54 protein-coding genes, 1 tRNA gene and 3 pseudogenes (1 of these 58 cut by a window edge) are annotated in these 55,819 nt (G+C 67.6%); 20 read left to right on the top strand and 38 right to left on the bottom strand.

From position 1 onward, the window contains the following. The 4 genes in view from AB0L53_RS49325 to AB0L53_RS49310 are tightly spaced (each overlapping or abutting the next) and all read left to right on the top strand, a layout consistent with a single transcriptional unit that may run on beyond the window. On the top strand, positions 1-637 hold the 3' portion of the coding sequence (locus tag AB0L53_RS49325; RefSeq protein WP_364010759.1) for an ABC transporter permease. It extends 416 nt beyond the left edge of the window; the window shows 637 of its 1,053 coding nt (coding positions 417-1,053); the start codon falls outside the window, past its left edge; its stop codon occupies positions 635-637. Then, positions 634-1,518 (top strand): ABC transporter permease, encoded by an 885-nt coding sequence (locus AB0L53_RS49320; protein WP_364010753.1) that lies wholly within the window; start codon positions 634-636, stop codon positions 1,516-1,518. The genes AB0L53_RS49325 and AB0L53_RS49320 overlap by 4 nt, the downstream gene beginning before the upstream one ends. Next, positions 1,515-2,489 carry an ABC transporter ATP-binding protein gene (locus AB0L53_RS49315; protein WP_364010750.1) on the top strand — a complete coding sequence of 325 codons (975 nt, stop codon included), beginning with the start codon at positions 1,515-1,517 and terminating at the stop codon, positions 2,487-2,489. Before AB0L53_RS49320 ends, AB0L53_RS49315 begins: the two co-directional genes overlap by 4 nt. Then, a complete protein-coding gene (locus AB0L53_RS49310) occupies positions 2,486-3,490 on the top strand; it encodes an ABC transporter ATP-binding protein (RefSeq protein WP_364010747.1) in 1,005 nt (334 codons plus the stop codon). Before AB0L53_RS49315 ends, AB0L53_RS49310 begins: the two co-directional genes overlap by 4 nt. On the opposite strand, the gene AB0L53_RS49305 is transcribed toward AB0L53_RS49310, so the two are convergent. Both AB0L53_RS49305 and AB0L53_RS49300 read right to left on the bottom strand, forming a co-directional pair. Then, the gene (locus AB0L53_RS49305) at positions 3,480-4,304 is read right to left on the bottom strand and encodes an NAD(P)H-binding protein (RefSeq protein WP_364010744.1); all 825 of its coding nucleotides are present in this window, start codon (positions 4,302-4,304) and stop codon (positions 3,480-3,482) included. The genes AB0L53_RS49310 and AB0L53_RS49305 overlap by 11 nt on opposite strands. A 68-nt stretch (positions 4,305-4,372) precedes the next feature. Further along, a complete protein-coding gene (locus tag AB0L53_RS49300; protein ID WP_364010741.1) occupies positions 4,373-5,548 on the bottom strand; it encodes an FAD-dependent monooxygenase in 1,176 nt (391 codons plus the stop codon). 73 nt (positions 5,549-5,621) lie between these two features. Between AB0L53_RS49300 and AB0L53_RS49295 the strand changes: the two genes are divergently transcribed. After that, on the top strand, positions 5,622-6,203 hold the full coding sequence (locus tag AB0L53_RS49295) for a helix-turn-helix domain-containing protein (protein ID WP_358185469.1): 582 nt from the start codon (positions 5,622-5,624) through the stop codon (positions 6,201-6,203). 39 nt (positions 6,204-6,242) lie between these two features. Here AB0L53_RS49295 and AB0L53_RS49290 read toward each other — a convergent pair whose 3' ends face one another. From AB0L53_RS49290 to AB0L53_RS49265, 6 genes are all read right to left on the bottom strand, one after another. Beyond that, positions 6,243-6,881, bottom strand: coding sequence for a maleylpyruvate isomerase N-terminal domain-containing protein (locus AB0L53_RS49290; protein WP_364010737.1), 639 nt, complete (start codon positions 6,879-6,881; stop codon positions 6,243-6,245). A gap of 65 nt (positions 6,882-6,946) precedes the next feature. Next, entirely contained in the window at positions 6,947-7,675 is a 729-nt protein-coding gene (locus tag AB0L53_RS49285; protein WP_364010735.1) for a nucleotidyltransferase domain-containing protein, read from the bottom strand. A gap of 155 nt (positions 7,676-7,830) precedes the next feature. Next, positions 7,831-8,607: an SDR family oxidoreductase gene (locus tag AB0L53_RS49280; protein WP_364010732.1), complete on the bottom strand. Its 777-nt coding sequence runs from the start codon at positions 8,605-8,607 to the stop codon at positions 7,831-7,833. Between the two features lie 62 nt (positions 8,608-8,669). Beyond that, complete coding sequence (locus AB0L53_RS49275; protein ID WP_364010729.1) at positions 8,670-9,608, bottom strand: ribose-phosphate pyrophosphokinase; 939 nt, start codon at positions 9,606-9,608, stop codon at positions 8,670-8,672. 18 nt (positions 9,609-9,626) lie between these two features. After that, on the bottom strand, positions 9,627-10,100 hold the full coding sequence (locus AB0L53_RS49270) for a GNAT family N-acetyltransferase (protein ID WP_364010726.1): 474 nt from the start codon (positions 10,098-10,100) through the stop codon (positions 9,627-9,629). Beyond that, entirely contained in the window at positions 10,097-10,726 is a 630-nt protein-coding gene (locus tag AB0L53_RS49265) for an HAD family phosphatase (protein WP_364010723.1), read from the bottom strand. The genes AB0L53_RS49270 and AB0L53_RS49265 overlap by 4 nt, the downstream gene beginning before the upstream one ends. Positions 10,727-10,817: 91 nt before the next feature. On the opposite strand from AB0L53_RS49265, the gene AB0L53_RS49260 reads away from it, so the two are divergent. Next, positions 10,818-12,587 carry an alkyl sulfatase dimerization domain-containing protein gene (locus tag AB0L53_RS49260; protein WP_364010720.1) on the top strand — a complete coding sequence of 590 codons (1,770 nt, stop codon included), beginning with the start codon at positions 10,818-10,820 and terminating at the stop codon, positions 12,585-12,587. Between the two features lie 145 nt (positions 12,588-12,732). On the opposite strand, the gene AB0L53_RS49255 is transcribed toward AB0L53_RS49260, so the two are convergent. Next, positions 12,733-14,139 (bottom strand): cytosine permease, encoded by a 1,407-nt coding sequence (locus tag AB0L53_RS49255; RefSeq protein WP_364010717.1) that lies wholly within the window; start codon positions 14,137-14,139, stop codon positions 12,733-12,735. 117 nt (positions 14,140-14,256) lie between these two features. Then, positions 14,257-15,246 (bottom strand): NAD-dependent epimerase/dehydratase family protein, encoded by a 990-nt coding sequence (locus AB0L53_RS49250; protein ID WP_364010715.1) that lies wholly within the window; start codon positions 15,244-15,246, stop codon positions 14,257-14,259. A gap of 270 nt (positions 15,247-15,516) precedes the next feature. On the opposite strand from AB0L53_RS49250, the gene AB0L53_RS49245 reads away from it, so the two are divergent. Beyond that, complete coding sequence (locus AB0L53_RS49245; RefSeq protein ID WP_364010712.1) at positions 15,517-16,908, top strand: ATP-binding protein; 1,392 nt, start codon at positions 15,517-15,519, stop codon at positions 16,906-16,908. Here the strand turns inward: AB0L53_RS49245 and AB0L53_RS49240 are convergent. The 5 genes from AB0L53_RS49240 to AB0L53_RS49220 form a co-directional block, all read right to left on the bottom strand. After that, complete coding sequence (locus AB0L53_RS49240) at positions 16,865-17,845, bottom strand: D-glycerate dehydrogenase (RefSeq protein ID WP_364010710.1); 981 nt, start codon at positions 17,843-17,845, stop codon at positions 16,865-16,867. The two genes, AB0L53_RS49245 and AB0L53_RS49240, sit on opposite strands and share 44 nt — an antisense overlap. After that, a complete protein-coding gene (locus AB0L53_RS49235; RefSeq protein ID WP_364010707.1) occupies positions 17,842-19,281 on the bottom strand; it encodes an FGGY family carbohydrate kinase in 1,440 nt (479 codons plus the stop codon). The genes AB0L53_RS49240 and AB0L53_RS49235 overlap by 4 nt, the downstream gene beginning before the upstream one ends. Before the next feature lie 7 nt (positions 19,282-19,288). Next, positions 19,289-20,125 (bottom strand): hypothetical protein, encoded by an 837-nt coding sequence (locus AB0L53_RS49230; protein ID WP_364010704.1) that lies wholly within the window; start codon positions 20,123-20,125, stop codon positions 19,289-19,291. A 1-nt stretch (position 20,126) separates the two neighbouring features. After that, positions 20,127-21,176, bottom strand: a complete 1,050-nt coding sequence (locus tag AB0L53_RS49225; RefSeq protein WP_364010701.1) for an alcohol dehydrogenase catalytic domain-containing protein — start codon at positions 21,174-21,176, stop codon at positions 20,127-20,129. A 91-nt stretch (positions 21,177-21,267) separates the two neighbouring features. Next, positions 21,268-22,083: a DeoR/GlpR family DNA-binding transcription regulator gene (locus tag AB0L53_RS49220; RefSeq protein WP_364010698.1), complete on the bottom strand. Its 816-nt coding sequence runs from the start codon at positions 22,081-22,083 to the stop codon at positions 21,268-21,270. A gap of 256 nt (positions 22,084-22,339) precedes the next feature. Between AB0L53_RS49220 and AB0L53_RS49215 the strand changes: the two genes are divergently transcribed. Further along, positions 22,340-23,767 (top strand): MFS transporter, encoded by a 1,428-nt coding sequence (locus tag AB0L53_RS49215; protein WP_364010695.1) that lies wholly within the window; start codon positions 22,340-22,342, stop codon positions 23,765-23,767. A 154-nt stretch (positions 23,768-23,921) separates the two neighbouring features. On the opposite strand, the gene AB0L53_RS49210 is transcribed toward AB0L53_RS49215, so the two are convergent. Further along, the gene (locus AB0L53_RS49210; protein ID WP_364010963.1) at positions 23,922-24,932 is read right to left on the bottom strand and encodes an IS30 family transposase; all 1,011 of its coding nucleotides are present in this window, start codon (positions 24,930-24,932) and stop codon (positions 23,922-23,924) included. A gap of 635 nt (positions 24,933-25,567) precedes the next feature. Further along, a complete protein-coding gene (locus AB0L53_RS49205; protein WP_364010693.1) occupies positions 25,568-27,352 on the bottom strand; it encodes a bifunctional metallophosphatase/5'-nucleotidase in 1,785 nt (594 codons plus the stop codon). Between the two features lie 108 nt (positions 27,353-27,460). On the opposite strand from AB0L53_RS49205, the gene mshD reads away from it, so the two are divergent. Beyond that, entirely contained in the window at positions 27,461-28,429 is a 969-nt protein-coding gene (gene mshD, locus AB0L53_RS49200; RefSeq protein ID WP_364010690.1) for a mycothiol synthase, read from the top strand. Here the strand turns inward: mshD and AB0L53_RS49195 are convergent. The 3 genes from AB0L53_RS49195 to dcd form a co-directional block, all read right to left on the bottom strand. After that, on the bottom strand, positions 28,362-29,366 hold the full coding sequence (locus AB0L53_RS49195; protein ID WP_364010687.1) for an inorganic phosphate transporter: 1,005 nt from the start codon (positions 29,364-29,366) through the stop codon (positions 28,362-28,364). The genes mshD and AB0L53_RS49195 overlap by 68 nt on opposite strands. A 5-nt stretch (positions 29,367-29,371) precedes the next feature. Beyond that, a complete protein-coding gene (locus AB0L53_RS49190) occupies positions 29,372-29,989 on the bottom strand; it encodes a DUF47 family protein (RefSeq protein WP_225294450.1) in 618 nt (205 codons plus the stop codon). A gap of 706 nt (positions 29,990-30,695) precedes the next feature. Continuing rightward, the gene (dcd, locus tag AB0L53_RS49185; RefSeq protein WP_364010684.1) at positions 30,696-31,271 is read right to left on the bottom strand and encodes a dCTP deaminase; all 576 of its coding nucleotides are present in this window, start codon (positions 31,269-31,271) and stop codon (positions 30,696-30,698) included. Positions 31,272-31,370: 99 nt separating this feature from the next. Here dcd and AB0L53_RS49180 point away from each other — a divergent pair. Then, positions 31,371-31,441 (top strand) — tRNA-Gly (locus tag AB0L53_RS49180). Between the two features lie 105 nt (positions 31,442-31,546). Here the strand turns inward: AB0L53_RS49180 and AB0L53_RS49175 are convergent. From AB0L53_RS49175 to AB0L53_RS49140, 8 genes are all read right to left on the bottom strand, one after another. Further along, on the bottom strand, positions 31,547-32,884 hold the full coding sequence (locus AB0L53_RS49175) for a site-specific integrase (RefSeq protein ID WP_364010681.1): 1,338 nt from the start codon (positions 32,882-32,884) through the stop codon (positions 31,547-31,549). Next, on the bottom strand, positions 32,884-33,090 hold the full coding sequence (locus AB0L53_RS49170) for a helix-turn-helix domain-containing protein (RefSeq protein ID WP_364010678.1): 207 nt from the start codon (positions 33,088-33,090) through the stop codon (positions 32,884-32,886). The genes AB0L53_RS49175 and AB0L53_RS49170 overlap by 1 nt, the downstream gene beginning before the upstream one ends. An 11-nt stretch (positions 33,091-33,101) precedes the next feature. Continuing rightward, positions 33,102-34,643, bottom strand: a complete 1,542-nt coding sequence (locus tag AB0L53_RS49165) for a replication initiator (RefSeq protein ID WP_364010960.1) — start codon at positions 34,641-34,643, stop codon at positions 33,102-33,104. Between the two features lie 178 nt (positions 34,644-34,821). Further along, complete coding sequence (locus tag AB0L53_RS49160) at positions 34,822-36,231, bottom strand: FtsK/SpoIIIE domain-containing protein (RefSeq protein WP_364010675.1); 1,410 nt, start codon at positions 36,229-36,231, stop codon at positions 34,822-34,824. A gap of 86 nt (positions 36,232-36,317) precedes the next feature. Next, the gene (locus AB0L53_RS49155; RefSeq protein WP_364010672.1) at positions 36,318-36,620 is read right to left on the bottom strand and encodes a hypothetical protein; all 303 of its coding nucleotides are present in this window, start codon (positions 36,618-36,620) and stop codon (positions 36,318-36,320) included. Beyond that, on the bottom strand, positions 36,620-36,892 hold the full coding sequence (locus AB0L53_RS49150; protein ID WP_364010669.1) for a hypothetical protein: 273 nt from the start codon (positions 36,890-36,892) through the stop codon (positions 36,620-36,622). Before AB0L53_RS49150 ends, AB0L53_RS49155 begins: the two co-directional genes overlap by 1 nt. After that, positions 36,892-37,302, bottom strand: a complete 411-nt coding sequence (locus AB0L53_RS49145) for a plasmid replication, integration and excision activator (protein ID WP_357958984.1) — start codon at positions 37,300-37,302, stop codon at positions 36,892-36,894. Before AB0L53_RS49145 ends, AB0L53_RS49150 begins: the two co-directional genes overlap by 1 nt. Before the next feature lie 294 nt (positions 37,303-37,596). Continuing rightward, entirely contained in the window at positions 37,597-38,337 is a 741-nt protein-coding gene (locus tag AB0L53_RS49140) for a GntR family transcriptional regulator (RefSeq protein WP_364010666.1), read from the bottom strand. Between the two features lie 748 nt (positions 38,338-39,085). Between AB0L53_RS49140 and AB0L53_RS49135 the strand changes: the two genes are divergently transcribed. From AB0L53_RS49135 to AB0L53_RS49120, 4 genes are all read left to right on the top strand, one after another. Next, positions 39,086-39,985 (top strand): DUF5919 domain-containing protein, encoded by a 900-nt coding sequence (locus tag AB0L53_RS49135; RefSeq protein ID WP_364010663.1) that lies wholly within the window; start codon positions 39,086-39,088, stop codon positions 39,983-39,985. Then, positions 39,982-40,806: an inositol monophosphatase gene (locus AB0L53_RS49130; RefSeq protein WP_364010660.1), complete on the top strand. Its 825-nt coding sequence runs from the start codon at positions 39,982-39,984 to the stop codon at positions 40,804-40,806. The genes AB0L53_RS49135 and AB0L53_RS49130 overlap by 4 nt, the downstream gene beginning before the upstream one ends. An 826-nt stretch (positions 40,807-41,632) precedes the next feature. Continuing rightward, positions 41,633-42,091 carry a hypothetical protein gene (locus AB0L53_RS49125; RefSeq protein WP_364010657.1) on the top strand — a complete coding sequence of 153 codons (459 nt, stop codon included), beginning with the start codon at positions 41,633-41,635 and terminating at the stop codon, positions 42,089-42,091. A 205-nt stretch (positions 42,092-42,296) separates the two neighbouring features. After that, a complete protein-coding gene (locus tag AB0L53_RS49120) occupies positions 42,297-42,662 on the top strand; it encodes a hypothetical protein (protein ID WP_358185531.1) in 366 nt (121 codons plus the stop codon). A gap of 490 nt (positions 42,663-43,152) precedes the next feature. Here the strand turns inward: AB0L53_RS49120 and AB0L53_RS49115 are convergent, their stop codons facing one another. The 6 genes from AB0L53_RS49115 to AB0L53_RS49090 all read right to left on the bottom strand — a co-directional run bounded on the left by AB0L53_RS49115 (position 43,153) and on the right by AB0L53_RS49090 (position 48,473). Beyond that, entirely contained in the window at positions 43,153-43,668 is a 516-nt protein-coding gene (locus AB0L53_RS49115) for a GNAT family N-acetyltransferase (protein ID WP_364010654.1), read from the bottom strand. A gap of 448 nt (positions 43,669-44,116) precedes the next feature. Next, on the bottom strand, positions 44,117-45,064 hold the full coding sequence (locus AB0L53_RS49110; RefSeq protein ID WP_364010651.1) for an alpha/beta hydrolase: 948 nt from the start codon (positions 45,062-45,064) through the stop codon (positions 44,117-44,119). A 236-nt stretch (positions 45,065-45,300) separates the two neighbouring features. After that, positions 45,301-45,720, bottom strand: coding sequence for a transposase (locus tag AB0L53_RS49105; protein WP_364010648.1), 420 nt, complete (start codon positions 45,718-45,720; stop codon positions 45,301-45,303). A 660-nt stretch (positions 45,721-46,380) separates the two neighbouring features. Beyond that, positions 46,381-46,821, bottom strand: a complete 441-nt coding sequence (locus AB0L53_RS49100; RefSeq protein WP_364010646.1) for a type II toxin-antitoxin system VapC family toxin — start codon at positions 46,819-46,821, stop codon at positions 46,381-46,383. After that, positions 46,814-47,026: a hypothetical protein gene (locus tag AB0L53_RS49095; RefSeq protein ID WP_364010643.1), complete on the bottom strand. Its 213-nt coding sequence runs from the start codon at positions 47,024-47,026 to the stop codon at positions 46,814-46,816. The genes AB0L53_RS49100 and AB0L53_RS49095 overlap by 8 nt, the downstream gene beginning before the upstream one ends. Before the next feature lie 943 nt (positions 47,027-47,969). Further along, positions 47,970-48,473, bottom strand: a complete 504-nt coding sequence (locus tag AB0L53_RS49090) for a hypothetical protein (RefSeq protein ID WP_364010641.1) — start codon at positions 48,471-48,473, stop codon at positions 47,970-47,972. 164 nt (positions 48,474-48,637) lie between these two features. Here AB0L53_RS49090 and AB0L53_RS49085 point away from each other — a divergent pair, with 164 nt between their 5' ends. Further along, a complete protein-coding gene (locus tag AB0L53_RS49085; protein WP_364010638.1) occupies positions 48,638-48,859 on the top strand; it encodes a hypothetical protein in 222 nt (73 codons plus the stop codon). Positions 48,860-49,356: 497 nt separating this feature from the next. Here the strand turns inward: AB0L53_RS49085 and AB0L53_RS49080 are convergent, their stop codons facing one another. Further along, positions 49,357-50,259, bottom strand: coding sequence for a LysR family transcriptional regulator (locus AB0L53_RS49080; RefSeq protein ID WP_364010635.1), 903 nt, complete (start codon positions 50,257-50,259; stop codon positions 49,357-49,359). A gap of 91 nt (positions 50,260-50,350) precedes the next feature. Here AB0L53_RS49080 and AB0L53_RS49075 point away from each other — a divergent pair. Beyond that, a pseudogene (locus AB0L53_RS49075) lies at positions 50,351-51,373 on the top strand (MFS transporter); the annotation flags it as partial. 124 nt (positions 51,374-51,497) lie between these two features. Here AB0L53_RS49075 and AB0L53_RS49070 read toward each other — a convergent pair. Together AB0L53_RS49070 and AB0L53_RS49065 are read right to left on the bottom strand one after the other, a co-directional pair. Then, positions 51,498-51,584, bottom strand: a pseudogene (locus AB0L53_RS49070) (zinc finger domain-containing protein); the annotation flags it as partial. A 379-nt stretch (positions 51,585-51,963) separates the two neighbouring features. Further along, complete coding sequence (locus AB0L53_RS49065; protein ID WP_357962489.1) at positions 51,964-52,329, bottom strand: Inorganic pyrophosphatase; 366 nt, start codon at positions 52,327-52,329, stop codon at positions 51,964-51,966. Between the two features lie 380 nt (positions 52,330-52,709). On the opposite strand from AB0L53_RS49065, the gene AB0L53_RS49060 reads away from it, so the two are divergent. Beyond that, positions 52,710-53,021 carry a hypothetical protein gene (locus AB0L53_RS49060; RefSeq protein WP_364010632.1) on the top strand — a complete coding sequence of 104 codons (312 nt, stop codon included), beginning with the start codon at positions 52,710-52,712 and terminating at the stop codon, positions 53,019-53,021. Positions 53,022-53,255: 234 nt separating this feature from the next. On the opposite strand, the gene AB0L53_RS49055 is transcribed toward AB0L53_RS49060, so the two are convergent. Further along, a complete protein-coding gene (locus AB0L53_RS49055) occupies positions 53,256-53,510 on the bottom strand; it encodes a DUF6086 family protein (RefSeq protein ID WP_364010629.1) in 255 nt (84 codons plus the stop codon). Positions 53,511-53,531: 21 nt separating this feature from the next. Between AB0L53_RS49055 and AB0L53_RS49050 the strand changes: the two genes are divergently transcribed. From AB0L53_RS49050 to AB0L53_RS49040, 3 genes and pseudogenes are all read left to right on the top strand, one after another. Continuing rightward, positions 53,532-53,678, top strand: coding sequence for a hypothetical protein (locus AB0L53_RS49050; protein WP_364010627.1), 147 nt, complete (start codon positions 53,532-53,534; stop codon positions 53,676-53,678). Beyond that, positions 53,678-53,836: pseudogene (locus AB0L53_RS49045) on the top strand (transposase); the annotation flags it as partial. The gene AB0L53_RS49050 and the pseudogene AB0L53_RS49045, both read left to right, overlap by 1 nt. 461 nt (positions 53,837-54,297) lie before the next feature. Continuing rightward, the gene (locus AB0L53_RS49040) at positions 54,298-55,644 is read left to right on the top strand and encodes a sialidase family protein (protein WP_364010624.1); all 1,347 of its coding nucleotides are present in this window, start codon (positions 54,298-54,300) and stop codon (positions 55,642-55,644) included. Positions 55,645-55,819 lie beyond the last annotated feature (175 nt).

The raw sequence follows: 55,819 nt of genomic DNA, 5'->3' as shown, positions 1-55,819 counted from the left end.
CGGGATCTGGCAGGGCCAGCGGGCCGGCTGGCAGCGCGGCAGCCGCTTCGACCAGATCTCCACGGGCGTCTCGCTGGTGTTGTGGTCCATGCCGACGTTCTGGCTGGGGCTGCTCCTGCTCATGGTGTTCGGCGTCGGGATCGGCCCGATTCCCGGCATCTTCCCGACCCGGGGCATCGAGAGCGTGGACGCGCCCGACGGTTTCGCCTACGTGCTCGACGTCGGCATGCACATGGTGCTGCCGTGCCTGACCCTCGTGGCCGTGGTCTATGCCCAATACCTGCTGGTCATGCGCTCGTCGCTGCTGGAGGAGGTCAGCCAGGACTACGTGAACGTGGCCCGCGCCAAGGGCCTGCGCGACGACCAGGTGCGCCGCCGCCACGCGGTCCCCAACGCGCTGCTGCCCACGGTGACGCTGGTGTTCATGCGCATCGGCTTCGTGGTCGGCGGCGCGGTCACCGTCGAGACGATCTACAGCTGGCCGGGGCTCGGGCAGCTGTTCTACGAGGCGGTCAGGGTGCCTGACTTCACACTCATGCAGGGCACGTTCATGCTGATCACGGTGGCCGTGATCCTCATGAACACGCTGGCCGACGTGGTCTATCACATCATCGACCCGAGGGTGAGGTCGGCATGACCGCTGTGGCCACGTCCCGCAGGCGTCTGGCGCTCGGCCGCTTCTGGCGCAGTTTCCGTCAGGAGCGGGCCGGGATGGCCGGGCTGGTGGTGCTCGTCACCGCGGTCGTTTTGGCGCTGGTCGCGCCGCTGTTCATCGATGACGGCGTGACCAGCGTGGTGTCCGGCACGGCGGCCAAGTGGGCGCCGCCCAGCCTCGCGGAGCCCTTCGGCACCGACGAGTCCGGCCGGTCCGTCCTGCTGATGGTCTGGTGGGGCTCGCGTACCTCGCTGCTCATCGGCTTCCTCGCCGCCCTGCTGAGCATCGTGATCGGCATGGTCATCGGCATCGCCGCCGGGCACTTCCGCGGCTGGATCGGGGCCGTGCTCATGCGGGTCACCGACTGGTTCCTGGTGCTGCCCTCGCTGATCACGGCGCTGGTGCTGGCGGCCATCCTGGGCGGCAGCACGGCCACGATCATCGTGGCCATCGGCATCACCACCTGGCCGTCCACCGCCCGGCTGATCAGGTCTCAGACGCTGTCCGTCGAGGCCAGGCCGTACATCGAGCGGTCCAAGGCGCTCGGCGGTGGGCACTGGCACATCACCACGCGGCACGTGCTGCCGAACGTGGCGCCGCTGCTGCTGGCCAGCACCACGCTGGAGGTCGCCAGCGCGATCGTCACCGAATCCACGCTGGCCTTCCTCGGCGTCAGCTCGAACAAGACCTCCTGGGGCACGATGCTGCGCGCGTCCTACGACTTCGGCGCCGCCACCCAGGGCGCGTGGTGGTACATCCTCATTCCCGGCCTCTGCATCCTGGCCGTCGTCATGGCGTTCACGCTGGTGGGACGCGCGCTGGAAGCCGTGCTCAACCCGCGACTCAGGAAGGCGGGCGCATGACTCTCCTCGAACTCGACGACCTCTCGGTGACCTACCGGATCGCCTCCGGCGAGGTGCCCGCCGTACGGGGAGTGTCGCTGAAACTGGAGTCGGGCGCGGCGCTCGGGGTAGCCGGTGAGTCGGGATCCGGCAAGTCGACACTGGCCATGGCGCTGCTGCGGCTCCTGCCCCGCGACGCCCGCGTCGGCGGCCGGATCCTGCTCGACGGCGAGGACATCCTGGCCATGAAATGGGGCCGCATGCGCGCGGTCCGCTGGGCCGAGGCGTCGATCGTCTTCCAGGGCGCCCAGCACGGTCTCAACCCGGTCCGCAAGATCGGCGACCAGATCGCCGAGCCGCTGCTGGTGCACAACCTGGCCAAGCCCGACCAGGCCGGCAAACGGGTGGCCGAGCTGCTCGAACAGGTCGGCCTGCCCGCCTGGCGGGCCCGCAGCTACCCGCACGAGCTGTCCGGCGGCCAGCGGCAGCGCGTGATGATCGCGATGGCCCTGGCCTGCTCGCCCCGGCTGATCATCGCCGACGAGCCGACGACCGCGCTCGACGTGATGGTCCAGGCCCAGGTGCTGACGCTGATCAAAGAGCTGATCGCCGAGCGGAACATCTCGCTGATCATGATCTCGCACGACCTGTCGGTGCTCGCCGACGTCTGCGGGCAGCTCGCGGTCATGTACGCGGGCCGCGTCGTGGAGCACGGCCCGTCGCGCGAGGTGTTCCACGAGGCCAAGCATCCTTACACGCGGGCTTTGGCGGCGGCGTTCCCCACGGTCGGCGACCCGGTGTCGCGACTGGCGCCCAAGGGCCTCGGCGGCGATCCGCCGGACCCGATGGACCTGCCCACCGGCTGCGTCTTCCATCCGCGCTGCTCGGTGGCGCTGGAGGAGTGCGCGACCCTCGATGTCGGGCTCTGGCCCGCGGGCGACAGCCGTACCGCTGCCTGCGTGCACGTACGGGCGAAGGAGGAGGCCTCATGACCGAGACGGAGACGTCCTCGGAGACCGTCGCCACGGGGCGCACCACCCTGCTGGAGGCCCGTGACCTGCACGTGGAGTTCCCGTCGCGCGGGCGGCGGGCCCGCGCGGTCGACGGGGTGAACCTGGCGATCGGCGCCGGCGAGATCGTGGCCCTCGTCGGTGAGTCCGGCTGCGGCAAGACCACGCTGGCGCGCACGCTGATGGGCCTGGAACGGCCCACTTCGGGGACGGTCGCCTATGACGGTAAGGAGCTGGACTACCACTCCAAGGCGCTCAAGGCGTACCGGAAGGCCGTGCAGCTGGTCCTGCAGGACCCGATGGGCTCGCTGAACCCGCGGCACACCGTCTACGAGGCGGTCGCCGAAGGACCGCGTATCCACGGCCTGTCCGGCGAGCGGGAGATCGTGGCCGAGGCGCTGTCCAGGGCCGGGCTGCGGCCTCCTGAGCGGTTCTTCCTGCGCTACCCGCATGAGCTGTCGGGCGGGCAGCGGCAGCGCGTGGTCATCGCCGGCGCGCTGGCCCTCAACCCGAAGGTGCTGGTCGCCGACGAGCCGGTGGCCTCGCTGGACGCCTCGGTGCGGGGCGAGATCCTCGCGCTGCTGCTCCGGCTCCGCGCGGACCTGGGCCTGTCCGCGCTGGTCGTCACCCATGACCTCGGGCTGGCCTGGAACATCGCCGACCGGGTCGCGGTCATGTACCTCGGCCGGATCGTCGAGGCGGGCCCGGTCGAGCAGGTGCTGACCGCTCCGCGCCATCCGTACACCCAGGCCCTGATGTCGGTGCTGCCGGAGTCGCCCGAGCGGATCGTGCTGACCGGCGAGCCGCCGGACCCGACGCGGATCCCGGGTGGCTGCCGCTTCCACGCCCGCTGCCAGGTGCTCGCCTCCGGCAAGGCGGCCGAGGCGGGCGTGGACGCCAAGTGCAGGTCGCAGCAGCTCGACATCCTGCCCGCCACGCCGGCCGCGCGGGCGGCCTGCCATTACGCGGAGCTCAGCGCTTGAACGCGGCGGCGTGTTCGGCGGCCCACTCGGCGAAGGAACGCGGTGCCCGGCCGGTGACCTGCTCGACGGTCGGGACCACCGTGTAGCCGATCTCAGGGGTATTGCCGAGCGCGCCGATGAGGAACTCGATCGTCTCCGCGCCCATGCCGTCGGCGCGCCACTTCGCGCGGGCCTCGGCCTCGGAGAGTTCGACGAACCGGATCTCCTGGCCGACGGCTTCGCTGAGGATGCGCACCTTCTCCGTGGTGGTGATGGCCTGCGGCCCGGTCAGCGTGTACGTCTTCCCCGCGTGGCCATCGCTCGTCAGCACGGTGGCCGCCACCGCGGCGATGTCACGCTCATGCACCATGGCGCTGAGCCGGCTGCCGAACGGCTCCCTGATAGCGCCCTCGGCCTTGATCGTCTGGGCCCACCACTGCAGCGTGTTGGACATGAACTCGACCGGTGTCAGCAGCGTCCACTCCAGCTCACTGGCGGCCAGGGCCTGCTCCAGCGGGCCGTCGGCGCGCCCGCCCAGGACGGTGACCTTGCGCACGCCCGACTTGACGGCCAGTTCCACGATCTGCTCGCCGGTCTTCAGCGGCGCGTAGTCGTCGCCGGCGAAGTTGATGAGGTGAACGGCCTCGACGCCCTCGAAGGCGGTCGTGAGGCTGCCCGGCTCGGCCAGGTCCCCGGCGACGACCTCCACGCCCTCGGGCAGGTCGGCCTTGGCCGGGTTGCGGGTCAGGGCACGCACCTGGTGCCCGTTCCGGGCGAGCTCGTCGACGATGAGGCGGCCGACGGTTCCGGTGGCACCGGTGACGAGGATCGTCATGAAAGGCTCCTTCTGGCATTTATGCGGAACGGAACGTTCGATTCCTTATTCTATCAGAACGGAACGCTTTATTCCACATAGGTCTTCAGCGCGATGGCCGTCGCGGCGCGGGCCATCGGCCCGGTGACGCGGTCGATCATCCGGTCGCGGCCGGGCAGGTGGGGGAGCAGCCTGAGCATCCTGGTCTGGAACCAGATGACCGCGCGTGAGGGCAGCACCATGCCCTTGACGTTGGCCGGGCCCAGCTGCTGGTTGACGTCCACGAAGGCGCGCATCTCCCGCTCGTAGCCGTCGACGCCGCCGCCGGAGGCCAGCTCGCCGGCCAGCACATACGCCCCTACCAGGGCGAGGCTGGTGCCCTGGCCCGACGCCGGCGAGGCGCAGTAGGCGGCGTCGCCGACCAGCACGACCCGGCCCTTGGACCAGCGGTCCATGTGGATCTGGCTGACGGAGTCGAAGTAGAAGTCCGTCGATCCGCGCACGGCCTCCAGCAGCGCCGGCACCTCCCACTCGACCCCGGCCATGGCCTGGGCCAGCAACTCCTTCTGCTGCTCCGGGTCGCGGCGGTCGTAGGCGAGCGGCTGCGACGACCACATGAACAGCGCCTTGGCGTCGCTGTCCTGCTTCGTGCTGTAGACGTTCGCGGTCCGGCCGGGGGCGGCGTGGACCGCCTCCTCGCGGTCGAGGCCCAGGCGGTTGGGGACCGTACAGATCGAGATGTAGTAGCCGAGATCGCGCACGAACGCCGACTCCGCGCCGAAGACCAGTCCACGCGTGTTGGAGTGCATCCCGTCAGCCCCGACGACCAGGTCGAACCGCCGCGGCGCCGACCGCTCGAACGTCACCATCCCGTCCTCGGCGATGCCGGTGATGGAGTCGTCGAAGATGTACTCCACGTCGTCGCGGGTCAGGTCGTAGAGGAGTTCGTTGAGGTCGCCGCGCATGATCTCGGTGTCGGCGCCCTCGCGCCCGCCGAACAGGTCGGCGTCCATCTCCGCGATCCGCCGGCCCTTGCCGTCGTAGTGCGTCGCGATCCGCATGTCGGTGCTCCTGGCGCGGACCGCGTCGAGCAGGCCCATCCGCTCGACCACGTCGAGCGCCACGCCGCGGATGTCGACCTTGTAGCCGCCCTCGCGGATCGAGGGCGCCCGCTCCACCACGGTGGGGGTGAAGCCGTGCTGCCGCAGCCAGTAAGCCGTCGCGGTGCCGGCGATGCTCGCGCCGGAGATCAGGATGTTCGTCATGCCCTGAAAGGTACAGTCGTCTCAGACGCTTGTCTAGTACGGATTTCTCAGACGTTCGTGTTACACTTTGGGCATGGGAAATCGTGAAGACCTGCTGGCCGGGGCCAAGCGCTGCCTGATCGAGAAGGGCTACTCGCGCACGACGGCGCGCGACATCGCCACGGCCTCCGGAGTGAGCCTGGCGGGCATCGGCTATCACTTCAGGTCGAAGGACGCGCTGATGAACGAGGTGCTGTTCGAGGTGATGCGGGAGTGGGGCGACGACCTGGCGGCGACGCTGGCCGCCGACGTCAAGCACGCCGACGTCAAGGCCAACACGGAGCCGCTCGAACGCTTCGAGGCGGCATGGGACCGGGTGATCGAGTCATTCGACCGGCTGCGGCCGCTCTGGGTCACCCAGTTCGAGCTGCTGGGCCAGATCGACCACCTGCCCGACATCCGGGAGCAGCTCGTGGCCGGCATTCAGGAAGGGCGTCAGGGGCTCGCGGAGTTGTTCGAGGGCATCGACCCGGCGGCGGAGCCTGAGCGGGCGCGGCTGGTCGGCACGTTTTATCAGGCCATGCTGACGGGGTTCCTGTCGCAGTGGCTGATCGATCCCGACAGTGCGCTGTCGGGCCGCGAAGTGGTCGCGGCCCTGCGCATGGTCCAGAGGTAGCTTCTCGTGTGGGTCGGAAGGCGCTGATCGTGGCGCGGGTCAGAAGGCGCTGATCGTGGCGGGCGCCCGCTCGGCCCTGCTCAGCGTGCGGATCACCGCCGTCGCGCCATGACGGTGTACGGCCAGCCGCGCCAGCAGCTCGACGACCGGCTCGACGACCGCGGCCGGCAGCTCGGGAGTCTCCACACCCACACTGGCGGCCAGGTCGTCGGAGTGCACGACCAGTTCCATCAGGCGGGTGAGCAGGAGGTCGTCGAACCGGAGCGACCAGCCCGACCACGGCAGGTACACCACCTTGTCGCTGGGCTGCACGGGCAGGGCGACCCGCTGCCGGTCGAACAGCTCGCCCGCCCTGGCGGCCAGCGCCACCGGGCCGTCTGCGGCGGCCACCTCACCGGCCCGCCGGATGCCCACATTGCTCTCGTGGTCGAGGCCTGCCTGCACCCACGGCGACCTGGTGAAGTGCTCGATCAGCGGGATCGGCTCACCGGGCGGCCCGCCGTCCTCGAGCAGGTTGTCGACCCGGACGATCTGGTGGGCCAGGTGCGCGGCCAGGCCGGCCACGCTGAACTCGGTCAACGCGCTCGGCTTCTCCCACGCGGCGGCCACGGCCGGCTCACGCAGGAGCGCCACCGCGGACGACGCGGCGACCAGATAGGACTCCCTGATCTCCCCCATGTCCCGCCTTTCCCCGTTTTCTGGTGGTGACCCGGCAAAGACTATCCGGGGTCGTGTTCTGATCGTCAGCCGAGGGCACGCTTGATCGCCGCCCTGATGAAGACCCTGGCCAGGGTTCCGCGCCTGAACCGGCTCAGGAACGGCCGCGGCAGGCCGTACCTGCGGGCTCGGATGTCCGCCACCACGTTCATCGGCGCACCGAGCTCGGCCAGCACGTCCAGGGCCTCCCGCTTGGTGATCAGCCGTCCGTCCCGCAACGTGACCGTCGCCCTCGCCACAGTGATCATCCCAAGATCCACCCAGATGTCCCGCAGCCACAGCTTGCGCGCGCGCGTCTTGACCAGCCAGAAGTCCCGGAGATCCGCCCGGATGAACTCGCTCAGCTCCTCGTCCGACACCGGCGGCAGCAGGCCCGCGGGCGGCGCGCCGTACAGCTCGAGAGCGCCCGAGTGCAGCTCACGACGGGTCACCGGGGTGACCGGCCGCTCGTACAGCTCCTGGTGCGCCCAGGTCACGTGGTCGGTCGCGAAGTCACTCAACCGATGTCTGGGCACGTAGGAGCAGTGCAGATGCTCGGCGAGCGGCAGAACGATCTCCTCGTGCAGCTTGGCCAGCCCCTGCCGCTGCTCCTCGGTGAGGTCCGTCTCGACCACCGCGATGAGATCGAGATCGCTCTTGCCCGGCTGGTAGTCACCCGCCGCGAGCGACCCGTGCGCCCACAGGGCGACCAGGGGTACGGCCGGCCTGATGTCGTGGAGGAAACGGGTTAGCAGAAGATCGGTGGGCGCATGCATGATGGCCACTATGGTCGACACGAGACGCGACGGAAAAGTGGCCCTGGTCACCGGCCTGGGCCGCACTGTCGGCGCCGGCATCGCCCGCCAGCTGGCGGCTGCTGATGAGCAACGGCGGCTTCGCCTAGAGCGGCGTCCACGACGGACCGTCTTCCTCAGAGCGCGTGGCCCCCCGCCACCTGGAGGACCTGGCCGGTGATCCACCGAGCCTGGTGCGAGGCGAGGAACACGACGGCGTCGGCGATGTCGGTGGGCTCTCCCACCCGCCCCAGCGGCACGATCTCGCCGACCCGCGCGCACATCTCGGCGTCCATCCAGCCGGTCTGCACCGGGCCAGGAGCCACGGCGTTGACCCGGATGCCGGCCGCACCGAGGTCGAGCGCGGCCGCCCGCGTAAGGGCCTCCAGCGCCGCCTTGGACGTTCCGTACCCGATCTGGCCGGGGAAGGCGCGGGCGGCATCCGTGGAGACGTTCACCACGCACGGCTCGCGGCCGGCCCGCTGCCGGCTCGCCAGTTCGGAGACGAGCAGCGCGGGGGCGATCGCGTTGACCTCGTAGTGGCGGCGCAGGCCGTCGGCGGTCAGGGCACCGAAGGTGTCCGGGGTCTCGCAGTGCGCGGCGTTGTTCACCAGCACGTCGACCGGCCCCAGCAGCCGCTCGACCGTGTCGAACAGCTGCCGCGCCGCCTCCGGCTCACGTAGGTCGGCGGGTACGGCCACCGCGTCGCGGAGCCCGGCGGCCAGCGCCTCGGCGATATCCCTGGCGGGGGTGAGGTGCTCCCAGGTGACGCCCGGGGGAGCGGGCCTCTCGCTGAAGTAGTGCACGGCCACCCGCGCCCCCTCAGCCGAGAAGGCCCGCGTGACCGCCGCCCCGATCCCTCCACTGGCACCGGTGACGAGAACGGTCCGACCGGCGAGTTTCGTATCGATCATCCGAAGAGCATGTCGCGATAAATCCCCCCATGGCGAGCCAGGGGACCGAAACCGGCCTTTTGTCAGGGCGCGCTGAACAGCGCGCTCACCGACTCCCCGTCGTGGATCCGCCGCATCGCCTCGGCCAGCGCCGGGGCGATCGACAGGACCGTGAGCTTGTCCGTGGGCTTGGGCACGGGCACGGTGTTGGTGCAGACGATCTCCTCGACCTCGGGCAGCGCGCTCAGCCGCTCGATCGACCCGGCCGCGAACAGCCCATGCGTGCACGCCACGCGTACGGAGTTGACGCCGCGCTCGCGCAGCCGGTCGAGCAGCTCGATGACGGTCGTGCCCTTGGCGATCTCGTCGTCCAGGATGATCACGTCCTTGCCCTTGACCTCGCCGATCACCGAGCTGATCACCACCCGGTCGTCGCTGAAGCGCTGCTTGGCCCCCATCGCCACGTCGGTGCCGAGCAGCCGGGCGAAGTGCGCGGCCTCCTTGGCGTTGCCCAGGTCGGGGGAGACGACGACGGTGTTGGACAGGTCGTAGCGGCGGAAATGGGCGGCCAGCTCGCGCAGCGCGTGCAGGTGGTCGACGGGCACGCTGAAGAAGCCGTGCACCTGCGGCGAGTGCAGCGTCATCGTCAGCACCCGCCCGGCGCCCGCCGTCACCAGCAGATCCGCCACCAGCCTGGCCCCCATGGAGATACGCGGCGCGTCCTTTTTGTCGCTCCGGGCAAACGCGTAGTGCGGCATCACCACGGTCGTCCTGGCAGCGGACGCCCCACGGGCGGCGTCGAGCATCAGCAGCAGCTCGACCAGGTTCTCCTGTACGGGTGGAACCAGCGGCTGGATGATGAAGACGTCGCGTTCTCTGCAGTTGGCCTGGAGCTGGACCTCCAGCACGTCATTGGCGAAGCGGTTGACCTTGACCGGGTGGAGCGGGGTGCCCAGGTGGGAGCAGATCTCCTCAGCCAGGTCGGGGTGGGCACTGCCACTGAATACCGTGATGTCTCGCACGATTCCGAAAGGATAGCTTCACGGGCTCAGGTAATGGTGCACCAGGGCGGGTTCACCGGCCGCGTTGAGCCACCGGGCCCGGGAGGTGGCGACGCGCTGCCAGCCGTACCTCTCGTAGGCGGCGATGGCCGCCCGGCCCTCGTCGGATACCTCCAACGTGAGACGTCCGTCCTCGTCGGCGAGGGCGGTGTCCAGCAGACGGGCGGCAAGCCCGCCACGCCGGGCGGACGGCGTGACGAACAGACGGGTCACGGACGCGCGGACGGGCGCGCCGACCAGCTCGGCCACCCGCGACTCGACCTGAGCGAGTCCGACATGGCCGACTATGGCGCCCTGCTCGTCCAGGGCGATCCAGGCTCGGAGCAGGTCGCCGGGCGTGAGCCAGCGGTGCGGATCGTCGGGCCAGTCCACGGGGTAGCGGTCGGCGGCCTGAACCTCGGCCAGCGCCTGTACGCACGCGTCGAGATCGGCGGGAGTTCTGAGCCGGATCATCGCTGAAGCGCCGCGACCGTGAGGGAGTCGAGATCGGGGACGACCTTCCAGGCGAGCGCCAGCGCGTCGGAGGCGGGCGGGTAGCGGGGATGGGGCACGGCGATCACGCGCATCCCGGCCGCGTGCGCCGAGCGCAGGCCGTTGCTCGAATCCTCCACCGCCACGCTCTCGCGCGGATCGACCCCCAGCTTGGCGGTCGCCTCCAGGTAGCCGTCGGGGGCGGGCTTGCCGCGCGGTACCTCCTCGGTGGAGACCGTGACGGCGAAGCAGTCACGGAAGTCGGCCGCGTCCAGCACCACCTCGATCAACGCGCGCGGCGAGGAACTGGCCAGGCCCAGCGTGAGGTCCGCCGCCAGGCGCCGTACCGCCTCGGGCGCCCCCTTCATCAGCGGTACGCCGTGCCGGTAGCGCTCGGCCATCTGGTCCACCACGCCGCGCGCGATCTCGTCCGGAGGCAGCGCCACGCCGAGTTCGTGCAGGTAGGCAGCCCATTCCTGGGTGCTCATCCCCATGAGCCTGGACTGGGTGTCCTCCTGCCAGGTGCCGCCGTGTTCGGCGACGAACGCCCGCCGTACCTCCTCCCAGACCGGCTCGGAGTCGACGAGTACGCCGTCGAGATCGAACACGCACGCTTCCACGGAACCCCCTAGCGGGCTTTGTCGGGATTGCCCATTAACGAGGATATGCGTTGACCGGTTCTCGGGAATGGGCCTGGGCATGGCCGACCTTCCGCTCCACGACCGCGGCGACTTCGAGGCGGCGGTGGACCGCGGCTTCATCGCGAAGTTCAGTCCGGCGGTGGTCAGCGCCGTCGACAGCAAGGTCATCTGGGACGGCGAGTCGGCCGCCTTCCTGGAGCAGGAGTGCCCCAGCAGCGCGCATCCCAGCCTGTGGCGGCAGGCGCGGCTCTCCGCCAGGCAGGGGCTGTACGAGGTGACGGACGGCGTCTACCAGGTGCGCGGGTTCGACCTGTCGAACATGTCGATCGTCGAGGGCGACTCCGGCGTGATCATCATCGACCCGCTCATCTCCACCGAGTGCGCCGCCGCGGCGCTGCGCCTCTACCGAACCCATCGCGGCGCCCGGCCCGTGACCGGGGTGATCTACACGCATCCGCACGTCGACCACTTCGGCGGCGTGCGCGGCGTCACCGGCGGCGGCGTGCCGATCCTGGCGCCCGCGGGCTTCCTGCGGAACGTGGCCCGCGAGCACCTGCACGCCTGGTCCGCCACGGCCCGCCGATCCGTCTACCTGTACGGCCAGGCCCTCGAACGATCTCCCGATGGCCAGATCGGTACGGGCCTGGGCAAGACCCGCTCCATCTCGCTCATCGCCCCCACGGTCGACGTCGAACGTACGGGACAGGAGGAGACGGTCGACGGGGTACGCATCGTCTTCCAGCTCGCCCAGTCGCCACCGGAGCTGGCCCTGTACCTGCCCGGCCGCCGGGCCCTGTGCCTGGGCGAGAACGCCACCCGCAACCCGCACAACCTCCTGCCCCTGCGGGACGCCAAGGCCCTGGCCCGGCAACTGGACGAGACGGTCGCGCTGTTCGCGGCCGAGCTCGACGTCGCCTTCGCCTCGCACCACTGGCCCACCTGGGGCGGCCCGGAGATCACCCGGTTCCTGTCGCAGCAGCGTGACCTGCACTCCTACCTGCACGATCAGACCCTTCGGCTGATGAACAAGGGCCTGACCGGTGCCGAGATCGCCGAGGCCATGCGGGTGCCGCCCGAGCTGGAGCAGGTCTGGCACACGCACGGCTACCACGGGCCGGTCGGCCACAGCGTCAAGGCCATCTACCAGCGCTACCTGGGCTGGTTCGACGGCAACCCCGCGCACCTGTGGGAGCACCCGCCGAGGGAGAGCGCGACCCGCTACGTGGAGTGCCTCGGCGGCGGGGCGGCCGTCGTCGCCTTCGCCCGGCGCTACCTCAAGGAGAACGACCTGCGCTTCGCCGCCCAACTGCTCAACCACGCGGTCTTCGCCGACGAGGGCAACAAGGAGGCGCGTGACCTGCTCGCCGAGGTGTACACCCGGCTCGGGCACGGCGCTGAGAACGCCACCTGGCGCAACCTCTACCTGACGGGCGCGCTGGAGCTGAGCGACGGCGTCGTGCCGGCCGCCACGGAGCGGGCCGCGCCCGGCCTGGTCGCGGCGCTCGGCGTCGACCAGATCCTCGACTCTATCGCCATCCGGATCGACGGGCCGCGGGCCTGGAACGAGAGCCTGTCCATCGACTGGCACCTGACCGATCTGGGCGAGAGGTACCGGACCACGCTGTCGAACGGCGCCCTCATCCAGCACGCCGACCCGCCCGAGGGGCCGGTCGACCTGACCTTGCGACTGACCAAGGCGCAGCTGCTCGGCCTGCTGGCCGGCCGGGGGGTCGAGCGGGTCGAACGAGAAGGCGACATCGGCGTACTGCGGCGCCTGGTGGCCGTACTCGACCACCCGATACCCGACTTCGCCATCGTGACCGCCTAACACGGTCTACCCCGGAGGGGGTGTCCGTCCTTGGAGCCTGTGCCAGGACGGACCGGCCCCCCCGGAGGGAGGTATCTCCCAAAGGAACCCCAGCCACCATGGACCGTCGCAGGGGTTGAGACCGTCGTGTGACGGACCGGGGCGCTCAGCCGCTACGGCGGGGCGCCAGACTCGAAATCGCGAAGTAGAGAACCCCCGCCAGCACCAGCGCGACCACCACGCCGATATTGGCCGCCCCGAACGTCCCCGCCCTCATCTGATCGCTCATCAGGAAACCGACCACCCGGGCGATGTTCGGGTCGGTGGAGGTGATGAGCCCGACACCCACGACAGACGCCGCGACCAGCGAGATCACCCCGGACCAGTTCAGAGCGGGCGCCCCGGGCCGAAGCAGCCGCTCGTCGTAGGACCGCCCGCCCGCCCGCCGGAGCCACATGTCGACGAGGAAGACGGCCACCCAGGCGGCCATCACCACCCCGATGATCGCCAGGAACGCCTGGAAGGTCGCCAGGAAGCTGGTCGAGACGAACAGCAGGTAGTAGCCGCCGAGCACCATCAGCGCGCCGTCGACCAGCACCGCGTAGTGCCGCTTGATCGGCACCCCCAGCGCCAGCATGGACAGCCCCGACGAGTAGATGTCCATGATCGCCCCGGCCAGGAAGCCACCGATGGCGGTCAGCAGGTACGGCAGCAGGAACCAGGTCGGCAGCGCCGCCGCCAGCGCCCCGACCGGATCCGCGCCCGCGGCCTGGGCCAGCTTGGGGTCGCCGCCGGCCAGCAGCACACCGAAGACGAGCAGCACCATGGGCGGCACCGCCCCGCCCACCGTCGTCCACAGCGCCACCGACGAGGGCTTGGACGCGGTGGGCAGGTAGCGCGAGTAGTCGGCGCCGCAGTTGACCCAGCCCAGGCCGAGCAGCGTCATCGCGAAGATGACCGCGCCCACCCAGCCGCCGGGGCCCGCGGTGGTGTCCAGCGAGGTGCCGAGCTTCGGGGCCATGAGGATCATGTACACGACGGTCAGCACGATGAACGCGTATGTCAGGTACCGCTGCACCGCCATGATCAACGCGTGGCCGTACACTCCGATCACGATCGTGAGCAACGCGGCGACCGCGAAGCAGACCGCCATGGCGGTCGTGCCGGGAATGCCGGGCGCGACCCGCTTCAGGATCGCCGCGCCGCCCTGCGCCGACAGCGTCACGAGCACGATCTCCCAGCCGACGTTCGAGACATAGGAGAGTACGGCCGGCAGCTTGTTGCCCTGGTAGCCGAAGGGGGCGCGGCCGAGCGTCATCGTCGGCACCCCCGACCGGGTGCCCGCGATGGCGACCAGCCCGACCAGCCCGAACGAGAGCGCGTAACCGATCGCTCCCGTGATGATCGCCGGGACGACGCCCAGACCGAGCCCGACGATGTAGACACCGAAGGCGACGCCGAAGAGGGAGAGGTTGGCGCCGGCCCATGGCCATAACAGGTCCCGAGGCGTGCCCCGCCGCTCGGCTGCCGGAACGGCGTTGATGCCGTTCTGCTCAACGGTCATCATGTCCATGATCGGACGGTACACCCGGCAACCGCGCCGCCCCAGAGCAGGTGATCGGACGGTGCGCCCGGGAACCGCGCTGCCCCAGAGCACCGGCAACTGCGGCTGCCCCAGCAGCAGCCGGGATCAGCCGTCGAGTCCCAGCAGCGCGGCCTCCACCTTCGGGTCCAGGCCGACCGGCGGCCGGTCAGGACGCATGGGCGCCCGCCCGCCGATGCTCCGCAGCCACGCCCACGTGTCGGCCACCGTCTCGGCCACCGGCCGGAACCGCAGCCCGGCCGCCACCGCCTTCGACACGTCACCCCGGTGCATGGTGTCGTGGTCCTCGCCCAGCAGCCAGATCGGCAGATCGGTCCACGGCTGCACGCCGGCCGCCAGGATCGGCTGCGGCTCCACCCACCGCAGCTCGGCCTCGGACTCGGTCACGTGTACGCAGGTCCGCAGTAGCTCCTCCATGGTGACGAATCCCGATGGGCTCACCACGTTGTAGGCCCCACCCAGTCCGTCCTTGGCCGCGTCAAGGCACCACTGGGCCATGTCGCGCGCGTCCACGTACTGCAGGGGCAGCTCGGCGGGTCCCGGCGCAAGCACCGGCCCGCCACGCGCGATCCTGCTCAACCACCACGGCAGCCGCCCGATGTTCTCGTGCGGCCCCAGGATCAACCCGGCCCGCGCGAGCAGGGCCCGCTCCCCGAAGGCCGCCACCGCCGCCAGCTCCCCACCGGCCTTGAACCGCGCGTAACCCACGTCATCGCCGTCGTCGGCCGAGGCCGCCACCAACGGAGCGTTCTCGTCGGCACCGGCCGCCGCCGGGTAGGTGTAGACGGACCGGCTGGACACGTAGACGTAGTGTCCCGCCCGCCCGGCCAGCAGCGTCGCCGCGTCGCGTACGGCGGACGGCGCCCACGACCAGGTGTCGACCACGACGTCCCACTCACCACGGTCGAGCGCCGCCAGCCCGCCCGGCTTCGCCCGCTCGCCCCGCAGCGCCGTCACCGTGGGCGGCGGGGCATGCGTGCCCCGGTTGAACACGGTCACGTCCCAGCCGGATGCGACAGCCTCCTCGACGAAGGCCCGCCCCACGAACTCCGTCCCGCCCAGCACCAGAAGCCTCATGGCCACCACCCTGCCGATCCCGGTCGCCGCCCGGTAGCCGTGCACGCCGACAGCGGAATCGCCGGCAGCGAAACCACCGACCGCGGAATCGCCGACAGCGAAACCAAGGCATCGCCAGCAGCGAAACCAAGGCATCGCCGACAGTGAAGTCCCTTACTCTCCGCGACAATTTAGCGCTGTAAAGGTAGATATATCAGCAGGTCAGTGTCAATGCTGTTCCTCGCGGCATAATGGGGAAGTGTCACAGATAGTGATGCTAGGGACCATGGAATGGTGAAAAGGATCTTCCCCTGCTCGATCCGGGCCCGCCTGACCATGGTCGCGACTCTGGTCGCGGCCGTGGTCTTCGCCGCCACGGTCGGCCTCACCCTGAGCACGTTGCCGGGCAACCTCCGCGGCGCCGTGCAGAATCGGGTGGAGCTGGCCGTACGACGAGTGGCCAACGACGCCCGGACAAAGGAGCTGCGCAGCCTGCTCCCGACGCCGGCCCGCGTTCCCCTCCTGCAGGTCGTCTCCTCCGAGGGCATCGTCCTCGCCTCCAGCCACAACCTGAGGGGTCAGCCCCCCATCGCGAACCTGCAGCTGCCCCAGCCGGAAACGATCTACGCCACCGAGATCGAGCTCACCGGCGACAGCGAGAGCGTGGAGCACGGATCCAAGTACCTGGTCATGGCCATGCAGTCGCGGACGTCGTACGGCCTGATCACCGTGTACGGCGCGTCCTCGCTGAGCGACGTCAACCGGGCACTTGGGTGGCTCTATGCCCTGATCTTCCTCGGTACCCCACTGATGCTGCTCGGCGTCGCGGGCATCACCTGGGCCGCGGTCGGCCACACCCTGCGCCCGGTCGAGCGCATCCGAGCAGAGCTGGCCGAGATCACCGGGCACGACCTGAGCCGCCGGGTTCCCGTGCCCGGCGCCGGGGACGAGATCTCCAACCTCGCCGTGACCACCAACGACACCCTCGACCGGCTGGAACGCTCCGCCGAGACGCAACGCCGCTTCGTGGCCGACGCCTCGCACGAGCTCCGCAGCCCCATCACCGCGCTGCGCACCCAGCTGGAGGTGGCCAGCGCCTACCCGGACGACACGGACTGGGCGTCGACGGGCGCCCGGGCCCTGAAGTCAGCCGACCGTCTGACGGACATCATCGAGGAGCTCCTGATGCTGGCCCGCCTCGACGCGGGCGCCGTCATCGAATGGCACGTCGTCGACGCCTGCCAGCTGGCGGAGGAGCAGGGGCGGCGCCGTGCGGGAGGCGACATCAGCGTCGTCACCCACGTGATGGGTACGGCCCCTGTCATGGGCTCCCGCATCCAGCTGGACCGGCTGCTGACCAACCTGCTCGACAACGCCACCCGGCACGCCACCACCAGGATCGACCTCCAGGTGGCGGTCAACCATCGAGACCGGACCGTCGACATCACGATCACCGATGACGGGGCGGGCATCGCGGCCGACGAGCGCGAGCACGTCTTCGAGCGCTTCACCCGCCTGGCCGAGGGCCGGGCCAGGGACAAGGAGGGCAGCGGACTCGGCCTGGCCCTGTCGAGGGAGATCGCCCAGGCGCACCGGGGGACCCTGACGATCACCGACCACTATCCAGGCGCCCAGTTCGTCACCCGTCTGCCGTTGTACCTGGATGGAGATTCACCGGTGTGAGCGGTTCGCGCCCGTCCAGCACGGCCGCGACGTTCGACACCGACAGGTGGCACATCCGCTCGCGGGTCGCCGTGCCCGCGCTGCCGATGTGCGGGGTGAGCACGGTGTTGCCGAGCTCGACCAGCGCCGGGTTCACCGCCGGCTCGCCCTCGAACACGTCGAGGGCCGCCCCCGCGATCGTCCCCGCCCGCAGCGCCTTCACCAGTGCTTCCTCGTCGACGATGCCGCCACGAGCGGTGTTGACCAGGATCGCGGTGCGCTTCATGCGGCCCAGGGCGTCGGCGTCGATGAGGTGGCGGGTGGCCGGGGTGAGCGGGCAGTGCAGGCTGACCACGTCGGCGCGCTCCAGCAGCTCGGGCAGCTCGACGAACTCGACGCCCCGCTCATCGTCCTCCGGCAGCGGCGAGGAGGTGGGCGTGGCCAGGATCTCCATGTCGAACGCGCGGGCGCGCCGGGCGACGGCCCGCCCGATGCGGCCGTAGCCGACCACGCCGAGCGACGTCCCGGCACTGAGATCGAGCCCGAGCAGCATGCGCGGCCCCCAGATCCACGGAGTACGCTCCCGCAGCAGCCGGTCGCCGTCCAGCACGCGACGCGCGGCGGCCAGGATCAGCGCCATCGTCAGGTCGGCGGTGGCTCCGTCGAGCACCCCAGGGGTGTTGGTGACTTGGATCCCGCGCTCGGTGGCCGCAGGCACGTCGATGTTGTCGTAGCCGACCGCGGTGTTGGCGACGACCCGCAGCGACGGGCCCGCCGCGTCGAGGAACTCAGCGTCGATGCGCTCGGTGAGCGTACACACCACCCCCTCCGCGCCCGCGGCCAGGCGCAGCAGCGTGGCGCGGTCGGGCGGGTCCTCCTCGCCGCACACCACGGGTCGGCCGAGCGAGCGCACGAGCGCCATGGCGGCGTCGGTCAAGGTGCGGGTCACGTAGATCATCGACTCTCCTCGCTCATCGGGGGTGCCGTGGGGGTGGGGCGGCCCACGATCCTGCCCCAGGTCTCGCCGTACGACTCCCAGCGCGCGGCGACGACGTGCGCCCATTCGGGACGCGGGTCGATGCGCCGATACGGCGGCGCGGGGAGTATGACCCCGTCCGTCCCCTCGGCGGCCATCGCCGCGGCTCCCATCGCGGGCAGGTACGTCTCCTCCACGAGATGGACCGGCCGTCCGAACAGGTCCGCCACGATCCCGGCGTAATCCAGCGAGCCCACCATAACGACATGATCGGAGTCGCCCAGCATCAGGCGGACCGCGAAGGCCACTCCCTCGACCGCGCCCCACGCCGCCGACCAGGCGTCGGTATCGGGCAGGTAGCCGAGCAGGGCGGTGCGCGGCCGTTCCAGCCACAGCGGGCCGCGCTCGGGCGTCACATGCGGGATGAACACGGGCGCCGCTTCGGCCTGCGCGATCGTGGCCGCTCCGGCTCTGGCGATCAGCTCCTCCACCGCGTCGCCGTAGCCGAGCAGCCGCGCCGCGACCGACAGAGCCACGCCGCCGTTGGTCGCGGAATGCCACAGCCATCTGCCCGGCCGTACGTCCGCGCGCTGCAACACCCGCGGCGCCCGATCAGGTACGGCGGAGCTCCGCGTGACCACATGCGTCGTGCCCACCGTGTACAGCGGCGCGCGAGACCCGTGGATGTCGAGCAGGCAGGCGGCGGCCGCCGTGTCGGCCGCCCCGGTAACGACCGGGATGCCAGGGCGCAGCCCCAGCTCGGCGGCGGCCTCGGGCAGGAGGGTGCCGAGGGGCGACAGCGACGGGACCACCGGCGGCAGGACGTGCCTGGGCACCCCCACCAGGGCGGCGAGGTCGTCGATCCAGTCACAGCCGTCGGTGCAGGCGAACAGGCCGCTGTAGGAGGCCTGCGTGGGGTCGATCGCGTCGCGGCCGGTCAGCCGGTGCCCCAGCCACGTGCCGACGAACCCCATCGTGCGCGTACGCGCCAAGGTCTCCGGCTCGTGCTCGGCGAAGAACCGCCAGGCCAGCCCCATGGCGGTGGCCGGAAAGGCGGCATTGCCCACCAGGGCGGCCGCCTCCTCACCGCGTGCCTTGGCGTACGCCTCCACGAGGTCGGGGAGCGCGGGATGGTCCCAGCACAGGCCGGGCGCGACGGCGTCGCCGGCGTCGTCGAGGGGGATCGCGACCGGGCAGTGCACGGCCAGGCCCACGGCGTCGGCGCGGGTGGCGTCGCCCAGATCGTGGCAGGCCAGCCGCACGCTGCGTGCCCATTCCGCCGTGTCCACCCGGCCCCGCGCCTGCCGGTGAGCGGGACGGTGGTCGGCGCGGCCTCGGGCGAGCACCCGGCCGGCGCCGTCGACCAGGACGGTCTTGGTCGCCGACGTGCCGAGGTCGATCCCCAGATAGGTGGCCATGTGGTCCCTACTTCAGCAGCTCCGCGGCCTTCTCCGGCTCGACGTCCTCATGGACGACCGCGCGGAGGGCACGCACCATCTTGCCGGGATCCTCCGCGCCCCACACGTTCCGGCCGAAGGTGACACCGCGCCCGCCCGCCTCGATCACCGAGGCCGCCTGCCGGAGCACCTGCAACGGGCTGTCGGCCTTGGCGCCGCCGGCGGCCACGACGATCGCGGGCGTGCCCTCGACGATCTCGCGGAAGGTCTCCGTCGAGCCGGAGTACCAGGTCTTGACCACGTCGACGCCCAGCTCGGCGGCTGCCCTGGCGGCGTACAGGATCGCCTCGACGCTGCCCTTCCTGTCCTCCCACAGCTCCCCGCTGGGGTAGGCGTGGCAGACCACGGGCAGCCCGACCGCGCCGGCGCTCTCCACGACGCTCGACAGCAGTTCGAGGTCGCGCGCCTGGTTGGAGGACCCGGCGCTGATGCCCACGGCGACCGCCTCGGCGCCCAGGCGGATCGCGTCGGACACGCTGGCCACGACCGCGTCGTAGTGGGCGTGGAAGTCCACGGAGAACGTCGAGGCCTTGAGGATCCACGGGATGCGGGTGGGATTGTGGGCGATCACGTGCCCGGCGATGCCCTTGAACATCGTCACGGCGTCGGGACCCGCCGCCGCGATGCCGTCGTACGTGGGTGCGATCCCGGCCAGGCGCGGGGCGACGCCACGCGGCACCGCCTGGTCGAGGGCCACGGTGACCGTCCGGCCCGTGGCGCCGAACAGCCGGCGCAGCCGGATCGTCCGGCCCAGAGCGCTGGTCGTGCCCGTCGGGTTGATATCGAGTGTGGCGTAAGCCGTCATGTCAGTCCTTCCAAGGAGATATGCCGACGCGAAGGTCGCGGCCCGAAGCGGCCAGGTCGATGGCCTTGGCCATGTCGTCTATCGGGAACTGGGTGCCGACCAGGTCATCCACCCTGAGCTCGCCCGCGGAGATCATTTCGGCGATCTTCGTGAAGCCGTCGAGCCGGCAGGAGGAGGCGCCCACCACGGACCACTCGTTGTAGTGGATGTCGTTGGCCGGGATCTCCAGCACGCTGCCCTCACCACCGAACCCCGCGAACATGCTGACCCTGGCACCGGGCGCCAGACAGGCCAGGTAGGGATGCACGGCGTCGAGCCGCCCCACGGCGGCGATGAGCACGTCGACGCCCGCCCCGCCGGTCCACTCCAGCACGTCGGCCGCGGCGCCTTCGCCGGGGGACAGGGCGAGCTCGGCACCGGACGCCAGCGCGGCCTCGCGCCGCTCCGGGATCGGATCGACCGCCACGACCCGCGGGACGCCCAGCTCCCTGGCCAGCCGTACGTGCATGAGCCCCAGCGGCCCGCACCCGCTGACCAGCATGGTCTCCGCGCCCGGCGCGCCGGCCAGCAGCTGGCCGTTGTAGGCGCAGGCCAGGGGCTCCACGATGGCGGCCTCCGCGGCGGACACACCGGGCACGGGCACCAGGTTGCCCGCTTCGACCGCCTGCGCGGGCACCCGGACGTACTGGGAGAAACCGCCGGGCAGTTGGTAGCCGAAGGCGACCCGGTTGCGGCAGATGTTGCCGCGGTCCTTGACGCACGCCACGCAGGCGCCGCACGGCACCAGCGGATAGACCGCCACCTGGTCCCCGATGGACAGCCCGGCCGGCAGGGCGCCGGCCACCTCGGCGATCGTCCCGGCGAACTCGTGACCCATCACGGTGGGATAGGTGACGTTCCGCTTCTTGGTGCCCTGGTAGATGCGGATGTCGGTGCCGCACACGAGGGAGCTCTCCACGCGGACCAGGACGTCGCCCGGCTCCAGCGCGGGCCGCTCGACCTGGGACACGTCCAGGCGCTCTGGGGCGCGCAACACTGCCTGTTTCATCATGGCCTCTCGCTCTGTGGGGGTCGGTTGTCGCTGCCTGCGGGTCGGTGGGAGGGCGGTCGTCGCTGCGTGCGGGTCGGTGGGAGGGCGGTCGTCATTGCCTGTCGGCCGGTGAGAGGTCCGTCGTCGGGCAGACCACGATCCGCAGGTCGCCGCCGCTCGCCGCGCGCAGGGCGGCCAGCGCCTCGGGGTCGGCCCCGTCGTCGGTGAGGAGCGTCCAGGGCCGATCGATCGGCGACCAGTAGGAGCTGGCGTCGTCCAGGAGCTTGGCGGAGTCGGCCACCACGACCAGCCGGCGCGTGTGCTGGCTCATCAGCGTCTTCAGCGAGCTCTGCTCGAAGGTGCGCGAGGCGATGCCCCGGGTGGGATGCACGGCGTCGGCGCCCAGGAAGGCGATGTCCGCGTACAGCCCCCTGACCATCTCCTCGGCCCCCGGACCCGTCATGGTCTGGTTGATGCGGCGCAGCCGCCCGCCCATCACCACGACGTCGACGCCCTCCTCCTCCACCAGCGTGTTGACCGCCCCGAGGCCGTTGGTGAAGACGGTGAGCCCGGACTTGCCCAGCAGGTAGCGGGCCAGCCGCTCGGTGGTCGTGCCGGCATCGAGCAGGACCACCTGGTCGTCCTCGACGTACTCGGCGGCCTGGCGGGCGATCGCGTCCTTCTGCCGTACGTGCTTCATGCGGCGCTGGCGTACGGAGATCTCGGTGGTGCCGCCACCGAGCACCGCCCCGCCGTACGTCCTGGTGATGCGGCCTTCCTCGCGCAGCTGGGCGAGGTCACGGCGGACCGTGGCGAGGGAGACGTCGAGCGTCTCGCTCAGCCGTTCCACCTCTACGGTGCCGTCCGTGTGGGCGGCGAGGAGCTCCATGATGCGCTCGCGGCGCGCCCTGCTGGGCAAACGGCTCACCGTGCACCACCTTCTAGATGATTGAATCGGTCATTTTGATGATTGTATCGAGCAGAGTTGCTTGTCAAGTCTCTGCGCGAACCGCTCATTGATATGAGCGTTTAACTCGGAATGACGCCCCGATTGCGCGTTTGTTTCCAGGTCTTGACAGCGAGGTTGCGTGTAACGAGCATCCTGTTAACCACACCACAGCACGGCAGGCTCTGAGCGAAACGATCAAATGGGCGCCGTGCCGTAATCTCGCGAGGAGGTCAGCATGGTGAAGCACGAGACCGCCGCAGCGCCACGATCACCGGCTCCCGACAGGGGCCGGGCAACCCGTGTGCGGTGGGTGGTGGCGGCCTTCTGCTTCGGCGGACTCGCCATCAACTACGTCGACCGGGCCGCGCTCTCCGTCGCCCTGCCCTTCATGACCCAGGACCTGAGCCTCACCCCGACTGAGCAGGGGCTGATCCTCAGCGCGTTCTCCTGGACGTACGCGGTGATGCAGCTGCCCGCGGGCTGGCTCATCGACCGGTTCGGCGCCCGGATCATGTACGGGGCGTGCGTGCTGTGGTGGTCGGTGTTCACCGGGCTCACCGCGCTGGCAAGCAGCTTCGGCGTGCTGCTGGGCTTCAGGCTCGGCCTCGGCATCGGCGAGAGCGGCGCCTATCCGGCCAGTGCCAAGGCGGTGTCGCTGTGGTTCCCGCCCAGTGAGCGGGGGAGGGCGACCGCTTTCTATGACAGTGGCGCCCGCATCGGGTCCGCGCTGGCGGTGCCGATCATCACGGCGATCATCGCGGGGTTCGGGTGGCATGCGGCGTTCGTGGTGATGGCCGCTCTGGGGGTGCTGTGGACGATCGGATGGTGGTCGTACTATCGCTCACCGAAGTCTCACCCCAAGCCGAACGCCGCCGAACGCGCCCACATCACCGGCACGTCTGCCGTTACCTCGTCCGTTACCTCGACCGGCACGTCTGTCGACACCTCGTCCGTTACCTCGCCCGGTGCCTCCGGTGGCGCCTCGACCGGCGCGTCCGTCGGTGCCACGGCCCGTGCTTCGGCCGGTGCTTCTGCCGAGCCGGAGCGGCGTGGGAACGTGGCGTGGTTGTTGCGGCACCGCGTGGTCTGGGGCATGATCGGCGGCTTCTCCTGCCTGAACTTCGTGGTCACCTTCTTCCTCACCTGGTTCCCGAGCTACCTCGTCCAGGATCGCGGCTTCGACCTGCTCAAGCTGGGCTTCTTCGGCATGATCCCCGGCCTTACGGCCGTCGCGGGTGGCTGGGCGGGCGGGATCGCCGGTGACTGGCTGCTCAAGCGCGGCTGGAGCCTCACCAGGGCCAGGAAGACCTGCCTGGTGGCGGGCATGCTGCTGAGCTCCACGGTCGCGGCCGCCGTCCTGGTGGAGAGCGCCGCGCTGGCACTGGCCCTGCTGAGCATCAGCTACGCCGCGATCGCGTTCGCCATCGTGTCGCTCTGGTGCCTGCCCGCCGACGTCGCGCCCGCGCACCAGGTCGCCACGCTCGGCGGGCTGCAGAACTTCGCGGCCAACATCGCCAGCGCGCTCAGCCCGATCGTCATCGGCGCCCTCGCCCAGGCCACGGGGTCGTTCGTGGTCCCGCTGCTGGTGACCGGTGTGGTGGCGGTGCTCGGCGCGCTCTGCTTCGGCCTGCTGATCCGCAAGGTGGAGCCGATCGCCGGCTGACAGTCAGGCGAAGAAGAGCGTCAGGCGAACGTCGGGCGGAAGAGAGCGTCGGGCGGAAGAGAGCGTCGGGCGGAAGAGAGCGTCGGGCGAAGAAGGAAGAAGGGCCCGCTTCTCGTTGGCGGTTTCAAGGGGTCGTTGCAACACCGCTGGTGTTTTAGGTGGTCAGTAGATCACGCAAGCGCTCGGCTGGGGTGTCCCAGTCGAGCGTTTTGCGTGGACGTCCGTTGAGTTCTTGGGCGACGTGTTCCAGGTCCTCGGGCCCGTAGACGCTCAGATCGGTGCTTTTGGGGAAGTATTGCCGGAGCAGGCCGTTGGTGTTCTCGTTGGTGCCGCGCTGCCAGGGCGAGTGTGGGTCGCAGAAGTAGACGGCCATGTCGGTGGCCATGGTGAACTGCTTGTGCTGGGCCATCTCGCAGCCCTGGTCCCAGGTCAGTGACCCGCGTAGGTGGGCCGGCAGGGTCGACATCGTCTGGATCAATCCGTCGCGGACCTGCTCAGCGTCATGGCCGTGGGGCAGGTGCACCAGCATGGTGTAGCGGGTGGTCCGCTCGACCAGGGTGGCGATCGCGGACTGGTTGTTCGCGCCGATGATCAGGTCGCCCTCCCAGCGGCCGGGCACGGCACGGTCTTCGACCTCGGCGGGCCGGTCGGCGATCATCACCATCTCGTCGACGAACCGATGCTGCCGCTGCCCTGGCTGGCGTTGCGGTTTGCGGCGGGTCCTGCCGGTCCGCAACGCTCTTTGAACCTCGCGTTTGAGGCCGCCGCGGGCCTGAAAATACAGGGCTTGGTAGATCGTCTCGTGGCTCACGCGCATGCTCTCGTCATCGGGGAAGTCCTTGACGAGCCTGTGGGAGATCTGCTCGGGAGACAACTTCCGTTCCAGACCTTGTTCGACCTGCTCACGCAACACTCTATGGTCGACCAGCTTGCAGGTCTTGGGGCGGGCCCGCGCGGCGGCAGCGGCCCGGTGAGCCCGGTGCGGCGGGTAGACACCCTCGAGCGAGTGCCGAGCGATCTCACGCGAGACCGTCGACTTGTGCTTGCCGATCCCCTCAGCGATCTCGGTAACCGTCTGCTTGTTGATCAACCCGTCGGCGATCGCCAGCCGGTCGGTCAACGACAGATACCGGCTATGAACCTCGGCCTCGACAGGATCGATCATGGAAGCCTTGTAGCGGGCACCCGAGCCCGAGTCCACAACCGTGCCGTCGGGATAGACCCGTGTGTTGTTGGACTTGCGAACACCCCTGCGCCAGTCCCGTCCGGTACGTGGATGTACGCCCACCTCCCGCGCAGCCCGCGCCGATGGCCAACCCTGCCCGATCAGCTCCAGGAACCGCCGCTTGGCCGCTTCCTTACCCGCAGGCCTCGCCTCGGCCGCCATCACCCCGGCACCGACCAGGACCCGCCGGGCAGCCCCATGACTCAACCCAGCGGCGATCGCCGCCCGGTTGACGCTCCCCGACTCCGCGAAGACCGCGAGCACCCGCTGGCGATGCTCGTCGGTCACCACGGTCTTGGCACGCCCCGTCCCCCGACCATCCGCCCGCAAGATCGCATACGCGCGCGAACTCGGCAGGCCCAACGCCGTCGCCGCCGACCACACCGAAACCCCGGCATCGACCAGCCTCAACAACTCATCGCACTCACGCGATGACCCCTCCGACAACGACATGGTCGTCGCAACTCCTCAGATCGAGGTGTTGCGACGACCACATGAACCCGAGGTTCCGAAGCGGGCCCTTCACATGAGGAGGGGCCCGCTTCCGCGTCAGAAGCAGGCCCTTCGCTAGTTCGCTACGGGGTTACGGTGATGCGGGTCGTGGCGGGCGGGGCGATCGGGTTGTCGCGGCCCAGCTGGTCGACGAAGGCGTCGATGTCCAGCGGCCCGCTCCAGAGGTCCGTACCGTCCTTGAAGCCGAGGAAGGCGTCACCGCCGCCGACCAGGAAGTTGTTGGCCGCGACCCGGATCGTCTGCGCGTCCGTCACCGCGACGCCGTCGATCTTCATGTTCGACACCTTGGACCCCCACGCCGCGCCGCTGCTGTAGGTGTAGGTGAAGTTCGCCGACGGCTGGAGGATCTTGGTGAACGGCTGGGCGTTCGGCCCGCCGGTGAACTGCTGCTCCAGGACCGTCTTGAGCTGCGCGCCGGTCAGCGTCACGACCTGCATCAGGTTGTTGAACGGCTGCACGGTGAACGCCTCGCCATAGGTGACCACGCCGTCGCCCTCGCCCGCCGCGGAGCCGGCGAAGGTGAGTGAGGCCCGAACACCACCCGGGTTCATCAGGGCGATCTGCGCGTTCCCGCCGGTCTTGGTGCCGGCCAACTGGCCGTCGGCGATGAGGTCGCCGAGCGCGGACTCGCCGCTGGGGGCCGCGGTGTTGGTGATGTCCGCGGTGATCCGGCCGACGGGCCTGTTGGCGACCGGGGCGACCCGGTCCTTCCAGGTCTGCACGAAGGCGGAAATTTCGGGATCCGGGGTGACCGTACGGGTCACGACCTGGTTGTCCGCCACCACCGAGGCGCGGTCGATGTCCCGCGTCTTGACGTTCACGTTGAGATCGACCTTCGTGATGACGCGGCCGAACGAGCCACCCTGCGAGTACAGGCGGTCCTGACCTGCGGGGTCCTTGACCTTGCACAGGTACGCCTGGTGCGAGTGGCCGCTGAGAATCACGTCGATCTCGGGGTCGACCTGCGTGGCGATGCGGTTGCCCGCGCCCGGGACGGCGCTGCAGGCGTCCGGCGACTGGCCCGCCGTCACCTGGTCACCCTCGTGCATGAGTACGACCTGGGCCTTGACGCCCACCAGCTTGAGCAGCTTGGACGCCAGGTTCGCGGCCTTGACCTCGTCCACGAACTTGAGGTTCTTGATGCCCTCGGCGGTGACGATGTTCGGGGTGGTCTGGGTGACCAGGCCGATGAAGCCGATCGGCACGCCGTTCATCCACTTGACGCTGACCGGCGGCAGGGCGGGCACGCCCCAGTCGCTCATCAGCTTCTTGACCTGGCTCTGCTGCGCGCCCAGCGCCGCGAGCGCGTCGGACTTCTCGTTCGGGTTCTTGAACAGCACGTTGGCGCCGACGTAGTCGTACTGGGCGCCCTTCCACGTGCCGGCCGGCGAGCACCCGTCCACCGGGTGGCAGCCGCCCTTCATGATCCGGCGCAGCTCCGTGTATCCCTCGTCGAACTCGTGGTTGCCGACCGCGGCCACCTTGAGCCCGAGCTTGCCCATGAACTCGACGGACGGCTCGTCGTGGTAGGCCGCCGAGATCAGCGGGCTCGCGCCGATCAGGTCGCCCTGGGCCACCGCGATCGTGTTCTTGTCGCTGAGGGCCTTCATGTGCGTGGCGACGTACGCGGCGCCGCCCGCCTCGACGGTGGCGCCGTTCTCGTCGACCATCCGGCCGGAGGAACCGGTCGGGGGTTCGAGGTTGCCGTGGAAGTCGTTGAGCGCGAGCAGCCGTACCGGAACGGTCTTGGGTGCCTTGCTCGCGTTCGCGGGGGCGGTCGCCGCGGCGAACCCGCCCGCGGCGACGGCTCCGGCCAGCACTAGCCGGAGGAGGGAACGTGGGGTCATGGCCTAAGACGTTACGGCCGGAACCTATGCAGCCAATGTCGCAAAGGTAACGATTCATCGGCCCGCCACATGGCGTTATTTGCCAGCAGTACCCCTAGAGTTCGGACTGTGACAGCGCACGTGGAGATCAGACAACGACTTGATGACCGCGAAATCGCTCAGGTGCTCGGCGTGGTGGACGCGGCGACGGAGGCCGACGGCGTCCGCCCGCTCAACGAGCATGTCATGCTCCACCTGCGCTATGGCGGTGATCCGCAGGCCCGTTCCCTGCTCTTGTACGACGACGATGAGGCTTTGGTGGGCTATGCCCACATAGATCCCACCGACGAGGTAGAGGGTCCTAGCGGCGAACTGGCCATCCACCCCGCCCGCCGCCGGAAGGGGCACGGCACGCGGCTGCTGCGGGCCGTACTCGAGGTGTCGGGTGGCAGCCTGCGCCTGTGGGCGCACGGCGATCATGAGGGCGCGGGCGTCCTGGCGGCGTCGGCGGGGTTCGAGCGCGTGCGCTCGCTCTGGCAGATGCGCCGGTCCCTGTCCACGCCGCTGCCCGCTTTCGAGATGCCTGAGGGAGTACGGCTGCGCACCTTCGTACCAGGTCAGGACGAGGAGGCGTGGCTCAAGGTCAACGCCGCGGCCTTCGCCCACCACCCCGAACAGGGCGCCTGGACCGCGAGCGACCTGCGCCAGCGCGAGCAGGAGCCCTGGTTCGACCCGGAGGGCTTCTTCCTGGCCTTCCGCGGCGAACGGCTGGCCGGCTTCCACTGGACCAAGATCCACGGTTCGTCCGAGCACGGCCACGAACCGATCGGCGAGGTGTACGTCGTCGGCGTCGACCCCTCCCAGCAGGGCACCGGGCTGGGCAAGTCGCTCACGCTGGCGGGTCTGGACCATCTACGCGCGCGTGGCCTCGCCCAGGCGATGCTCTACGTGGACGAGGCCAACACAGCGGCGATCCGCCTGTACGAGTCCCTGGGCTTCGACCGCTGGGACGTCGACGTGATGTATGCCGTTATTCCACCACCCAGTGCAGGGCAAAGTAGGACACAGCGGCCACCAGAGCCGCAGCCGGAATCGTAAGGATCCACCCGGTCACGATGTTGCCCGCGACGCCCCAGCGCACGGCCGAGAGCCGCTTGGTGGCGCCGACGCCCATGATCGCCGAGGTGATCGTGTGCGTGGTGGAGATGGGCGCCCCGAACCCGATCGCCGCCGTGTACAGGACCACTGCCGCCGCGGACTCGGCGGCGAAGCCCTGCGGCGGGTCGAGCGCGATGATCCGGCGGCCCAGCGTACGCATGATGCGCCAGCCCCCGGAGTACGTACCGAGCGAGATCGCCCCCGCCGACGCGAGGATGACCCACTGCGGGATCTCCGACCCCGGATTGATGTATCCGCCGACGACGAGCGACAGGAAGATGACGCCCATCGTCTTCTGCGCGTCCTGCAGACCGTGGCCGAGCGCCATCGCCGCGGCCGAGACGGTCTGCGCGTAGCGGAAGCCGCGGTTGGTCTTGCCAGGCTGGCTGTTGCGGAAGATCCAATAGATTGCGATCATGATCGCGCCGGCCAGCGTGAACCCGAGCAGCGGTGACAGCACCATCGGGACCACCACCTTTTCCAGCACACCGTCCCAGTGCACGGCGCTGGCCGATGCGAGCGCCGCGCCGACCAGGCCGCCGATGAGGGCGTGGCTGGAGGAGGAGGGCAGGCCGAAGTACCAGGTGATCAGGTTCCAGCAGATGGCGCCGATGAGTGCAGAGGCCACGATGACCAGGCCATGCGAGCCGTCCGGCGCGTCGATGATGCCCTTGCCGACGGTCGCGGCGACCTGGGTGCCCAGGTGGGCGCCGATGAAGTTCATCGCGGCGGCCATGAACAACGCGGCCCTGGGAGTGAGCGCGCGAGTCGAGACCGAGGTCGCGATGGCGTTCGCCGCGTCGTGGAACCCGTTGGTGTAGTCGAAGGCCAGTGCGATGACGACCACGCCGATGACGAGGGCGAGCGAAAGGTCCACAGAGGTTAGCTTTCCTTGACCGCGATCGACTCGACCGTGTTGGCGACGTGCTCGAAGGCGTCGGCCGCCTCTTCGAGCGCGTCGACGACCTCCTTCATCTTCATGACCGTCAACGCGTCGTACTCACCGCTGAACAGCTTGGCCAGCAGCCTTCTGTAGACCTGGTCACCCTGGTTCTCCAGCCGGTTGACCTCGATCCAGTACTCGTTGAGGTTCTTCATCGACCGCAGGCGCGGCATCGCCTCGGCGGTCAGTTCGGCGGCCCGCTCCAGCACCTCCACCTGGCGGACGACGTCCTTGGGGAGGTGGTCGATCTGGTAGAGCACGATGAGATCGGATGCCGCCTCCATGGCGTCCATCACGTCATCGAGGTTCGAGGCGAGGCGATAGATGTCCTCACGGTCGAACGGAGTGATGAAGCTCTCATTGAGGCGGTTCATGATCGCATGGGTGCGTTCGTCCCCGGCGTGCTCGCAGGCGCGCATCTTTTCGGCCAGGGTTTCCCTGTCCGATCCCTCACTAATGATCTCGACCAATAGACGGGATGCCGTGACCAGGTTGTTCGCGGAGTCGGCGAACAGGTCGTAGTAGCTGTCCTCACGTGGCGTGAGACGCAGGCGCACGTCGTTCTCCAGATGTGCGGGGATGGTCCGTGGTAGAGAGTACGGGTTACCAGGAGAAATGCGAACTTCATGTCCCCTTCTCCTACTGGCTACCCTCCGTATGGTGTGCGACACCGGGGCAGTTGGTACTTTGGTTGCCCTTTTTCCACGGCGGGGTGGGGGAGACTTGGCCGTGGGTTGCGGTCACCGCTTGTCCAGTCCATCTTGGTGACATTTCCGGACCACCGCTAGTCCGGTCGTGGGTTGTTGGGGCGTGTCTTCGGACGTCTCGCGGCTTCGGACGTCTTGTGTCTACTGACAGGCGCATCGCCGCTGCTCATAGGTCGGACGCTGGAGACGCGCTGCTCTCCGCAAGCCGCCCGCCAGCTTTCAGAGGCGCCCCCGCCGGCTACCCGAGGCCCGTCAGTACTGCGGGGGACGCCCGCCAGCCATCTGAGATACGCCCGCCAGTTTTCCGAGGGCCACCCGCCCGAGAGGCCCATCCGAGGGAACACCCGCAGGCCAGGTGGTCCGTCGGGAGACGCCCGCCGGCTACTCGAGGGGACCTTGCCAATTGCCCGAGGGGCGCCCGCTGGCTTCCCGCAAGCCGCCCGCCAGTACTTGCGGGGACGCCCGCACCCCAGGCAAGCCCAAACAGCACAGCACAGCTCGCCCTCAAACACCCCAGAGCATCCGACCTTCGTCAGAGACCTTCATCGGACCATCATCAGATCTTCGTCCGATGGAAGTTCCGGAACGACCGGGAGGGCGTCGGCCCCCGTTGCCCCTGGTACCGCGACCCGTACTTCGACGACCCGTACGGATGCTCAGCCGGCGAACTCAACCGAAACACACACAGCTGCCCGATCTTCATCCCCGGCCACAGCTTGATCGGCAACGTGGCCACATTGGACAGCTCCAACGTGACGTGCCCACTGAACCCCGGATCGATGAACCCGGCAGTCGAGTGAGTCAACAGCCCGAGCCGCCCCAGCGAACTCTTCCCCTCCAGCCGCGACGCCAAGTGATCAGGCAGGCTGATCACCTCGTACGACGAGGCCAGCACGAACTCCCCGGGATGCAGAATGAACGGATCATCCCCTTCAGGCTCCACCATCCGCGTCAGATCCGGCTGCTCAACGGACGGATCGATATGCGGATACCGATGATTCTCAAACACCCGGAAGAACCGATCGAGCCGGACGTCGATACTGGACGGTTGAATCATGTCCCGATCGAACGGATCGAGGGCCAGCCGTCCCGAGTCGATCTCGGCCAGGATGTCGCGGTCAGATAGCAGCACGCAGAGCAACCTACCGCGTGCCGGTGGGAAACTCGGGGGGCACGGCTGGCTGATGTGGGCCGAGTTTCCGCTAGAGTGGTGGTCGCGGCTACGGCCGATGCGGGTGTAGTTCAATGGCAGAACATCAGCTTCCCAAGCTGACAGCGCGGGTTCGATTCCCGTCACCCGCTCTCATAGCGAAAGCCCAGGTAGACCGATCGAATCGGTGCCTGGGCTTTGATCTTGACTAGGGTTATTGATCTCTGCGTGCCATTAACGTGCCATTAGGTCTGCGATCAGCCGACCGGGGCGAGCACGCCAGGCGGGTCATCCTCGTCGTCTTCGCGTGCCCGTTCGTGCCCGATCAAGTGCTTGTCGATCGCTTCCGTGATCACCTTGTCAGCGCCTCTGACGGCGTGCTGGTAGATCATCGCGGCCCTGACGTTGTCGTGACCCATCCTGGCCATCAGGTCCTTGAGCCCAGCCCCGGACTCTGCGGCGATCATGTTCCCGGTGTGGCGGAGATCATGAAAGTGCAGACCAGGAAGGCCGAGCGCGCGTACGGCCTCCGTCCAGCCGGACAGCTTGTTGAAGCCGCTCCGCCGCATTGGACCGCCCTTGATGCCCGCGAACACGAGAGCGCCGTGTTCCGGCTTGACGAAGATCTGCAGGTGCTCCTGGAGGGCCGGGATGATCGCCTGCGGGACGCCGACCACGCGCCGGCCAGCCTTGGACTTCGGCGGCCCGAGTACCAGCTCCCCTGTGGAGCGCTCGACGTAGGCCGCCTTGATGCGAACCGTTCCGGCGTCGAGGTCGATGTCACTGCGGGTCAGTGCGGTGATCTCACCCCATCGCAGGCTCGCGAAGGTGGCCAGCAGGACGAAGGCCCGGAAGCGCCGGTTGTGAGTGCCGTCGGCCTGCCCTTTGTCGAGCATCTTCCAAAGAACCTGCTCGGCCGCTGCCCGTGTGGTGAAGACCTCGGGATGCGTCCGCATCTCGCCATGCCGCTGGAACCGGAGCCGGTACGCCTTGCCGGACTTCCGGATGTTGCCGACAGGGCGACGCCCGATCGCGTCGGCCAGGGCGAAGACCTGAGACACGGTGAGGACGGGCCGTTCCTCCGCCTTCTCGTCACCGGCCCCGCGGATCCTGCACGGGTTGCGCGAGATGATCCGGTCGTCTTCGGCTGCGGTCATCAGGACGGCGCGCAGCAGCCGGTAAGCCTTGGCCGCCATGCTGACCGAGACACCCTTGCTCAGAAGATCAGCACGCCACTGCCGAATCATCGCCGTCGAGAGCTTCCCGAGGGGGACCGCGCCGAGGTGCGGGGTGATGTGCTTCTTGAGCAGCCAGCGGTACAGGTCCACCGTCCTGGGCCGCAGGCCGGGGCGCTGGTCGATCCAGATTGCCGAATACTCAGCGAGCTTGATCTTGCTCCGCTCCGGATCCGTCCACTCACCGGAGAGGATCTGTCCCTCGATCAGGGTGAGCGCCCTATCCGCATCGCCCTTGCGCTCGTAGGTGTCTTCTCCGGTCCTGATGCGCCCGTCCGGACCGGGGTAACGGATCTGGAACCGGCCAGAGGGCAGCTTCCGGATGTTGCCGAAACGGCGATGGTTGTCCTTGTTCGCCATCAGGCGGCCCTCCCGGTTGCGTCGAAGGTCGTCATGGGCGCGACGGTGCCCGCGACGACGAAGGTGATCAGCGCTGCCTCACGGATGCGGACGTGCCGCCCGACCTTCACGAACTCGATCCGGCGTTCGGCGATCAGTCGGCGGACGAAGCGAACCGAGGTGCTGAGCAGTTCGGCCGCTTCCGGGACGGTGAACAGTTGGTCCAAGGTCGCCTCCTTCAGGCCGCTTGCCGAGTTGCCGAAAGATTTTGTTCTTCGAGTCGTCGCAGGTGAGCGCGCCAGCGTTGGCGCTCTGCGACGGATCGAAGCAGCCGGACGCCGATCGGGGCGAGATCGGGATCACCGGCCTTGATGGGACGCCAGACGTACCGGTGCGGGTCGGGTGTCTCGTCCGGTTGCCCGAGAGCTTCAAGCACCCAAGTGCGGCGATCCTGCTTGTGTTCTGCCAGCGTCTTGTTCGACCACTTCCGGCTGACCAGGACGCGACGGCCCGCGTAGCCGAGGTGTTCGGGCTTGTGCGCCTTGGATCGGCAGTGGCCGGGCACCATCCCGGCTTTGGCGCCTTTGGGCTGCACGCCGTACCGCAGCCAGTTTGGGCAGGTGGGCGAGCACGGCTCGTAGCGCAGGGCATCGACGAAGCGGGCTGCGTGCTGCCGGTGTGCCTGTCCGTCCAAGGTCTCGCCGAGGCTCTTGGTGAGGTACTTGGACAGGTACCGGATGCACTGGTCAGCGTCCGGCGACCCGGCGAGCAGGCCCTTGACGTCCACTTGATCGCCGAAGCGGATCACGTGCATGGGCTCGTCGCCGAGCTGGTCGAGAGCTTCGTCCCAGGTGGGCAGGACCTCGCCCGTGTCAGGGTCCAGATAGCCGATGCCGTCGCTCCAGACGGGCAGGCGCTCGCCCTCGAAGCGTGCTTCGTCGGCCTGGGGCCACCAGACCTGGTGATAGGTGGCCGCCGCTATCTGCTTGATCTCAGCGCGCGGGAGGGTGCCCCGGATGGCCATGTGCAGGTGCGGCGCGAGCCGCTTCTGAGGCTCCACAGTGGCGAAGTACTGCACGTCATAGCCCGCCACCCGCCGCAGGTTCTGCACGAACCGGTCCACGAGCTTGGAGAAGTGCAGCGCATCGCGGGCCGCCCGCACGTAGTCGTAGCTGTCAGGATCGACGGGCGCGCCGTTCATGACCTTGCCGTAGCCGGGCAGGGTGAGCGTGACGAACAGCGAGGGCCGGTAGGTCTTGCCGTCCGCGGCCTCGAAGGTCCGCCCCAGCGTGGTGTTGGCCATCTTCTGCTTGGGCAGGTCCGGTGCGTCCTGACGGCGCTTGGTCGAGCGGACCCGCTTGGAGGCCGTACGACCCAGCACGTTCCCCCGCATCCCAGCCTCGTTGATCTCGATGTCGAGCCCGGTGAGCACGGCGTCCAAGTCGGTGGTGTCACCGCCGGCCTTTTCCTCGGTGTCCCGCTTCGCCTGCATGTCAGCCCGGAACTCGACGAGCCAGCGCTGTCCGTCGGTCGGCTCGTCGGGCGTGATGATCGGTTCCTCATCGAGGTGCCAGCCCTCACGACACTGGGCCATGCGGAGCTGCCGGTTGCGCTTCGCGCAGGGAGGGCACTTGCTCTCCAGCGGTGAGCCGCACGGGACATCGACGACCTCTGTCTTGCCGGTGGTCATGTCGAGCCGCTTGAGGGCGATGGGGCGGATGCAGACGCCGTGCAGCTTGGCGATCTCCTCGGCCACATCGCGGGCGAGCGGTTGAGCCATGCGGACAGCGCGTGGAGTCTTACGGTCGGTCAACGGACCTCCTCTCCGATCTCGGGGAAGATGAGCGCGGTCTGTCCGCACTCGCGGCACTCGACCAGGCCACGGAGCGGGTCGAGCCACAGGACATTGAGAGCGCCGCAAGCAGCGCACCGCAGGCCATCGAGAAAGTGAGCGAGCGTCATTCGGCCTCACCGACCATCGCGCGGATGTCCTCGTCGGAGACGTACGCCGCCCGGACGCGAATCGGATCTGGACTGGTCTCAAGCCGGACGTAGCCGACGCCAGCGCCCCTCTCAGGACGAGGAGAGATCAGGTCGGCCAGCGCGCCGCGATCTCTCGCCCCGTCGCCGAGAACCATGTCCACTTGCTCCGACTCGTCGAGCCGCAGAGCGATCTTGTCGGGGAAGAGGTTGCGGATGTTCATGACCTCCTTGCGCGGGTCCTGAAGAGCCGCCAGGACGCCGAAGCCGACCGCGCGCCCCTGGGTGGTCAGCGTGGCCAGGGCAGCGGAGATACGCTGCCTGAGCTGCTTGTCGGACTGGTACGCGGTCAGGAACGCCACCTCGTCGACCACGACCAGAACGAATGGATGGTCGAGGGTCGGCATGTGCGAGCGTTGCGCCCCGGCGAAACGAGCCGCGCGCTTCTGCATGACGCTCACGGCCTCGTCGAGCAGGTCAGCACAGTCAGCGGGATCGGCCGCGTACCGACCGCCGAAGAGCGCCTTGCCGTACGACAGCTCCATCAGCTTCGGATCGAGCGCCCAGACCTCCACCAGGCCCGCCCGCATGGCAGGCAGGAGCCCACGCACCGCTGACCAGATGATCGAGCCCTTGCCCGCCCCGGTGGCACCAGCGACCAGGACGTGAGTCCCGTGCACCCGGAGCAGCCAAGGAGAGCCGTCCTCCTGCTTGCCGACCTCGACCGGTCCCACGGTCGGTCTATCTGAAACGGGAAGTGCCGGTATCGGCGTGGCCAGTGGATCACGGCGTGGGAAGGTCAGCACGAGGCGACCGGCCTTGGCCACCGAGACCCGGCATGACTCCGAGCCGAAGCCATGGGAAAGGTTCTCGATCTTGTCGGTCCAGTCCTTGACCGCCTGGCCGTCGAGCATGCGAACGGTAACCCGATCGGCCCACGAGCCGCAGGTGACCTTGACCAGCCGTGGAACGTACTCCCGCCCGCGTATGTGCCGTGCCAGACCGGAGACGGTCATGACCGGCTGCCAGTGTCGCCGGTAGATCCAGAACCAGCGTGCGAACGCCATCAACCGCCAGCCGACCCACCGCGCGAACGTGGGCCTGTCGAGGATCGCCCAGGCGAGCAGCCCGGCGAGGACCGGAGTGACGAGCAGCAGCGGGACGCGCCAGCCGTACGCGAAACAGAGCGCGCCCGGAACGGCGGCCACGGTCAGTGCGAACGGATGCCGCCAGATGAGGCGAACCAGACCGGCGACGAACCGCGCGGTGAAGATGATCAGAGTAATGATCGCCGGGGTGTGGACCACGGCCGGTTTGAAGGCCACCGCCGTGTCAGGGGTGGTGGAGACGATGCGGTGCGGCTCGTCGCCGGGCAACCTCTTGAACATTAGGGTGAAGTCCTTCCAAGCATGTGGTGTGTGCGGAAGACCGAGGGGCCGCCGGAAGTTGCCGCTTCCTGCGGCCCCGCTGAACATCAGGCCGCCTCGTCCGCGGTGGCCTTGGCTGTCTGCTCGGAGTGCAGCCGCTCGCAGTCAGCGAGGTATCGAGCGGCGGCGTTGAAGATCTCTTGAGCGACGGTGAGGTCCTGATCGGTCACCGGTCCCGCGGGCGAGACGGTCACCGAGGCGTCCGGGGTGTCCAGGTCGAAGCAGGGCTTGCTGCCGTCGCCCAGCCAGGCGCGAGCCCGCAGCTCCACCGAGTTGAAATAGACGCCGACCCGTGAGGGCTCGCCAGGACGCATGGACACCGTGACGTAGGTGTACGGGTTAAAAGTCATCAGCCCGCCACCCCCAGCCCGTTCGGCAGGCCGTGGAACATGCGCTCCACCGCGCCGGCGAACATCGCGGCCTCACGCGCCAGACTCCGAGTGAACTCGACGTCGTCGAGGGTGACGTGATCGTTCGCTGAGGTGGTGACAAGCACCTGAGTGCCGCCGAAGACCAGCCCCAGGACGGGCGATCGCAGTGGATACGGATAGTTGCGCACGTCGGCGCCCTGACCGGCCTTGAGATTGATCGTGCTGGCCGGGAAAGCCTTACGCCGCCCCATCACGCCGCGTCCTTGGTCGCGGTCGCCTTGGCAGCGGGACGAGGAGCGCGCATCTCGCGAACCTTGATCGAGTACGCCAGCCGCCCGGCCTGGTTGACGTACGGCGTGACCGCCATGTGGTCGAAGTCCACCGGCGTGAACGGCAGCCCCGGCATGGGAGCCGGAGGAACCGGCTGCACCGGGTTGAGGATCTTCACGGCCACCGTCTTCTGAGCGGCCTTGAGCGACGGGTCCGCGTCCATGACGGTGACCTGCCAGACGAGCTCGCCCGTCTGCTTGTCGCGGGCCTGGACGAAGCGCCCGTTGGTCGAGGCGTCGAAGTCCTTGACGGGCTCGACCTCGCCAACGATGTAGCAGCCGTGAGGGAAGACCATGTCGAACGTGACGGGGATGGGACCTTGCAGCGCCATGAGGCTTGCTCCTAGCTTGTCGTCTTGTCGCTAACTCGTATTGTCGAGTTGTCTTGAAGGTACCCATGGGTCGACGACTTGACAACACGAGTTAGCGGGAAATCTTCAAGATCTTTTTATGCGTCCGACAAATCAGCCCATAAGTCATTGCGACAAAGTGCGGCGATCGGAACATAACCGGCAACGGGCCTGACATAGGCTCACAAATTAGGAAAATAAAGCCCTAGAGCGAATAATCATCCTAAATGTGGCTGAGCGTAGGGCAGCAAGAAGGTCGCAGGAACGGGCTATGAGCTAGAGCGAATATGAGTCTTCTAGCTCGTGAAGGTCGCCGGGCAGCACCAAGTCCACGACAAGTACGGGCCGCCCTCCGCCATTGAACACACTCGCCAGCACCCCGAGGACTGGCGTGGTCTTGCGGATCTCCATGAGCTTGGCCTCGTCGGCCGAGGGGTGTCGGGCACTCAGACGTTCGACGACGTGTTGGAGCTTGAGACCCTTGCTTGCCGCGAGATGCTGCCTGATGCCGGCTGACAGTGGCGCTGCCTCGCTGAGCTGCGTGCCATCGGCGTGATGTGCCGGGCACCAGACGGTAACGAGGTCGGTGGGCTGCTCAGCGTCGCGAAACAGGACGCGACGCCGTACCACGGGAGACCCCTCGGGCACGTCAAGGAGCTTCGCCACCGAGGCGGTCGCGGTGAGTGGTCCGGCGTCAACGACCGAGCAGTTCTCCTCGGCTTCCACTCGATCTAGGACAGCCCGCCCAGGCCGGGTGCTCTGATCCGCCGAGACGGGCGGAGTCGCCCTTACGAAGGATCCCTTGCCGTGCTCCCGCTCGATGATGCCCCGAAGCTGGAGGACTTGGAGCGCCCGCACGACGGTGGGACGGCTCACCCTGAACTCACGGACAAGCTGAGTCTCGGAAGGCAGCAGAGAGCCCGGGGGATAGGTTCCGTCCGCGATCTTCTGCCTGATCGCCTGCACGATCTGGGCGTACTTCGGCGGTGCGAACTCTTCAGACGACATGACGACCATCCAACAACTCGACTTGTCGTTAAGTCTAGTTCGAGTTGGACGGCCTGTCTTCCTCTCGGGCGAGGAAACGTTCGGCATGGTGGGGGACTATCTGACTGCGCAACAGACGTCCCCCACCAACCGAGACGCGACGGCCACGGGCACCCGGTATAAGCCCACCGTCACGCCTGCTTTATCGAGCCCCGCCGTCGAGCAGGGCTAGCCAGACACCTTGTGCCTCGCCCAACCGCCATCGGTAGGTCTCATGGCTCTGCACCGACCCGTGGCTCCGCTGAGTTCTGCGGATGTAGGCCTGACCGGCTGCGTGGCAGAGCTCGTACACCGTGTCCACGCAGTCGCAGGTCCAGGCGGCCACACGGACGCGGTCCTCCGCCTTGAAGGGGTCTCGCCAGACCAGGCGCATGTGATCCGGACGGGGAGGAGCGACATGGAAGCTGACGCAGTCGGCAATCAGGCTCACGACATTGCCCCTGCCTCGCCGGTTCCGTTGCATCGCCAGCAGTCGTCTCGGTGCCGCTCGCCGGAAGAGGCGTCAGCGGAGTTCTCGGCCGCCACCAGGACGCGGCGCAGGCTCACGTACTTCCAGCCCCGCCCCGAGCAGGAAACACATCGCGCAGTCATGCAACGAGGATTGCCCGAGGCTCTGTCACGTCTCGATCGCTCCCAAGTACCGTCTGTGATCGACTTGTCTCTTTCCGTCTCCTCTTTGTCTCGTCCTCGCTCGTCTCTGTCGCTAACCTGGGCCCATATGGCACCCCAGCCCGAGGCGCGGATCATGACTGACCAGCCGATCCTGTTGAAGACGCTCCTGACGCAACGCCACTGGCAGACATACAGCACGTTCTGTAAGGAGTACGACAAGGCGGCCAAGAAGGTGGACCCCTCGTTGCAGGGTGGTTGGCCGAGCCGTGCGCAGCTCCACCGTTGGCTGACCGGCGAACTCAAGGGCTTGCCGTACTCCGGCCACTGCCGTGTCCTGGAGGCGATGTTCCCCGGCAGGTCGGCTCACGAACTGTTCTCCACGAACGCCGTCGAAGCGCCCACGCCGAGGACAGAGCCGGAGCCGGTCAGAAGCGCCGGCCCCGAAGCCGAGCTCTGCGCCATGCCGCAGATGGCCGATGTGACCGCTGTGTTCAGCAGCCGTTCTGCTTTCTCCTCCGCTTATCCCGCATCGACTCTGTTCGACAGCGCGAAGGAGATCAATGCGGCGGGTCTGTCGCTCAACGTGCTTTGCCAGGGCTATCCCGATCACCAGCTCAGGCGCCTGCTGGACTCCGGCACCCGGATCCGGTGCCTTTTCCTCGACCCGAAGGGTCAGGCGATTCGCGCACGCGAGGCAGAAGAGCGCTACACGGACAGCACGTTGACGACTCTTACGGCGCTCAACATCACGATGCTGACCAGGTTGCGCGACCGGCTTGACTCCGCATCGGCTCAGCGCCTTGAACTGCACGTCTACGACGAGACGATCCGGTTCAACCTCTTGATCGTGGACCGGGCGTTCTGCGTGGTGCAGCCATATCTGCCGCAGGCCCGCGGGGTCGACTCACCTACCTTGGTGATTAGAGATAACACCGCTGCTGACGGCCTGTTTCCCGTCTTCGACCAGGTGTTCAACGAGATGTGGGAACGGAGCCAACCCGTATGACCATCGACGCCCGGACCCTCCTCCCCATCGCGGAACACGCCGTGTCGATGGCCAGCGAGATCATCCGGACCAAGGCTCCCGGCATCGTCACCGCCAAGGGCGACCGGGACATGGCCACGGAGGTGGATTACGCCGTCGAACAGGCGGTACGCGAGTTCCTGTCCCGAGAGACACCTGAGATCGGATTCCTCGGCGAAGAGGAGGGCGTCAGCCACATTGGTGATGGTCTGATGTGGGCGCTCGACCCGGTGGACGGGACGGCCAACTTCCTGCACAGCATCCCACTCTGCGGCGTCTCTCTCGGCCTGGTCGACAAGGACATGCCCACGCTCGGAGTTATCGACCTGCCGCTCCTCGGCATCCGCTACATCGCCGCAGAAGGAGCAGGAGCCCAAGCCAACGGATCCGATATCCGAGTGAGTGACGCCCGCGACTTGGAGGCCGCCATCGTGGCTCTCGGCGACTATGCAGTGGGAGAGAACGCCCAGGAGCGCAACCGGCCTCGCTTCGCTCTGACTCACGAGTTGGCCGCGCGGGTTCAGCGCGTTCGGATGTTCGGTTCAGCCGCGATCGACCTGGCTTGGGTGGCGGACGGCAAGATCGACGCCAACATCATGCTGAGCAACAACCCGTGGGACACCGCCGCAGGCGTCGTCATCGCCCGCGAAGCCGGAGCCACCGTGGTCGACATCGACGGCAGCCCGCACACCATGACCGCCCACGCGACCATAGCCGCAAGCCCGAAACTGGTGGCCGACCTCGTCGAACTCATCGCTGAGGCACGCAAGGCTGCTAGATACAGCCAGCGCACTGCCGAATAGCTCTTGTAGGTATCAAGCGGCGGCGCGCCGCGCCGCCGTACGCCCCGCGTCGACGTCCCCGCGCCGCGCTGCGGCCTGGGGGCCGGTCACGGCGCGGGCGTCACGCGGGGCATCGCCGCACGGCTGCCGCGGCGCAGCCACCCAGCGCACCGACCACCGGCACGCCGCCGCTACCCACGTACAATCCGATCTAGCGCGATTACTGGCTAGTCGAGCCGCGGGCACACAACCTCTAGTTACTAAGCCAGTCCGAGGATCCACGCGACCTGTCACCCAACGACTTCGCCCTCCTTCACACCCTTGCCACTTCGCTTCCGCACCAGATATACGACTCCGGCCACCAGTTTGAGCAGGATCCCAAGCGAGAGAAACACCCACATCCCCGTCAGCCACGCATCCGGCATGGGGCCGCGAAACCCAGAGAGCCCGAACACTGCACCGGCTCCCGTCCACCCGCAGAAGACGAAAGTGCACGCAGACCCAAGCTGATACCAAACAGACCGCCGCGCATCCATGCCGCCAACCCTCCCATTTCATCGCCCAAGCAGACAGTGCCTCCGGCGGGGGCCTCCAGCTCCGGGATGATCACCGCTCCACGTACGAGCACCGTAGACGGTCGAGGTGGAAGCCGGATCATCCCGCCCGCCATCGACCCGGGACAAGCCGAGCAGACCAGGGCCACGGGGCCAAGGTCGTTCCTCCAGTTGGGGGCTCCACCTTGTCCCCGTGGCCCTGGCCCGCTTCCCCTTCGGGCGGGTCGACGGCAGACGGGATGATCAGGCGGGCCGGGTGTACGCAGGTGCGTAATCCATGCCACCCTGCGCCTATGCTCACCGTCCGCCAACTCCTCGACTACCTCGCCGGCCTGCCCGACGAAACCCCCGTCGTGGTCAACGTCAATGCCGGGGATTGGTACCTCCGCGTAGAAGATCTCAACGTGACCACTGCCCAAGACGCGACACCTGGTGGCGACCCTCTTGAAGGCGTTGAGATCGATATCTTCTGGGAACCCGGCCAGCGTGGCTGGACCGTAGACGGCCTCTCCAAAACGCTCTTCACCCTGGACGACGTAGAAGAGCTGATCAACGAATGCGATGCGTTCCGCCGAGAACTGGCAGACCTGCGAGCCGGTCTCTGCTTCTCTCTCCGCAAGTACCACAGCGAACCGGGGCCGCAAGGACTCACCGTCAGGTCCGTGCTCAGCGACCAAGAGATCTTCGCCGAGATCGAGCGACTCCGCATGATCGCTGCCGAGTCTCCTACTGAGCCCAGCTCAGAGCTTTGATCGTCGTGCCATTAGCGTGCCATTAGCCAGGGTGACGAGGGGTCAACCACGGTCACTCACGACCGGCCTCGGCCGCAGGTCAGCGCTTCTACGAGCCAAGATCCCTGCACTTCCCAAGCTGACAGCGCGGGTTCGATTCCCGTCACCCGCTCCAAGCATGAGGCTGAACTCAGAGAACCACCCTCGATCGGCCTAGCATTGATCTGTGCATAACGCCCAGGTCGACGCCGAAGGCATTTGGTCCTTCCTCGGGACGAGCCTGCGACATCTCGCGCAGTCCGCAGGTGAGCAGCTTGAGTGGATCGGACCGGCGAGCATCGATGAACTGGCGCTCGACTTCGACGCGGTCTATCCCGCCGCATGGCCGTGCCGGGACGCGGGATGGATCTCCGAGGAACTCGACAGCACACTCGGCTATATAGACCGAAAGTTGATGAGCCTCACTGACGACGGTCCTTTAGCATGGACTCAAGAGGCCCTGCGCTCCCACCCTCACTGGGAAGAGATCAGAGGACTCGCTTCCCACGCTCTCGCCCACATGCCAGTGGAGCCGTGGAACAACTCACGTTGATCATGGGAATCATGGACTCTCTCCATCCAAGGCGTGCCCGTTGCGTGCCCGTTCCCCCGGTGGTCAGCGGGGAGTCACGGGAACTCACGGTCACTCGACCGGCATATGCCCAGGTCGGCGTTTCCCCTGCTCAGAGGACATGATCCTGAAAGACTTCCCAAGCTGACAGCGCGGGTTCGATTCCCGTCACCCGCTCCAACACTCCAACGGCATCGCCTTCGCCGATCGAGCGCTTCGCGCGATCAGTTCAGCCTGTGTCTATTGGGGCTGCGCCCCAAACCCCGGCGAGAGGCTGCAGCCCCTCGCGCTCCCGGCCGCTGAGACGCCTGGATAGCGATACACCGTTGACCCACTAGGCACGTAGAGCGAGGCCGTTGGCCGCTTCCTTGACGGGTGAGATGACAGCGGCGGGACGATCCGGCCCAGGGGAGCTGTTGGTAGACGTCCAAAAGCGCAGGCCAGGTGCCGTACCTGTAAACGGGATCTTTGTTCAGAGCTTCGTGGAGTAGATCCGTTGCCGGGCGCCGTTGTAAGTGGCCATCCTTTCGAGTATCAGCCCGATCTTCTCGGCCACTCGTTGTGACGGCACGTTGGCTGGATTGATGATCGCGATCAGGTAGTCGATGTTGAAGGCGTCCCGTGCGTAGTCTCGGCATGCGAAAGCGGCCTCGGTGGCGTATCCCTGCCCCTGGAAGTCGGTGCGTACGAGGTATCCGACTTCGGTGAAGGTCTCGCCCTCGATGTTCTGGCGGGTCAGGCCGCAGTTGCCGAGAAACTCGCCGGTGTCACGGCGAGCGATCAGCCAGAGCCCGTAGCCGTGCTCTGCATAGCTGCGCTGACTGTTCTCGATCCACCAGCGTGCGTCCTCACGGGTACCGACGCGGGGGTAATAGCGCATTACCTCGGGATCGCCCAGCAGAGCGGCCATGTCGTCGAGGTCGTCTAGGGTCATCTCGCGGAAGGTCAGCCGTGCCGCGGGGGCCGGAGGTCGTCGTTCCGAGGTCACGCGGTGCCCCTTCTGGAGGTGATCACGGTAACCATTGGATCGTATGAAGCACCGTCTCCGGTTGCCACTCCTGGCCGCCAAGAATCACGGACGACTAGGAATGGCGTCCGTTCACTCGTGCCCGTTGCGTGCCCGTTCGAAGAGCGATCAACATGAACTCAGTGAAACTCACGGCCACTCGACCGCCATACGCCCAAGGTCCCGCCATCACCAGCCAACCCGCCTGACCTGATTTTCGACAGGGTTCCGAGGTTTGACGATCGACGGATACTCCTGCCGGCTCACTCGCTCTACTGATCAGGTCGCCGGCGAAATAGCCGGCCCATCGTTATGGGACGTTACAGATCAGTAGGGATCGCTGCCTGCTCAACAACGATCCCACCATCGGCGGCCAGAGCATGCGAATTCCTTTGATCTCGGCCTCCGTACATGCCCCAACGAGCTACCGTCAGCGGACTCCTGTCCGCTTCGGCCTGTCGCCGTCGGCGCGCAGAAAAGCGATCAGTTCGGGGTTGACGAGAGCAGGCGCGTCCTCGTGGAGGACATGCCCCAGGCCGGGGAACATGCGGAGCGTAGACGCCGGAATTCTCCGACGCAGCAGATCGGCCTGCTCGGGGGAGACGAACGTGTCTCTGTCGCCCCAGAGGATCAGCGTGGGAGCGCGGATATCGCCCAGTTTCCGATCGACGAGCGACAGATCGAGCTTGCGGACCTGCTTCCACATCGCCTTGCGGTTGGATCGCCGACTCAGCGGCGCCCAGTACTCATCGACGACTCGGGAGGTCATCCGTTCGCCTCTCGCGTAGGCGCCCGACAGGCCGGAGGCGAAAGTGGATCGGCCCATCAGCTTGGTCATCGCCTCACCGATAACCGGCACGCGCATCAGTTCGAGATTGAAGTTGACCTGCACGTTCAGCCCCGGGGGCGCCATCAGGATGAGCTTGTCCACGCGTTCAGGCCGGGTCTCAGCGAGATACAGCGCCACGGAACCGTTGAGTGAATGGGCGAGGATGGACGCCCGCGGCACGCCGACCGCGTCCATGAACGAGGAGAGGGCATCGGCCATCGCCTGCACGTTGTGGCTGAAGTCCTCGTCATGGACACTCGTGTATCCGTATCCAGGTGGGTCGACCGCGTACACGGTGTGATCGTTGGCGAGAGCGGGGATGGTGTCGCGATAGGTGTAGCTCCACAGCGTGCCGCCGGGAAGCAGCACAACGGGCGAGCCGTCCCCGGTCTTGGTGTAGTGGAAACGGGCCACGGGCGTGTCGACGAAGTGCGAATCCACCGACCAGGATGAGTGGAAACCCCGTTCCTCGGGGGGCTGCCACACGTAAGCCACTGTCAGGATCGCCGCGACCACACAGGCCAGAAGCGCGGCGACCCCCGTCAGCACTCGCCGCCGCCGGGTCGTCTCCGGCTGTTTCGGAAGGTTCTCATCGTTAGTGAGCATGGCTCGCCTCCTTCTTTGTACTGTTCGGAGAGAGGACGGGCATATTGGACGCCATGTGACGGTCGGCGTGTGTGTCGTCAATCACACGTTCAGCGAGGAAGGCCATAAGACGATGAGTCCGAGCGGCCGGAGGATGCGGTGATTGCTGAGCCGGTGGCGCTCTTCAAACGGTGCGGCAGTCAGACGACGAGGACGAGGCAATGGCCAGGGGTCACTGGGGCCTCCTGCTGGAGTGCTCCGTCGGCGACCAGCTCAGACGCTTGATCGCCTGACCAGGGCGTGCCATTGACCACGCAACTCGGCCCCGACGGCAACCGCATGTGGACTGCAATACGACAAGGCCCTGCACATCCTGTGCGCAGCTGGCGAGCTCGCCCCAGAGGAGGCCCCGGGGCGGGCAGCAGCCGGTCGCGGTGACCGTTGCGCTGGGTGGTGCGCTCTGGGCTGCGCTGATACGGGGCGGCGCCGATGACGGTGGTGGCTTCGGCCTCGATGAGTTCCTGCAGCATGCGTTGCAGGGCACGGCGGACCATCACGACGCTGTCGGCCGCGCGTAGTGACTCCAGCAGTTCGGTTAAGTCAGACTGGGACAGAGCCATCGTGAGCGTGTCCTTCCGGGAAGAATGAGCGCTTCCCTTCGACCGTCACACGATGGCTCACCTTCTGCCAGACTCTGGGGCGCTCCACCTTGTCCCCGTGGCCCCGGCGCGCTTCCCCTTCGGGCGGGACGACGGCAGACGGGAAGATCAGGCCAGAGGGGTGCGGCAAGCTCGCTTACGCTCTGAGTTGTGGAGTACGAGACTTGGTTCTGGGGCAACGTACGCGTCGTGCCTAAGGATCCCGATGTTCCCATCAAGGATTACTCCAACCTTAGGCTGGTTCAGGACGGCCCACCTGTTGCCCATGCAGTTGCTCCTGGCAGCAACAGGCCTGATTGTGGAGCTGACCGAGTGCTCCCCTATGGGTTCCCCTGGATCAGCCCAATTCCCGATCACTGGGAGCGTTGCCCAGAGTGCGTGCGATGGCACCCTGTCTAGACGTGTCGAACCAGTTCCCTGCATTGCTACCGTGCCATTAGCGTGCCATTAAGAGGGGTGAACGAGGGGTCAACCACGGTCACTCACGACCGGCCTCAGGTCCAGGTCAACGCCCCTACGAGGCAAGATCGCTGCGATTCCCAAGCTGACAGCGCGGGTTCGATTCCCGTCACCCGCTCCAGCGTTCGTGTAACAGTGTTCAGTCCCACCGCTCAGCGGTGATCACTGAGGGCTTGCGTCTTTAAGGAGTTCGGTCTCGACGACGCCGTCAAGCGCCCGGTGGAGTTTTGCGTCGGTGGTCAGCAGCGGAATCTCTCGATCGAGAGCAAGCTGTGCGAAGACAGCGTCATACATGCGCAACGTCAACCGCACCGCCAGGGCGGCGGCCCGCTCCAACCGGTCGGCGTCCACGGGATAGACCCGGACACCGAGCTCGTCAATGATCCGAACGGCCGCAATGAACTCATCTGCGGACAGCCGACCCGCGAGCAGACCCTTCTTTCGCAGCACTCCGGCAACCTCAATCCGCGCGAAGTCCGCTGTCTCCAGCTTTACCCGGTCGTGCAGGAAGTCATCCCGGATCTGGCGGGCGTGCTCGTAGCCAGGTTGATCGACGAACCACCGTAGGAACACACCGGTGTCCACGACGTACGCGTCAGCCACGTGCGCCTTCCCGGAGACGGTCCAGTTCCTCGTCGACATCCGTCACACCGCGCATCCGCTCCTGAACCCGCTCCATAATGGCCAGCGCTCGCTCACGCCGACCAGCCGTCTCAAGGTCCTCGCGGACAAGTGCGAGAACCTGCTGGACACGGTCATCCGGAAGCCGATCGACCAGAGCATGCAACTCTTCACGCATCGCGCTCATGCTCGCAGTCTATGCCTCGCCAGGCTCGCCTCCCTGGCCATTTGTGTAGGGCGAGGCAGACCGGTGGCGTGCCCGTTGTGTGCCCGTTCGCAGAGCGATCTACGGAGGCTCAGGGGGACTCACGGTCACTTGACCGGCATATGCCCATGTCAGTGTTTCCCCAGCTCAGCCCGTGTGATCTTGAAAGACTTCCCAAGCTGACAGCGCGGGTTCGATTCCCGTCACCCGCTCCATTTGTCCGGACGCTTGTAGGTGCGCTGATCAGGACCTGTGACCTCTTCGGGCAGCAACGAGGCTTTCAATACGCCATCATCCAGGTCATGCCTGGTGAGGACCCCCCGCATCAGGGTCTCGATCTACCCGGATAGTCGGGCCCGGGTCGAGTACTTCCAGGCCAAGAGCAAAACGCACGCCTTCATCAACATCGCCTACGGCGCCGCGAACGTGAGCATCGGCACGACGAACAACACTGAGATCACTTATCACCGCACACGGATCGACGAACTGGAGCTGACGGCCGATTACCTGGCCAAGCAGGAGGAGGAGAAGGAGCTCATCCGCGCACAGCGCGAGCAGCAGCGAGAAAAGGAGCCCGCACGCCGCGAGTTCGAGCGGGAGAAGGCGCGCCTGCGCAAGGAGGAGGCGCACTACCGGTCTGCACTGGCCAAGCTGCTGAAGAACGGCGCCGCGTCCGTGGAGAGCGTGAACGAGTTGAAGGCCAAGCTGGAGGGGATCGGTGCGGCGGTCGCCTACGTGGAGGCTCGCGAAGCGAACATCAGGGCTGGGTACGCGTGCCGTACCGGGCCCTCTGCCGCCCGCCGCTCGGGCATACGGGCTGAGGGCCGGTCCCGGCCGGCGGCGACCCGGGCCGTACCCGCGCCGTCCCCAACGCACTCACCGACCCCAGCGGCGCACCGCCACATCAGGGCGAGACTTTCCATTCCTACTCGACCCCCGGGCCCTGCGAGGAGTGACGCGAGACCAGCTCGCCGATCGGCCCCGTACGCCAATCAGAGGCGTAGACGCCTACCTGAATCCGTCGATCGGCACCGATCGTGTGAACCTTCGGGGGAACTGTTTTGCGCCGACGGCCTCTCACATCCACCGGCTCCACGGCACCGACGCTGAAGGTCATCACGTCCACCGGATACAGGCCACCAATGCGTTTGGGCTGTACATCAACGAAGTCCGACCAGTTCACCGCAACCTTGAAGGTATCTCTCTGAGCGATCATTCCCTCCTCGGTCACCGTCAGACTTCGGCGCCGCACCTTCATCACAATGAAAAGCAGATACACCACGCTCGCGGCCACGGTAACGCCTGCCGTCAAATTCGCGGGCAAGCCAAGGGCGATGGCCAAGACGCAATAGACGACGGCGATCACGATGGCACCGACTCCACCAGAGAAAAAGGCGAGCGACCAACGTGGACGGTAAATGATCTGCATGGGCAAAACTGTACCGGTCCAGCCACAATCGTCACTCCATAAACCATCGCCCCTGGCGGGCGCCCCGGCTCCGGCTCCGGGATGATCAGGGACGGAGCGTGCGGCATGAGGCCACGTGCTCTCTATGCTGCGCCACGGCAACGCGATCAGAGAAAGGCCAAGGCTTGTCCGAGCGGATCACCTACATCATGCAGCACTTCTCCCAGTCCACCCCGAAGGGATCAGGACAGGGAGAGGCGCCTGCGCTCCTTCGCAGGGTTGCCGGCAGCATCAAGGAGCGGGGCAACGTCGAGGTCCATGACGTGATCATGCACAACGAGACCACCGAAGGTGGGGATTGGCCGCGCCTCACCGTGTACTTCGACTACGTGACCGACCACGCCTGACCTGGAACTCGGCTTCTGATCGTCGGGCCATTTGCGGGCCATTAGCCAGGGTGACGAGGGGTCAATCACGGTCACTCATGACCGGCCCAACGCCCAGCTCAGCCGCTCTACGAGCCGTGATCCATGCAGTTCCCAAGCTGACAGCGCGGGTTCGATTCCCGTCACCCGCTCTCATAGGAAAGCCCAGGTAGGGGCTCGTGTCGGGGCTGTCGAAGCTCTGAACTACTTGGCCGCAGATCGGCGCGCCCCCTCAGGCGACTTTTCAGGTTCGGTCGCCGAGTGTAGCTACGAGATCCAAGTGCCCCCCGATCGCGGCGATGTACTCTCGCACGACGTCGATGCCGGATACTTCGCCGTGTTCAATCTTGGAGACGCGAGCTTGGCTGACTCCCAAGGTGTTGGCGAGTTCAGCCTAGGTGACACCGGCGGCCTGGCGGATCTCGGCGAGCTGAAATCCGCGGACGTACGCTTCGCGGTACTTTGTTTCCCGTTATGGCTTATGCCACCAGGGCCGCTGTCCCGAGCGCGTGCCCGACAGCCGCTTCGTTGAACGCACGGATCGCCGCAGTCTCCGCCGCCTTCACCCAAGCCAGGCCGAGGATCGAGGGAGGCAACCCCGCGACGGGAACGAAGCGGACGTCCGGGCGCCCGTGGTGAGCCGCCGTCGGAGTGCAGAACAACATGCCCCCCCGGTTGAGCGCCACCTGGGTCAGGCCCTCCTGGCTGGTGGCCACCGTACCGGCCAGGGGAATGGGCCGGCCGGAAGGAGTTACGGACGGTGTCACACGCTCGCGCCATGCGCGCGGAGCCGGGCCGTCCAGGCCGATCAGGGACAGGTCGGCCAGCTCCTCCGCGCCGATACTCGCACGGGCGGCCAACGGGTGGCGCGAGGAGAGGCCGAGCTGGTACGAGACCCGGTTCAGCCCTTCGCTCGTAGTCAGATCGGGCTCGTCCACCGGGAGCAGCGTGAACGCGATGTCCACCTGCCCGACTCGCAACTTGCCAAAAGGGTCGGAGAGCGGGATCTCCACCAGCTCGACCTCGCACCCCGGGTGCTGGCGCTCGAAGGCGCGCACGCTGCCGATGACGACGTCCGTGGGGGTGGCGAAAAAGCCGAGCCTGATCACGCCTGTCACTTCGCGGGCGGCCGCCTTGGCCCGGCTGACCGCGTTCGCGAGGCCGTCGTAGGAGGGGCGCAGATCAGCCAGGAAACGTTCGCCCAGGGGCGTGAGGCGCACGCGCCTGCTGGTCCGGTGGAAGAGCCGGCCACCGAGCCTGGTCTCCAGCGAGCGCATGAGCTGGCTCACCCGGCCAGGTGACAGGTAGAGGCGCTCGGCCGTACGCGCGAAGTGCAGCTCCTCACTGAGCACGACGAAGCACTCCAGCTCCCTGAATTCCATCCCCACCTCCATCTGACCGCTTAGTCCACCTAAACCAAGCCTTCGGCTTCCGCCATTGTTCCCGCTGGTGACCGGCAGAAAGCTGGCATGCATGACCATGACTGATGTTTCTGCCGCCACCCGGGCGCGCTGGCTCGCCGTGTTTTCGGTCGCGGTGGGCACCTTCACCATCGTGACCAGCGAGATGCTGCCCGTTGGCCTGCTGACCTCGATCGCCGCCACACTCGGCGTCTCCGACGGGACGGCCGGGCTGATGATGTCGGCGCCCGGACTGGTCGCCGCCGTCTCCGCGCCCGTGCTGGCGATCACCACCCGACGGCTCGACCGGCGCGTCACGCTACTGGGGCTGATGGCACTGCTGGCGGTGGCCAATCTCGCGGGCGCGTTCGCGCCGAACTACCCCGTCATGCTGGCCGCCCGGGTGCTGACCGGGGTAAGCATCGGCGGGTTCTGGGCCTTCGCGGCCGGACTCGGTCTGCGACTGGTGCCCGAAGGGGCCGTCGGGCGAGCCACGTCGATCATCTTGGCCGGGGTGTCGGTGGCGTCGGTGCTGGGGGTGCCCGTGGCGACGTTCATCTCGTCGTTCGCGGGGTGGCGGACCGCGTTCATCGCCATGGGGGTGCTGGCCCTGGCCCTACTCGCGCTGCTGGCTACCACCCTGCCGCCCCTACCCGGCGATCCCCGAGCCCGCGCGTCCGAGCCGTCGCCCCACGAGGCCCCGGCTCGCGCGTCGGAAGGGCGGCTCGTGTGGCTCTCCGGCCCGCTCAAGATCGTCCTTGTCCTGACCGTCTTGATCGTGTCCGGCCACTTCGCGGCCTACACCTACGTCCGGCCGTTCCTGGAGCAGGTCTCGCACGCCGGTCCCGCCCTCGTCAGCGCCGCCCTCCTCCTGTACGGCGCCGCGGGCGTGGCCGGCAACTTCGCGGCTGGCGCATGGGCGGCCAGGAACCCCAAGCCGGTCCTGGTCACGCTGGCAGTGCTCATGGCACTCTCCACGGCGGCGCTGCCCCTGATCGGCCTGCCCCTGATCGTGCTCGTGGTGTGGGGCCTGGGCTACGGCGGCGTAGGAGTGACCCTGCAGCTCTGGATCATGCGGTCGGGCGGCGGCGAAATGGGCACGGCGCTCTTCGTCGGCGCCTTCAACGTCTCCATCGCGCTCGGCTCATTCGTCGGCGGCCGGGTCGTGGATGGAGTGTCGATATCCGCGGTGATGTGGGTGGGAGCGGCGCTCGCCGTGGTCAGCGCGGCCGCCGCTGGCATCTCGGGCAGGGGTAGGACGACCGCTCCATGAAAGGAACGCGCCTGATCGGGGTGCCGCAGCGGGAGTAGCGCAGGTCGTGCCCACTGATCAGGTACAGCACGACGATCGCCATGTTGTGGCCGGGCGGGTAGCCAGTCCAGCCGGTGGGCGTCCGGCTTCGGAGGGGCGACGTGCGGGCTGACGCGGCCCATGATGATTGCCATTACGCGGCGCTCCTCGAGCACTCAAAGCAAGCGACCTTCGGCGGAGTGACAGCCGCACCCTCGATACGGTGTTCACTGTCGGCGCGGCTCTTACGCAACCACCGCCGGCCCTTCGCGCGGCATGCCCGGCACCTCTGAGTCCGAGTGAGCATGCCGAGATCTTGGCCCCGCAGCGTCCGCCAGGCGTGCCCGCTGTGTGCCCGTTCGGACGGCGATCAACGGGGAGTCGTGGGAACTCGCTCAGCTCGGCCGGTGGATCATTACGGCTGCTTGAGGCTGAGGGGCGTAGAAGCCCTCCACCAGCGCGATCTCATCCGACGAGCAGCACCACAAAAACTTGACCTCTGCGTTCCGCTTGAGCAGATCCACCGTGCAGGCCACGGCCGACACGGTCCGCACCGGAGACGAGCCGACCCACACATCGATACCCTCGCCATCCCCGCCTTGGGTCCCCGACAAGAAGCCATAATCCAGCGGGTAGATGAAGCTCGACACCTTGGGATGCGGCGTGCCCGCAGGACGATCAATCACAATCTCGGCGTCACCCACGAGGGAGTCGGCCTGCTCCCATAGAGAAAGCCGTGCCCATGCGTCAAAGTCTGGCATGGGCAGACCCTAGCCTCCGGCGGGGGCGCTCCGGCTCCGGGATGCTCGCCGCGCGGACCGGGAAACCGTATAGGCCTGAGGCGGGCGGGGAGTTCGCGTCGCGCAAGAAACACCAGGTCGGGGCCTGATCGTCGGGCCATTAAGAGGGTGACGAGGGTCAGCCACGGTCACTCACGACCGGCCCTCTGCCCAGCTTGGCGCCCCCACAAGCCAGATCGCTGCAGTTCTCAAGCTGACAGCGCGGGTTCGATTCCCGTCACTTGCTCTCATCTGTGAAAGCCCCGGGTAGGCCGACGGATTCGGTACTTGGGCTTTGATCATGCAGTGGGTTGTTGATCTCCCCGTGCCATTAAGCGTCCTATGAGTGCGATTATGGCCGCGTGGTTGATGTGACCTTGGATGAGTCCGATGATTCCGGGGCCGTGGTGAAGCTCCAGACCGAAGCCTGGGAGCTTAACATCTGGGCGCCCCTGGCGGATTTGATGCGCCTCCGCGGGATCAAGGAGGCAGATTGGGATGCACGCCGCTCACTTCCAATCGGGATCTGTGCTGACGCGCACGTGTTCTGGGTGGCAAACGAGGAGCAAGCGACGATACTCATCGGCCAGGACGACGAGACATGGGACATTGCGGTCACGGTGCCGCTCGAAACCGTCGACCAGATCGCACGCCTCGCCGAGAAGCACATGTGATGCATTGGTGATCACCTGACAGGAGCGAGTAGGTCGGGCAGTCCCCGGAGCCTCAGCGCGGCATTGCCCGAGCATGCTGCGCGGAAAGTGCCGCCCATCGCTCAACATCACGTATGTGATCACCTTGCGGACATGCGGAATGCTCGCCTACCTGCACATCTCTCCAGCCGCCATCGCTGGCATCATGCAGGGGAAGTATTGCTCCGCCACGCTCGACGAGCACGAGGGCCGTCGTTATGAGCCCTCCATGATTGAATGCAGGATCGCATGGTTCGAACGCTCGAAGCGCTCGATGAGAGCACCCACGAAGGCAGCCAGGTCGACCTCACATTCGTCGCTCTCCATGGGGCCGAGTCCCGTCGGCAAGCCGGTCTCGAGTGCAAATGCCTCTGCTAATCGCATGAATAGGCCAGCGACTCCGTTCGAGGGGTTCCAGGGGACTTGATCGCCAACCTGGAAATACTGGCTCGTGTACTCCTCGCGTTCCATCGTGCCCGGTGTTCCTCGGCTGTGACCAAACTGAAGCAGCTCACCACCCGGCGCAAACTCGCCGCGCAACTCCAAGCCCTGCCGGCCACCACTGCCCGCCGCGTCGCGCTGGCGCAGATCACCCTCATCGACTCGCTCAGCTGGTTAAGGCCCGCCTTCCACGTCTGATGGCGATCGTCGGCGTGAACGTGGTGACCGCCGCCGAACTGCTCGGAGGGGGCGGCGATATCACCCGCTTCCGCAGCTCGGCTGCCTTCGCCCGGCACAACGGAACCGCCCCGATCTCTGTCTGGAGCGGAAACGACGACCGCCACCGGCTCAACCGGGACTCTTGGTCAACTGGGTCGCTGGGGAGGAAGTTCTCGCTTGGGGCCGGATGCTGCTGGGAGACGATCCGGGGCTTGCCGTCGACGCGGGCGGACTCGACCGAACAGTAGGAGGTCTGCCCGTCCTGGCGTTTGCCTTCGGTCGACAGACTCTTGTAGGTGCTACAAGGCCGCGGGGGGCGAGAGTTCGGTTCGGACACTCCCCTTGACTATGCGTACGGCCAACGGGGCAGACAAAACTGATCTTGAGACAGTAATCTGCCCTCGCATCGTTTGCCCACTCCTGGGGCCATCCCCGGCGAGGCGGTCGACGTCCTCTGTAGACGCCCCATCGACGAAGATGAGGAAGGCTCGTGATTCGACGCTCCAGGGTTTTATTACCCGCAGCGGCCATCCTGATCGCCTGCGTTGTTGCGCAGCCCGCTTCCGCGCAAGGTACCGCATCCGCCGGACCTGCCATCGTGCGGCCGGTCTCGGGCAGCAGCCCCCTGCCCGCAGGCTGCGGACTACCTCCGGCTGACGGCTACACGCTGAACCCCAACACCGAAGTCCTGCCCATGCTGGCGCGGGACCCGAACCGTCCGTGGCACCTCGTCACGGTGTTCCAGCAGGACCGCTGGAACCGGTACGGCAGCAACGGCGCGGTTACCGCCGTATCGGACGACTACGGCAAGACCTGGCAGCGGTCCGAGAACCTGCCTGCTTTCTCTCGGTGTAACGGCGGCACGACCGCCAACGGCGGAGACTACGACGTCACGACCGACAACTGGGTCACGGTCACACCATCGGGTGCGGCGGTGGCCGCGTCGTTCTCGCTGTCGCGCACCGGCGACGTGACCGCCATTCTGGTGTCCCGGTCCGCTGACGGCGGCCGGCGCTGGGATGCCCCGGTAACCCTGCAACGGGACGACAACCCGCGCTACTTCAACGACCGCCCGTCGGTGACCGCGGACCCGTACCACCCGGGCGTGGTCTACGCGGTCTGGGACCGCATCGACAGCACGGACGCGAGCTGGGTGCAGCCGATCTATCTGGCGAAGTCGACCGACGACGGGCGCACCTGGACCACGAAGAAGGTGTACGACGTACCCGCCAACAGCGGCGTCATCGGCACACAACTGGTGCCGCTCGCCGATGGGACGCTGCTGATCGGCATGCACCACGAGACGGACACCGATGGTGCCACCCAGGTCATCCGCTCGACCGACGGCGGCCAGACCTGGTCGGCGCCGACGTTGAACGTCCCGGCCCCGCTCGCGGTGGGCCCCCGCATCCCGGACCCGGATAACTCGGGCGACCCGGTACGCAACGCCTCCCTGCCGCTGCTGGCCGCCCAGCCGGGCACCCAGGTGGTCAACGCCGTCTGGCAGAGCCAGGACTCCGACGGCACCTTCCACGTGGCCTACTCGCGGTCGACGGACGGCGGAAAGACTTGGTCCAGCCCGGTCCGCGTGGACAAGACGCCCACCGGTTCCGCCGCCGTACCAGTCATTGCCGCATCCCGTACGGGCACTGTGGCGGTCACCTACTACGACTTCCGCAACAACACGCCCGACCCCGCCACCCTGCCGACCGACGTGTGGGCCGTCACCTGCGCCGACGACTGCACGCAGCCCGGGGCGTGGCGCGAGCAGCACATCGAAGGGCCGTTCGACGCGCGGAAGGTTCCGGCGACAAGCGTCGGGCGCCTGGTCGGGGACTACACCGGCCTGGTCTCGGTTGGCGAAGCCTTCACAGCCGTGTATGGCGTGGCCACCGGCGACGCCGCCAACCCTGTGGACATTCACAGCGCGATTTTCTCTAGCTGAGCGGTTTGCGCCACCGGCGGGGTTCGGTCAGACCGAACCCCGCCCCCTCTTACGGCAGCGCCGACCTGGCGCCTGGGGCTTGATTTCAGGGGTGAGAGCTGGCTCCACCTACCGGCGAGTTTTGGCCCCATTTAGCGATCTTGGGGGTCTTGATCACGGGTGAGTTTTGGCCCCA

This window comes from Nonomuraea sp. NPDC052129 (assembly GCF_040680095.1).
Lineage (GTDB): Bacteria > Actinomycetota > Actinomycetes > Streptosporangiales > Streptosporangiaceae > Nonomuraea.
This window is presented reverse-complemented; position numbering and strand designations above follow the sequence as displayed.

Bases quoted from the DNA above. Each gene is read 5' to 3' on its own strand.
- AB0L53_RS49320 (WP_364010753.1), top strand. From the start codon at position 634: ATGACCGCTGTGGCCACGTCCCGCAGGCGTCTGGCGCTCGGCCGCTTC.
- AB0L53_RS49315 (WP_364010750.1), top strand. From the start codon at position 1,515: ATGACTCTCCTCGAACTCGACGACCTCTCGGTGACCTACCGGATCGCC.
- AB0L53_RS49310 (WP_364010747.1), top strand. From the start codon at position 2,486: ATGACCGAGACGGAGACGTCCTCGGAGACCGTCGCCACGGGGCGCACC.
- AB0L53_RS49305 (WP_364010744.1), bottom strand. From the start codon at position 4,304: ATGACGATCCTCGTCACCGGTGCCACCGGAACCGTCGGCCGCCTCATC.
- AB0L53_RS49300 (WP_364010741.1), bottom strand. From the start codon at position 5,548: ATGACGAACATCCTGATCTCCGGCGCGAGCATCGCCGGCACCGCGACG.
- AB0L53_RS49295 (WP_358185469.1), top strand. From the start codon at position 5,622: ATGGGAAATCGTGAAGACCTGCTGGCCGGGGCCAAGCGCTGCCTGATC.
- AB0L53_RS49290 (WP_364010737.1), bottom strand. From the start codon at position 6,881: ATGGGGGAGATCAGGGAGTCCTATCTGGTCGCCGCGTCGTCCGCGGTG.
- AB0L53_RS49285 (WP_364010735.1), bottom strand. From the start codon at position 7,675: ATGCATGCGCCCACCGATCTTCTGCTAACCCGTTTCCTCCACGACATC.
- AB0L53_RS49280 (WP_364010732.1), bottom strand. From the start codon at position 8,607: ATGATCGATACGAAACTCGCCGGTCGGACCGTTCTCGTCACCGGTGCC.
- AB0L53_RS49270 (WP_364010726.1), bottom strand. From the start codon at position 10,100: ATGATCCGGCTCAGAACTCCCGCCGATCTCGACGCGTGCGTACAGGCG.
- AB0L53_RS49260 (WP_364010720.1), top strand. From the start codon at position 10,818: ATGGCCGACCTTCCGCTCCACGACCGCGGCGACTTCGAGGCGGCGGTG.
- AB0L53_RS49255 (WP_364010717.1), bottom strand. From the start codon at position 14,139: ATGGACATGATGACCGTTGAGCAGAACGGCATCAACGCCGTTCCGGCA.
- AB0L53_RS49250 (WP_364010715.1), bottom strand. From the start codon at position 15,246: ATGAGGCTTCTGGTGCTGGGCGGGACGGAGTTCGTGGGGCGGGCCTTC.
- AB0L53_RS49245 (WP_364010712.1), top strand. From the start codon at position 15,517: ATGGTGAAAAGGATCTTCCCCTGCTCGATCCGGGCCCGCCTGACCATG.
- AB0L53_RS49240 (WP_364010710.1), bottom strand. From the start codon at position 17,845: ATGATCTACGTGACCCGCACCTTGACCGACGCCGCCATGGCGCTCGTG.
- AB0L53_RS49235 (WP_364010707.1), bottom strand. From the start codon at position 19,281: ATGGCCACCTATCTGGGGATCGACCTCGGCACGTCGGCGACCAAGACC.
- AB0L53_RS49230 (WP_364010704.1), bottom strand. From the start codon at position 20,125: ATGACGGCTTACGCCACACTCGATATCAACCCGACGGGCACGACCAGC.
- AB0L53_RS49225 (WP_364010701.1), bottom strand. From the start codon at position 21,176: ATGATGAAACAGGCAGTGTTGCGCGCCCCAGAGCGCCTGGACGTGTCC.
- AB0L53_RS49215 (WP_364010695.1), top strand. From the start codon at position 22,340: ATGGTGAAGCACGAGACCGCCGCAGCGCCACGATCACCGGCTCCCGAC.
- AB0L53_RS49210 (WP_364010963.1), bottom strand. From the start codon at position 24,932: ATGATCGATCCTGTCGAGGCCGAGGTTCATAGCCGGTATCTGTCGTTG.
- AB0L53_RS49205 (WP_364010693.1), bottom strand. From the start codon at position 27,352: ATGACCCCACGTTCCCTCCTCCGGCTAGTGCTGGCCGGAGCCGTCGCC.
- AB0L53_RS49175 (WP_364010681.1), bottom strand. From the start codon at position 32,884: ATGGCGAACAAGGACAACCATCGCCGTTTCGGCAACATCCGGAAGCTG.
- AB0L53_RS49165 (WP_364010960.1), bottom strand. From the start codon at position 34,643: ATGGCTCAACCGCTCGCCCGCGATGTGGCCGAGGAGATCGCCAAGCTG.
- AB0L53_RS49160 (WP_364010675.1), bottom strand. From the start codon at position 36,231: ATGTTCAAGAGGTTGCCCGGCGACGAGCCGCACCGCATCGTCTCCACC.
- AB0L53_RS49155 (WP_364010672.1), bottom strand. From the start codon at position 36,620: ATGACTTTTAACCCGTACACCTACGTCACGGTGTCCATGCGTCCTGGC.
- AB0L53_RS49150 (WP_364010669.1), bottom strand. From the start codon at position 36,892: ATGGGGCGGCGTAAGGCTTTCCCGGCCAGCACGATCAATCTCAAGGCC.
- AB0L53_RS49145 (WP_357958984.1), bottom strand. From the start codon at position 37,302: ATGGCGCTGCAAGGTCCCATCCCCGTCACGTTCGACATGGTCTTCCCT.
- AB0L53_RS49140 (WP_364010666.1), bottom strand. From the start codon at position 38,337: ATGGTCGTCATGTCGTCTGAAGAGTTCGCACCGCCGAAGTACGCCCAG.
- AB0L53_RS49135 (WP_364010663.1), top strand. From the start codon at position 39,086: ATGGCACCCCAGCCCGAGGCGCGGATCATGACTGACCAGCCGATCCTG.
- AB0L53_RS49130 (WP_364010660.1), top strand. From the start codon at position 39,982: ATGACCATCGACGCCCGGACCCTCCTCCCCATCGCGGAACACGCCGTG.
- AB0L53_RS49125 (WP_364010657.1), top strand. From the start codon at position 41,633: ATGCTCACCGTCCGCCAACTCCTCGACTACCTCGCCGGCCTGCCCGAC.
- AB0L53_RS49105 (WP_364010648.1), bottom strand. From the start codon at position 45,720: ATGGCTCTGTCCCAGTCTGACTTAACCGAACTGCTGGAGTCACTACGC.
- AB0L53_RS49095 (WP_364010643.1), bottom strand. From the start codon at position 47,026: ATGAGCGCGATGCGTGAAGAGTTGCATGCTCTGGTCGATCGGCTTCCG.
- AB0L53_RS49090 (WP_364010641.1), bottom strand. From the start codon at position 48,473: ATGCAGATCATTTACCGTCCACGTTGGTCGCTCGCCTTTTTCTCTGGT.
- AB0L53_RS49080 (WP_364010635.1), bottom strand. From the start codon at position 50,259: ATGGAATTCAGGGAGCTGGAGTGCTTCGTCGTGCTCAGTGAGGAGCTG.
- AB0L53_RS49065 (WP_357962489.1), bottom strand. From the start codon at position 52,329: ATGCCAGACTTTGACGCATGGGCACGGCTTTCTCTATGGGAGCAGGCC.
- AB0L53_RS49055 (WP_364010629.1), bottom strand. From the start codon at position 53,510: ATGGAACGCGAGGAGTACACGAGCCAGTATTTCCAGGTTGGCGATCAA.